This is a genomic window from Amycolatopsis sp. NPDC000009, assembly GCF_055563465.1.
Window position 1 is genome coordinate 172,755 of sequence record NZ_JBVHDI010000009.1, and the last position, 57,671, is coordinate 230,425.

Below are 57,671 nucleotides of genomic sequence, written 5' to 3' on the forward strand. Positions count from 1 at the left end.
TCGTCGTCCCGGTTCACCCGCGGTGACCGTGAGCTGGAGTTCGACGGCGCCGTCGGCCGGGATGATCAGCGGGCTCTCCAAGGCCAGCTCCTCCACCCGGCGGCAGCCGATCCGGTCACCGGCGTGCAAGGCCAGCTCCACGAAGGCCGCTCCGGGCAGGAGAACTGTGCCGTTCACGGCGTGGTCGGCCAGCCAGGGCTGGGTCGACAGCGAAAGCCTGCCGGTCCACAGCGATCCGTCACCGTCCGCGAGGGTCACCATGGCGCCGAGAAGGGGGTGGCCCGCGTCCCGCAGGCCCAGGGACGCCGACCCGGCGGCCCCGGTGGACGGCGTGAGCCAGAAACGCTCCGTCTGGAAGGGATAGGCGGGCAACGAGACAAGCTTGCCGCCGGGGAAGATGGTGTCCCAGTCGACTCCGGCCCCGTGCACCGCGGCTTCGGCGAGCGAGCGCCGGAAGCGGGGGAGGCCACCTTCGTCTCGTCTCAACGTGCCCAGCGCGACGCCCTCGCGAGCGGACTCGTCCAGGATCTCCTGCAACCCCACGGTGAGCACGGGATGCGGGCTGCATTCGACGAACAACGCGTGTCCTTCGTCCGCGAGCCGCCGGATCACGCGGTCGAATTCGACCGGGTTCCGCAGGTTCCGGTACCAGTACTCGGCGTCCAGGCAGGCGGTGTCGATCAGGTCGCCGGTCAGCGTCGAGTGGAACGGTACTTCGCTCGTTCGTGGAGCCAGCTCTGCCAGCAGTTCGAGCAGGGGAGTGTGGAGTTCCTCGACGTGGGCGGAATGGGAGGCGTAATCGACCGGAAGACGCCTGGACCTCACGCCCGCGTCACGGAGTTCGGCGGTCAGTTCGTCCAGCGCCGCCGGATCACCCGACAGCACCGTCGCCGATGGCCCGTTCGCCGCCGCGATCGACACCCTGCCGTCCCAGCGCTCGATGCGGCGCCCGGCCTCAGCTCTCGGCAGCGCGACCGAAAGCATCCCGCCCCGGCCCGACAGCGCCCGGATCGCCTTGCTGCGCAACGCCACCACCCGCGCGCCGTCCTCCAGGGACAACGCGCCGGCCGCGGTCGCCGCCGCGATCTCGCCCTGAGAATGGCCGACGACGGCGGCGGGCCGCACCCCGTGCGACTCCCACAGCGCGGCGATCGACACCATCACCGCCCACAGCACCGGCTGGACGACGTCGACGCGCTCCAGCGCCGCCTTGTCGGCCAAGGCCTCCGGCAGGAGCCAGTCCACGTGTGGTTCGAGCGCCCGTCCGCAGTCCGCCATGCGTTCGGCGAACACCGGGCTGGTGTCCAGCAGCTCCTTGGCCATCCCGACCCACTGGCTGCCCTGGCCCGGGAACACGAACACCGGCTGTGGATCCGACTTGTCCGCGCCGGTGAGGACCTCCGCCGCCGAATCCCCGGCGGCGAGCGCGGCGAGACCGCGGAGGAGTTCTTCGCGATCACCGCCCAGCACGGCGGCCCGATGGGCGAAGCGGGTCCTCGCGCTCGCCAAGGTGAAACCGGCGTCGTGGACGTCGAGCGCAGGGTCGGACCCGATGCGGTCGCGCAGCCGATCCGCTTGCTCCCTCAGCGCTTCCTCACTGTGGGCCGAGAGGATCAGCGGCACGACCGGAGCGGTCTCGGGGGCCGTTTCAGGTTCGTCCGGGGCCTCCTCGAGGACGACGTGGGCGTTGGTCCCGCTGATCCCGAACGACGACACCGCGGCGCGGCGCTTGCGGCCAGTGTTCGGCCAGGGCGTGTGCTCCGCGAGCAGTTCGACCCGGCCCGCCGACCAGTCCACGTGCCGGGTCGGCTCGTCCAGGTGCAGCAGTTTCGGCAGCATTCCGTACCGCATCGCCTGAACCATCTTGATCACGCCGCCGACGCCGGCCGCGGCCTGGGCGTGGCCGAGGTTCGACTTGAGCGAACCGAGCAGCAGCGGACGGTCCGCCGGCCGTGCCTGGCCGTAGGTGGCGAGCAGCGCCTGTGCCTCGATCGGGTCGCCGAGGGTGGTGCCCGTGCCGTGCGCCTCGACGGCGTCCACGTCTGAGGCACGAAGACCGGCGTCGGCGAGCGCGTCCAGGATCACCCGCTCCTGAGCCGGTCCGCTCGGCGCGGACAGGCCGTTCGACGCGCCATCGGAGTTGACCGCCGAGCCCCGCATCAGGGCCAGTACCCGGTGCCCGTTCCGTCGTGCGTCGGACAGCCGCTCGACCACGAGCACGCCGACGCCTTCCGCCCACGCCGTGCCGTCCGCCGAGGCGGCGAAGGACTTGCAGCGGCCGTCCGGGGCGAGGCCCCGCAACCGGGAGAATTCGACGAACATCTCCGGCGTCGCCATCACGGTGACACCGCCGGCGAGCGCCAGATCGCTGTCCCCCGAGCGTAGTGACCGCGCCGCGAGGTGGAGCGCGGTGAGCGACGAGGAGCAAGCGGTGTCCACCGTCACCGAAGGGCCGTGCAGACCGAACACATAGGACAATCGCCCGGAGACCACGCTGGAGGTGTTCCCGGTGATCAGGTGCCCTTCGAGTCCGTCCGGCACGGTGTGCACGCGCGGCGCGTAGTCGTGGTGCATGACGCCCGCGAACACCGCGGTACGGCTGCCGCGCAGGCTCGCCGGGACGATGCCAGCGTCCTCGAACGCTTCCCAGGCGGCGGACAGCAGGAGGCGCTGCTGCGGGTCGGTGGTCAGCGCCTCGCGCGGTGAAATCCCGAAGAACCCCGCGTCGAATTCGGCCGCGTCGTACAGGAAGCCACCGTTGCGGGTGACGGAATGCCCCTGCCTGCCCGGATCGGGGTCGTAGAGCGAGTCGACGTCCCAGCCGCGGTCGCGGGGGAGTTCCCCGATCGCGTCGGTGCCGTCGGCCGCCAGCCGCCAGAGCCCTTCCGGATCGCGGACCCCGCCGGGAAAAGTGCAGGCCATACCGATGATGGCGATCGGCTCGTGTGCCTCGGCGGGTTCCGAGACCGTCGCGGGAGGACGGCGCTCCGGCTCCTCGCCGGTCAGCAGCGAACCCAGGTGGCGGATGAGTTCTTCGGGGGTGGGGTGGTCGAAGATCACGGTTTCGGGCACGGTCACGCCCAGTGCCTCGGTGAGCCGCCTGGCCAGTTCCGCGCCCATGATCGAGTCGAAGCCCAGCTCCGTGAACAACCGGCCGGGTGGCGTGTCGTCCCCGCCGTCGAGCCCGAGTACCGCCGCGGCGTTGCCGAGCACGGCTCCGGCGACCGTGCGCTCGGTATCCATTGTGGACGATGTCTCGGCGGACGGGAGGGTGTCGAGCCAGTGGCGTTCGCGCTGGAAGGCGTACCCGGGAAGGTCCACCGTCGACGGCCGTCCACCTGGGAACAGCGCGGTCCAGTCCACGGAGGCGCCTTCGATGTACGCGGAAGCCACCGCGGTGAGGAATCCCCGGACGCCGGACCGGATCGGGATCTCTCGTCCGTTCGAAGTCGTGAGCACGGCCGTTTCGCCCGCGTGTCCCGCCGCCGGAGCGGCGAGCACCGCGTCGATCAGCTCGCCCGTCGGGATCGTCCGGGTCACGTACGCCGCCGCGAACTCGCCGATCCCTTCGCCGGACACCGCTTCCGGCTCGATCCCCGCGTCGGTCAGCAGGCGGTGGATCGCGACCTGGGCAGCGAAGGTCCGGGCCGCAGCGTTGTCCCTTCGTTCGCCGAAGAGCGCGAGCGTTTCGGTGAACGCCGTGGTGAATGAGGGGAACACGTCGCCGAAGTCTCCGGGCGCCGAACCGAACCGCAGCTCCGCGGACCAGCCGGGAACGGCTTCCGGTACCTCGGTGCTCACCTCGTCCAGCGCGGCCAGCAGTTCCGCCCGATCGCCCGCGACGACGGCGGCCCGGTACTCGAACGCGGTCCGCGTGGTGGCCAGCGACCAGGCGAGCTCGGAGAAGTCCTGGTCCGGACGCGCGCGGAGATGGGCCCGCAGCCGGTCGACCTGCGCGCGCAGCGCGGACGGCGTCCGGCCCGAGACCACGCAAGCCGCGGACGGCGGTCCCGCGACGGCCGTGGGCGGTGCCGCCTCCGGAGCCGTGGTGAGCACGACGTGGCAGTTCGTGCCGCCCATCCCGAGTGAGGTGACGCCTGCGGCACGTTCGGCGGCGTCCCAGGGGATCTCCTCAGTGCAGACGCGTAACTTGAGCTCGTCCAACGGTATCCGTGGGTTCGGCTCGCGGAAGTGCAGGCTGGGCGGGATTTCCCCGTGGTGGACGGCGAGCGTCGCCTTGATCAGCCCGATCACCCCGGCCGCGGCCTCGAGATGTCCGAGGTTCGTCTTCACCGACCCCACGGGCAACGGCGCCGACCGGTGACGGCCGTATACGGCGCCCAGTGCCGCGGCCTCGATCGGGTCGCCGACCTTGGTCCCGGTCCCGTGCAGTTCGACGTAGCCGACGGCGTCCGGGGCGAGACCGGTGCTTTCGAGTGCCTGGGTCAGCACCTGTTCCTGGGCCGCCCGGTCCGGCACGGTGAGACCGGCGCCGCCGCCGTCGTTGTTGACCGCGCTGCCCGCGATCACCGCGTAGATACGGTCGCCGTCGGCGATCGCGGCGTCCAGCGGCTTGAGGACGACGATGCCGCCGCCTTCGCCCCGCACGAAACCGTCCGCAGCCGCGTCGAAAGTGCGGCAACGCCCGCTGGCGGACAGGCCGCCGAATTTCTCGGCCTCGCGCGCGCTCGCCGGGACCAGGTTCAGGTTCACCCCGCCCGCCAGCGCGATGGTGGATTCGCCGGAGAGCAGGCTCCGCGCGGCCAGATGCACCGCGACGAGGGAGGATGACTGTCCACTGTCGACGGTGATACTCGGGCCGCGCAGTCCGCAGAAGTAGGACACGCGGTTGGCGATCAGTCCGCGCTGGAGGCCGGTGAAACTGTGCTGGGTGGTCACACCGAGTTCCTGGGCCAGCCGGGCGTAGTCGTCCCGCATCGCGCCGAGGAACATGCCGCAGTCCTGGCCGCGCAGGGTGGCGGGGACCAGCCGGGCGTCTTCCAACGCCTCCCACGCCAGTTCGAGCGCGAGCCGTTGCTGCGGGTCGAGCACCGCGGCCTCACGCGGTGACACGCCGAAGAACGCCGCGTCGAACCCCTCGACGTCGGCCAAGAACGACCCGTGCCGCGAACCGGCGTCACCACCGGAATCCCAGCGGCCCGCCGGGACCTCGGTGACCATGTCCTCCGCCGCGCGCAGGACACCCCAGAACCCGGAAACGTCCGCCGCTCCCGCGACCCGGCAGGCCATGCCGACGATCGCGACCGATCCGGACCGCGCGAAATCTTCCCCACCAGACATGGCTCCGAAACTACGGCCGCCGCCGAAGCGCGAGCCAGGCCGCCGAGTGCATCGGGCACATCGGAAGAACAGATGTATTACCAGGTCATGAGCATGGCAGCGGAGCAAAGACGGAGGTGTGCGGCCGGCGGTGTGGCGGGCAGAGTGGCGTCCATCGACTCGACCACGGGGGCGCTGAGAATGACTTCGCTCGACGAACGCGAACGGGTGGCGGAACCGGGGAATCCGCTTCACGTCCTGCTGGACCCCGCCATGCGGATCGATCCGCATCCGACCCTGGCCAGGTTGCGGGCCGCGAGCCCGCTCGTCACGCCGGACGGCACGGTGGTCGTCGGGGATTACGCGAGTTGTCTCGACGTGATGCGGAATCCGGCGATGGGCAACGACACCCTGGACTCGCCCGGCCTGCGTGGCCTGGTGCCGAACAGTGGCGCGAAACAGGTTCTCGACTCGATCTTCTTCATGGACGGCGGTGACCACGGCAGGCAGCGGCGGCTGATCTCCAAGGCCTTCACCCCGCGGATCACCGCGCGCTATCGCCCGTGGATCGAGAACATCGTCGACGAACTGTTCTCGGAGATCGCCGGCGCGGACGAATTCGACGCGGTCGGCGAATTCGCCAATCTGCTGTCGATCCGGATCATCTGCGAGCTCCTCGACGTCCCGATGTCCGATGTGGACGTTCTCAAGGAGTGGTCGGACGACCTCGCGCTCGCGACCGAGCTTCCGACGCTGGTCGCCGGGTTCCGGCGGCTGGGCCTGCTCTCCCCGGAGGAATTGGCCGTGGTCGACCGCACGTGCGCGTCGATGCACGCCTATTTCGCGGACCTGATCTTCAAACGCCGCCGCGCGCCGGGCGAGGACCTCGTGTCGAGCCTCATCCGGACTGAGGACCGTGGGCAGACCTTGGCCCGGCACGAGGTGACGAACGTGCTCGTCACGTTGTTCGCCGCCGCGCACGAGTCGGTCACGAACCTGATCACCAACGGCATCCTCGCGCTGCACCACAACCGCGACCAGCTGGCGCTGCTGCGGGCCGACCCGGCGCTGGCCGCGCCGATGGCCGACGAGGTGCTCCGTTACGACGCGCCGGTCCAGCTGACCGCCAGGGTCGCGCTGAGCCCGACCACGGTCGCCGGTCTCGACGTCGACGCCGGGACCGTGGTGATCCTCCTGCTCGCCGCCGCGAACCGGGACGAGGCCGAATTCGCCGAGGCGGACCGGTTCCTGATCTCCCGTACCACCAAGCGTATGCAACTGGCCTTCGGCGCGGGCCCGCATTTCTGCATCGGTTCCAGTCTCACCATGCTCGAAGCCGAGCTCGCCTTCCGGGCCGTCGCCGAACGGTTCACCGATTTCGAGGTCGACGAGGGTTCGCTGGAGTACCGCCGCCACGTGGTCGTCCGCGGCCTGCGGAAGATGACCGTCCGCGTCTCGCGCTGAAACCTGGAGCTTTGATGTCTGCAGAGGACAAGACCCGCCAGTACCTGAAGAAGGTCACGGCCGAACTGCGTCGTACCCAGGACCGGCTTCGCGAGGTGGAGAGCCGGGCGCACGAGCCCATCGCCGTGGTGGGGATGGGCTGCCGCCTTCCCGGTGGCATCGACTCCCCGTCCGGGCTGTGGGAACTCGTCCGGGACGGGGGCGACGCGATCACGCCGTTCCCGGACGACCGGCACTGGGATCTCGAAGAGCTATACGACCCGGATCCGGACGCGGGAAGATCCGGCCGCTCCTATGTCCGCGAAGGTGGTTTCCTGCACGACGCGGCACTTTTCGACGCCGGGTTCTTCGGCATTTCCCCTCGGGAAGCGCTCGTGATGGATCCCCAGCAGAGGGTGCTGCTGGAGGTCGCGTGGGCGACGTTCGAGTCCGCCGGGATCGACCCGGACGAGCTGCGCGGCAGCCGGACCGGCGTGTACGTCGGCTCTACCGGCAACGACTACGAGCTGGTGTGGAAGGGGTCGAAGGAGTACTCCCCGCACGGCATCACCGGCAACAGTTCGAGTGTCATCTCGGGGCGGATCTCCTACTGTTTCGGTTTGGAAGGGCCCGCGGTGACCGTCGACACCGCCTGTTCCTCCTCGCTGGTGGCGATCCACGAAGCCGTCCGCGCGCTGCGCGAGGGCGCGTGCGGGATGGCGCTGGCGGGCGGGATCACCGTGATGGCCACACCGGACACCTTCACGGAGTTCTGCGGCCAGGGCGTGACCTCGATCGACGCCAGGTGCAAATCCTTCGCCGACGGGGCGGACGGGGCGATCTGGGCCGAAGGCGCCGGTCTCCTCCTGCTCGAACGACTGTCCGACGCCCGTCGTGCCGGGCATCCCGTGCTGGCGCTGCTCCGTGGGTCCGCGGTGAACCAGGACGGGACGAGCAACGGTCTCTCCGCGCCCAGCGGGCCCGCGCAGCAGCGGGTGATCCGGGCGGCGCTCGCCGACGCCGGACTGTCCGCACAGGACGTCGACGTGGTGGACGCGCACGGCACCGGCACCACCCTCGGCGACCCGATCGAGGCCAACGCGCTGATCGCGACCTACGGCAAGGACCGGTCGCCGGACCGCCCGCTGCGGCTCGGCTCGCTGAAGTCGAACATCGGGCACACCCAGGGCGCGGCGGGGGTCGCTGGTGCGATCAAGCTGATCATGGCCATGCGACACGGTGAACTGCCCAAGACCCTGCACGTCGACGCTCCGTCGTCCAAAGTGGACTGGACGAAGGGTGCGGTCGAACTGCTCACCCAGCCGGTGCCGTGGCCGGCGACGACGACACCGCGGCGAGGTGGCGTGTCCTCCTTCGGCATCAGCGGCACGAACGCCCATCTGCTGATCGAGGAGGCACCCGCCGAGGAGGCGGCCTCGGTGGCGGCGACCGGGTCGCTTCCGGTGCTGCCGTGGGTGATCTCCGCCAAGACCGGGGCGGCGCTGCGTGGTCAGGCGGCCAGGCTGGCATCCTTCGCCGAAAACCACGCTCCCGCCGACATCGCGGGCGCGCTGACCCGCACGAGGGTCGGTTTCCGGCACCGGGCGGTTGCGTTCGGCAGGACCGCCGAAGACTTCGCCACCGCGCTGAACGCCTACGCGGAAGGCGCGGCGAGCGGCGCCGTCGTCGAAGACGTGACCGGCAACGGTTCACTCGCCTTCTTGTTCACCGGTCAAGGCGCTCAGCGACCGGGGATGGGACGCCGGCTCGCGGCCGAGTACCCCGTATTCGCCGCCGAGTTCGACGCCGTCTGCGCCGAACTCGACAAGCACCTGGCCCGGCCACTGCGCGAGATCATGTTCGCCGAAACCGGCTCGGTGGAAGCGGAATTGCTGTACCGCACCGAATTCACCCAGCCCGCGTTGTTCGCCTTCGAAGTCGCCCTGTTCCGGCTCGTCGAGTCGTGGGGCGTGCGCCCGGATCAGCTGCTCGGGCATTCGGTCGGGGAGATCGCCGCCGCGCACGTCGCCGGGGTCTGGTCCCTGCCCGACGCCTGCCGGGTGATCGCCGCCAGAGGACGCCTGATGCAGGCGTTGCCCGAGGGCGGGGCGATGGTCTCGGTGGACGCGACCGAAGCGGAGGTCCTGCCCGATCTGGCCGGTCTCGAGGACCGGGTTTCGATCGCGGCGATCAACACCGCGGAGTCCGTGGTGCTGTCCGGGGACGAGGACGCGCTGGCCGGTCTCGAACGGCTTTGGGAAGGCCGTGGGCGCCGGACCAAGCGGCTCCGCGTCAGCCACGCCTTCCATTCTCCGCGGATGGAGCCGATGCTCGCCGAATTCGAAGCCCTGCTCGGCGAACTCACCTACCACCCGCCGTCCATCCCGATCGTGTCCGACGTGACCGGGGAGCCGGCGACGGCGGAGCTGTTGGCGTCTCCCCGGTACTGGGTCGAGCACGCGAGAGCGGCCGTCCGGTTCCACGACGGCCTGACCGCCCTGCGGGAAGCGAAGATCACCACCCTGCTGGAGCTCGGCCCGGCCGCGGTCCTGTCCGCGATGGTGCCGCCGCCCGACGGCGGTGAACCGGGAATGGTCGCGATCCCGGCCGTGCGCACCGACCGTGACGAGGCCGAAGCCGTCCTGCGGGCGGTGGGCGCGCTGCACGCCCGAGGGGTGTCAGTGGATTGGGCGGCGGTCCTCGCCCCCGTCGCGCCCTCGCCCGTCGAACTGCCGACCTACGCCTTCCAGCGCGAGCACTACTGGATCGCGCCGGAGGCGGACACCGCCGACGTCCAGGCGGCAGGTCTGCTCCCGTCGGGGCATCCGCTGCTGGGTGCCGCGCTGACCCTCGCCGACGGCGGCGGTGTCGTGCTCACCGGCCGGATCTCGTTGCGGGCACAGCCCTGGCTGGCCGGCCACCGCGCCCACGACACCGTGATCCTGCCGGGCACGGCGTTCGTGGAACTCGCGCTGTCCGCCGGCGAACAGGTCGGCTGCGACGTGATCGAAGAGCTCACGATGGAGACCCCGCTGACCCTGCCGGACGAGGGCGGGGTTCGGATCCAGGTGCTGGTCGGCGAACCGCTGGACTCCGGCAGCCGTCCCGTCCGGGTGTTCTCCCGGCCCGACGGCGCCGATGTCGGGGGCTGGCGTTCCCATGCCGCCGGGCTGCTGGGGGTCCGCACCGCGCCCGCCGGCGACGGGCTGACCGAATGGCCTCCGCCGGACGCGGAACCGGTTCCCTTCGATGGCAGCTATTACGACGACCCGGAAGTCGTGCTGGCGTTCGGGTACGAAGGGGTGTTCCGCGGTCTTCAGAAAGTCTGGCTGCGTGAGGACGCGGAGCTGTTCGCGGAGATCGAACTGCCAGGGGACCGGTCGCTGACCGACGGCTACGGTCTGCATCCGGCCTTGCTCGACGCCGCGCTCCAGGCCGTCGGGCTCGGCCCGTTCCTGGATTCGATCAACCAGGGCTCCGGCAGCATGCCGTTCGCCTGGTCCGGGCTGACCCTGCACGCGGCGGGGGCGTCGATGCTGCGGGTGCGGGTCACCGGTGCCGACGGGCATGTGGCACTGACCCTCGCCGACGGCGCGGGCGCGCCGGTGGCCACGATCGAGAACCTCGCGTGGCGGCCGGTCGCCGAACGGTCGGCTCTCGGCGCGCCGGATGTGGACGACTCGCTGTACGGGCTGGACTGGGTGCCCGCCGGCGGGCAGGCCGCGGCGGGTGTCGGCGGGCATGTCCTGCTCGATTCGGGCTCCGCCGGGCTCGCCGCGCTGATCGCCGCGGGCGGGCCGGTCCCGGAGACCGTGGTCGTCCCGATGTCCACACAGGACGGTTCGGTGGTGCCGTCGGCCCGGGCGGCGCTGGCCGAGGTCGCCGAAGTGCTGCGCGTCTGGCTCTCCGCGGACCGGTTCGCCGACGCGAAACTGGTGCTTTCCACTCGCGGCGCCGTCGCCGCGGTGGCCGGGGACCGGATCGACCTGACGGTCGCCGGGATCTGGGGAGTGGCACGCTCGGCCCAAGCGGAGCATCCGGGCCGGATCGTGCTGCTCGACACCGACGGACCCGTGGACGACGCGATCCCGGCCGCGCTCGCGACCGGCGAGGCACAGATCGCCGTCCGGGCCGGGACGGCACTGATCCCCCGGTTGCATCCGGTCGCGGCGGACGGGCTCCTGCCGGTCCCGGCGGAACCGGCTTGGCGCCTCGACAGCACCGGGCACGGCACACTCGACAACCTGGCCCTCCTGCCTTGTCCGGAGGTGCTCGGACCGCTCGGGCCGCTGGACGTCCGGGTCGGCGTCCGGGCCGCGGGGGTCAACTTCCGCGACGTCCTGGTCGCACTCGGCATGTATCCCGGGAAGGCGGTACCGGGAGCGGAAGCCGCCGGGGTGGTCCTGGAAACGGGCGACGGCGTGTCCGATCTCAGCCCCGGCGACCCCGTGTTCGGCGTGTTCACCGGCGCGATGGGTCCGGTGGCGGTCACCGATCACCGGCTGCTCGCGCCGGTTCCCCCGGACTGGTCGTACGAGGCCGCGGCTTCCGTCCCGATCACGTTCCTCACCGCGTACTACGGACTCACCGATCTCGCCGGGCTCCGGCGGGGCGAGTCCGTGCTGATCCATTCCGGCGCGGGCGGTGTCGGTATCGCGGCGATCCAGCTCGCGAAGCATCTCGGGGCGGAGGTGTTCGCCACGGCCAGTGAAGGCAAGTGGGACACGCTGCGGGGGCTCGGACTGGACGACGCGCACATCGCTTCCTCGCGGACGGTCGAGTTCGAAACCCGGTTCCGGGAGACGACCGGCGGCCGCGGGGTCGACGTGGTGCTGAATTCGCTGACCGGCGAGTTCCTGGAGGCGTCGTTGCGCCTGCTCGCTCCGGGAGGACGGTTCCTGGAGATCGGCAAGGCCGACGTCCGCGATCCCGAAGCGGTGGCCGCGGCCCATCCCGGCGTCCGCTACCACTCGTACGACCTGGTCGCGTCCGCGGGCGAAGACCGGGTCCGCGAGATGCTGACCGAGGTCTCGGCGCTGTTCGGCCGAGGCGTGCTCACCATGCCGCCGCGCCGCGATTACGACCTCCGGCGCGCGGGGGAAGCGCTCCGGCACGTCAGCCAGGCGAAACACGTCGGCAAGGTGGTCCTCACCGTGCCGCGGAAACCCGACCCCGACGGCACGGTCCTGGTGACCGGCGGTACGGGCTGGCTCGGCGGCCTGATCGCCGAGCACCTCGCACGCCGGGGCGCGCGGCACCTCATGCTGCTCAGCCGCCGCGGCGACGACACTCCCGGCGCCGGCGATCTGATCGCCAAGCTGTCCGGCCTCGGCGCCGAGGTCACGGTCGTCAAGGGTGACGTCGCCGACCGTGGCGACGTCCAAGCCGCGCTGGCCGCCGTGGCACCGGAACACCCGCTCACCGCGGTCGTGCACGCGGCCGGGGTGCTCGCGGACGGTGTCGTCACCACCCTGACCGACGAGCAGCTCGACGCCACCCTCCGGCCGAAACTCGACGGAACCTGGCATCTGCACGAACTCACCAAGGACCTCGACCTCGCCGCTTTCGTCTGCTTCTCCTCCGCGGCGGGCATCTTCGGGGCCGCCGGACAGGGCGCCTACGCCGCCGCGAACTCCTTCGCCGACGCGTTGATGAGATGGCGACAGGATTCCGGCCTGCCCGGCACTTCGCTCGCCTGGGGACTTTGGGCGCCAGGCGACGACTCCGACGAGCGCGGCGGGATGGCTGGCGGGCTCAGCGCGGCGGACTGGGCCCGGATGGGACGAACCGGCGTTCGCGGGCTGACCGCGGCGCAGGGCCTCGCCCTCTGGGACGCGGCGCAGGACTCGGACCGGGCGCTGCTCGCGCCGCTCGGGCTCGACCTCGGCACGATCTCCGGGCTGGGCGACGGCATCCCGCCGTTGCTGCGGGACGTCGTCCGCGGCTCCGCCCGGCGGGTGGCTGCGGGCCGCCGCCAGGACACGCCCACCGAGGCACCCGACGCGCTCATCCGGAGGCTGGGTTCGCTGCCGGAGGCCCAGCGCGAACGGCAGCTGGTGTCGCTCGTTCGGAGTCACCTGGCGGCCGTCCTCGGCTACGCGTCGGGCGACGAGGTGCCCACCGAAACCCCCTTCCGCGAACTGGGTTTCGACTCCCTGACCTCCGTCGAGCTCCGCAACCGGCTCACCGCGGCCACGGGCCTCAGGTTGCCGCCGACACTCGTTTTCGACCACCCGACGGCGAACGCCCTGGCCGGCTACCTCGGCACGGAGATCGCCGACTCCGGTGCTCCCGCGGCTCCGGCACCTTCGCCCGCTCTTGCTCAGCTGACCGCTTTGGAACGAACTGTCGCCGAGCTGGACGAGGACGCGGAAGTGCGCCCGACGCTGAGTGCGCGTGTGCGAGCCCTGCTGACGCAGCTGGAAGGCGAGAGTTCCGGCGACGCGGAGGACACGCTGCGGTCCGCATCCGTCGACGAACTGTACGACTTCGTCGACCGGGAGTTCGGGCGTGCCAGTGACGACGACGAAACCGTGGGGGCCTAGTCATGTCCGATGACCCGAAGCTCGTCGAGTACTTCAAGCGGGTGACGGCGGAGCTGTACGAGACCAAGAAGCGGTTGAACCGCCTCGAAAGCGCCGAGGCCGACCCGGTGGTGATCGTGGGCGCCGGCTGCCGGTTCCCGGGCGGGGTCGAATCGGTCGAACAGCTGTGGGACGTGTTCGTCGAGGGACGGGACCTGATCTCGGAGTTCCCTTCCGATCGAGGCTGGAACCTGGCGGAGATCCACGATCCCGACCCCGATGCGCCGGGGAAGTCGTATGTCCGCCATGGCGGGTTCATCGAATCGGCGACGGAGTTCGACGCGGGATTCTTCGGCGTCTCGCCGCGCGAAGCGCTGGTGATGGACCCGCAGCACCGGCTGCTGCTGGAGGTCTCGTGGCACGCGCTGGAGTCCGCCGGGGTCGACCCGGCCCGCCTCCGGGGCAGCCGGACCGGCGTGTTCACCGGCCTGGTCGGCGGCGATTACGCCTCCCGGGTGGAGGAGGTGCCGGTCGATCTGGTCGGGCAGGTCTCGATCGCCAACGCGGCCAGTGTCGCCTCCGGGCGGGTGTCGTACCTCTTCGGTTTCGAGGGCCCGGCGATCACCCTGGACACGGCGTGTTCGTCCTCGCTCGTGGCGATGCACCTGGCCGCCCGGTCGCTGCGGAACGGCGAATGCGACCTCGCGCTCGCGGGCGGCGCGACCCTCATCCCGAGCCCGATCCGGTTCATCGAGTTCTCCCAGCAGCGCGGCCTCGCACCCGATGGCCGGTGCAAACCGTTCGCCGCCGCGGCGGACGGCACCGCCTGGGCGGAAGGCGCCGGGATCGTCGTTCTGGAGAAGCTCTCCGACGCGCGGCGCAACGGGCACCGGGTGCTCGCCGTGCTCAAGGGGTCGGCGGTCAACCAGGACGGGGCCTCCAACGGTCTCACCGCGCCCAGCGGGCGGGCGCAGCAGCGGGTGATCACCGACGCGCTCGCCGACGCCAGACTGTCCACACAGGACGTCGACGTGATCGAAGCCCACGGCACGGGCACGAAGCTGGGCGATCCGATCGAGGCGCAGGCGCTGCAGGCCACCTACGGGAAGGGCCGTGCCGAGCCGGTGCTCGTCGGTTCGGCCAAGGCCAACGTGGGGCACACCCAGGCCGCCGCCGGGATCGCCGGCGTGCTCAAGATGCTCATGGCGATGCGTCACGGTCTCGTGCCCCCATTGCCGCATCTCGACCGCCCCACGCCGCACGTCGACTGGGACGGCGGTGGGATCGGCCTGACCACCGAAACCGTTCCCTGGCCGGAGACCGGCCGTCCCCGCCGCGCCGCCGTCTCGTCGTTCGGGATGAGCGGAACGAACGCGCATCTCATTCTCGAACAGGGCGAGTCCTCGGAGGAAGCCGGAGCCGGCGCTCCTCCGCCGCTGCTGCCGTGGGCGGTTTCCGCGGCCACAGCGGCCGGGGTCGCGGCCCAGGCGAAGAAGCTGCTCGACGAACTCGGTGACGCGGACCCGGCCGACGTCGCGTATTCGCTCGCCACGACGCGAACCCATCATCGGCACCGCGCGGTGGTGCTGGGCGCCGATCGCGAGGAACTCGTCTCCGGCCTTTCCGCGCTCGCCTCCGGGGAACCGTCGCCGTTCGTGGTCGAAGGCACCGCGATCCCGGACTCCGGTGTGGTGTTCGTCTGCCCGGGGCAGGGTGCGCAATGGCAAGGCATGGCGGTGGACCTGCTGGACGCTTCACCGGTGTTCGCCGAGCAGATCGTCGAGTGCGAGAAGGCGTTGACGCCGTTCGTCGACTGGTCTCTGGTCGACGTCCTGCGCCAGGCCGAGGGCGCGCCGTCACTCGATCGTGTCGACGTCGTCCAGCCCGTGCTGGCGGCCGTGATGATCTCGCTCGCCCGGCTCTGGCGGCAGCACGGTGTGGAGCCGGCCGCCGTCGCCGGTCACTCGCAGGGGGAGATCCCGGCGGCCTGGATCGCCGGTGGCCTGAGCCTTTCCGACGCCATGCGGGTGGCCGCGCTGCGCAGCCGTGCGCTGACGGCGCTGTCGGGAACCGGCGGGATGGTCTCGGTCGCTCTCGGCGCCGAAGCGACGGCCGAACTCATCGACGGGGTACCGGGCGAGCTCACCGTCGCCGCGGTCAACGGCGCACTGTCCACAGTGGTCTCCGGTACCCCGGCCGCGCTGACGGAACTGCTCGGCGAATGCGGGAAGCGAGGCCTGCGGGCGCGCCGCGTCCCGGTCGACTATGCGTCGCATTCGGCTCATGTCGAGCGGATCAGGGACACCGTCCTGCGCGAACTGGCGCCGCTGGTGCCGTCAGACCCGGTGCTGCCGTTCGTCTCCGGCCGGACCGGCCGGTGGCTCGACGGCGAACCGCTGGACGCCGGGTACTGGTACCGAGGCCTGCGGGAAACGGTCCGGTTCGACGAGGTGACCACCACGCTCCTGCGGGACGGCCACCGGGTGCTGCTCGAAGTGAGCCCGCATCCGGTGCTCGCCGGCGCGATGCGCGAGACCCTGGACGCGAGCGGTGCGACCGCCTCGGTACTCGGAACGCTGCAACGTGGCGAAGGCGGTCCGGCCCGGTTCCTGCGCGCCGTCGCCGAAGCCCATGTCGCCGGGGTCGAGGTGGACTGGCGGGTCGTGTTCGAGGGCAGCGGGGCACGCCAGGTGGATCTTCCGCCCTACCGGTTCCAGCGCGACCGGTATTGGCTCGAGCCGATCCTGCCGGAGTTCGGGGACGGTGGAACGGCGGGGGAGGACCACGCCGAGCCGGACACCGACCTGGCCGCCCTGTCGCCGGAGGAGCGGCGGGCACGCCTGGTCCGGCTGGTCCGCGGACATGTCGCCGCGGTGCTGAAGTACCCGCGGGGACGTGAAGTCCCGCTGGACGACACCTTCCGCGACCTCGGTTTCGAATCGCTCACCGCCGTGGAACTGCGCAACCGGATCGCGGGCGCGACCGGTGTCGACCTCCAGCTGACCGACGTGCTCAACTACCCGACGGTCGAGGAGCTGGCGGAATTCCTCGCGGACGAGGTGCCCGAGAACGGCTCCGGCGGGGCCGCGACGGACGAGTCCGATTCGGACAGTCTGGTTTCGCTGTATCTGCGGGGTGTCGAGCAGGGACGGCCGCACGACGCGATGGGTCTGGCCAGGATGGCCGGGCGGTTGAGGGAGTCGTTCGACGACGCGTCGGACGCGGCCGCCTTGGTGGGGATCTCGCGGCTGTCCGTCGGTTCGGGTGGTCCCGCGCTGGTCTGCGCGGTGCCGCCGGTCTCGCCGATCACCGACGCCGCGTATTCGTTCATCGCTCCCGCGATGCAGCGGCCCCGGGACATGTGGACGATGTGGCCGCCGGGGTTCACCGACGGCCAGCCGTTGCCCCCGGACCTGCCCAGCCTGTTCGAAGCCCAGCGCCGCGCGCTCGACGAGCACGTGGGCGACGGACCGCTGGTGCTGGTCGGCTACTCCGCGGGCGGCTGGGTCGCCCGCGCGTTCGCCGAGTATCTGGAGCAGCGGAACCGCCCCGCGGACGCCGTCGTGCTGGTGGACATCTACCTGCCCGCTTCGGACCGCGACGAGGTGCGCGGGCGCTTCATGCAGGAACAAGCCGGACGACAGGAACTGTTCGCCGGCGGGAAGACGGGTTCGATGGCGAGCCAGCTCGGCGCGATGGGCCGGTACGTCACGCTTTTCGACACCTGGGAGCCGGTTCCGATCCGCACGCCGACCCTGCATCTGCGGGCCGCGGAGTCCCTGCCCGGCTTGCCGGGGTTCACCGCGGACGAGCAGTTCCCGACCGCGCTCTGCGTACGGACCGTCGATCTGCCGGGGAATCACTACACGCTGCTCACCGAACACGCGGAGGCGGCCGCGGCCGCGCTACACGATTGGCTGACCGAGCTCTTCGGGAGCCACTGAGCCTCGTTCACTTCTCCCACACCGGAATCGAGGGCAGGCCCAGCGCGCGGCGGGCCCGGTCGGTCAGCTCCTGGATCAGCTCCGTCTTCGCCGCGGCGTACTGGGCGGGGCCGATTCCGGCGGCCACGATCGCCCGTTTGAGTTCGGCGTACCGTGCCGCGTCGGCCAGCTGCCCTTCGTGACGACGTGCAGGATGTGCGTGCGGACGTACAGCAGCCGGTCGGTGATTGCGTTGTGATGCCGGTGGTAGCCGTGCTCGGCGAGAGCGTCTTCGTGCCGCTCGACGGTGCCGGGGTCTTCGGTCGCGGCCGGTCGTACTCGGAGATCTCGATACCCGGACCTCACCGCTCCGACTTGCGGGTGCGGCGCCGTCGTGTCACCAATGGACACGTTCGGAGTGCCGCGAACGCGAGAGGACACGTACAGCCGGTGAACCTGACTCTCGTCGCCGTCCTCGGCGTCGTCCTCATCGTGGTGGTGGCCGCGTTCTCCGAACGGCTGAACCTGGCCGCTCCGCTGAGCCTCGTGGTGGCCGGTATCGGGCTGAGCTTTCTGCCGGGTGTCCCGCATCCGGAGGTCGAACCCGAGCTGATCCTCGCCGGGGTGCTCCCGCCGCTGCTGTATTCGGCGGCGGTGAACATGCCGATGGTCGACTTCCGGCGGAACATCCGGCCGATCACCGGCCTCGCGGTCCTGCTCGTGGTGGGGACGACACTGGGCGCGGGCTGGCTGTTCCACTGGCTGGTGCCGGGGATCGGGTGGCCCGCCGCGTTCGCGCTCGGCGCGGTCATCAGCCCCACCGACGCCGTCGCGGCGAGCTCCGTGGGTCGGCGGCTCGGTCTGCCACCGCGGCTGCTGACCGTGCTCGAAGGCGAAGGGCTGGTCAACGACGCCTCGGCGCTCGTGCTGCTGCGGTCCGCCGTCGCCGCGGTCGCCGGGTCGGTGTCCGTCTGGGGCGTCGTCGGCGAGTTCGCCTTCTCGGTCGTCGTCGCGGTCGGGATCGGGATCCTGGTCGGGATCGTCAACGTCCGGGCGCGCGCCTTGCTGGGCAACGCCGTGCTCAACACCGCCATCTCGTTCGTGGTCCCGTTCATCGCCTTCCTGCCCGCGGAGGAGGCCGGTGCCTCTGGCGTGCTCGCCGTCGTCGTCGCCGGACTGGTGACCGGCCATCTCGCCCCGCGACATCTGCGCGCGACGGACCGCCTCGCCGAGACCGTCAACTGGCGCACCGCGGCTTTCCTGCTGGAGAGCGGGATGTTCCTGCTCATGGGACTCAGCGTGAAGACCCTCATCGACGAGGCGCACGAGGACGGATCGAGCGTCTGGCGGGCGCTCGTCATCGGCCTGGCCGCGTCGGCTCTCGTCATCGTCGCGCGGGTCGTGTTCGTCGGACCGCTGGTCGCCGGCCTGTACCGTGAGCAGCGGAAAGCCGCGCGCTTCAAACCGCGGCTGGAAACGACACAGGCGGTGCTGCGGGGCGACGAGTCGAATGCCGCCGTCACCGAGCGACTGGACAAAGCGTCACCGAGACGGGTGGCGCATTTCCGGAAACGGCTCGATCGCGCCGCCGCCGACGTCGAGTTCCGGCTGACCGAGACCCTGGGCTGGCGCGGCGGGGTGGTGCTCGGCTGGGCGGGGATGCGCGGCGCCATCACCCTCGCGGCGGCGCAGACACTTCCGCAGGACACCCCGGATCGAGCTCTGCTGGTCCTGATCGCCTACGTGGTGGCGACCACGACGCTGCTGGTGCAGGGAATGACGCTCCCGGCGGTGATCCGCGCGGCGCGGGTGCCCGCGGAGGACCCGGACCGGGCGCGTCAGGAGTACGTCCGGCTCATGACCGAGCTCGCCGAGGCGGCGAACTCCGTTCTGGACGATCCGGCCGAGGGGCCGTTCAGCGAGGCGGTCCTGGAGCGGGTGCGTTCGGACGTGCGCGTTCCGGGCAAGGCGCCGGTCGGCCGCTCGGCTACCGACGTCCACCAATATCTGCGGCTGCGCCTGCGTGTCCTCACCGAACAGTCCGAACGCCTTCAGCGAGCCCGGTCGAGCGGCGGATACAGCTCGGAGACGGTGAGCCGGGCGCAAACCGCCCTCGACGTGGAGATGGCCCGCCTCGAGCAGCTGGCGGACAAACCGGCTTCCTGAGCCTTACCCCGCCTGGTGTCGGTACTGGATCGGCCGGTGCGAAGACTTCGGCGCGCGCTGACACAGTGGCACGTCGCAAGAACAGGCGTTTCATCGAAATTTAATGACCCGCCGATAGCGTCACCGAAGATCGAAGTCTCTTTCGCGGGGAGCATGCGCTGACCCCAGCGAGGAGTTCGTCCGAACGCACTAGTTCGTTTCGACTGTTCGATCGAACGTCTTTCGTTACACGTGTCACCGCTCGATCCCCTGTGCGACAGGGATTGCCGGGTCCAGGTAGCCGAATTCATTCATCCAGAGGGGGTCGGGGGCATGTCTGCCTTCGTGTGGGCTCGTCCGGTTCGTCATCGCCACAAGGCCGTGGTGGTGCTGTTGTTCCTGGCTTTGGTGGCGATGGTGGTCCCGAGTGCGGGCCCGCCCGCCTTGCTGCGTGCGGCGGGGCAGGCGTCAAGTGCGGATGGCGCGGTGACCGTGCCGGAGCATCCCGAGGGGACGGCGTTCGATCCGAATCGGATCAAGGACATCAAGGCCGCCGATCCGGGGGCCGGGGTGAACCTGATCGCGCCACCGTCGGCGAACAACTCCGGCGATGCGCGGATGTCCTACCCGCTCGAGGTGCCCAAGGGACGGGCGGGTCTGGAGCCGAAGCTGGCGGTGGCGTACAGCTCGGGAGGCGCGAACGGCTGGCTGGGTGTCGGGTGGGACGTCGCCATGCCGACGCTCACGGTCGACACCCGCTGGGGGGTACCGCGGTATGACGCGGCTCTGGAGACCGAGACCTATCTCCTGAACGGTGAGCAGCTCACCCCGGTCGCCCATCGGGGCGAGTTGCGAAAGAGGTCGGCGGAGAAGGTGTTCCACGCCCGCGTGGAGAGCCGGTTCGACCGGATCGTGCGACACGGGGACAAACCCGCCAACTACTGGTGGGAGGTCACCGACAAGGCGGGCACGCGCACGGTGTTCGGCGGGGCCGAGAACACCACCCTGACCGATGCCGCGGGCCACGTGGCGACGTGGGCGGCGCGCGAGGTCCGCGACACCAACGACAACGTGATGCGCTACCACTACGCCAGGGTGGAAGACGGCGGCACCGAGAAGTCGACGGTGCCGGGCAGTGCGCTGTATCCGCGGCGGATCACCTACACCGGAAACGGCGACGCCGAGGGCCGGTATTCGGTGACGTTCCTGCGCGACCGAGACAGGGGTGAGCCCCGCCGTGGCGACGTGCAGATCGACGCTCGTGGCGGATTCAAGAAGGTGACCGCGGACCTGCTGCGGCGGGTCGAGGTCAAGCTGGACGACCAGCTGATCCGTGCCTACGAACTGAACTACCGAACCGGTGCCTACGCGAAAACCCTCCTCGCCTCGGTGTCGCAGTTCGGCGAGGACGACAAGCTGTTCAACACCCACTCGTTCGACTACTTCGACGAGGTGCGTGACCAGGCGGGCAACTACACCGGGTTCGCCGGCGCCGCCGGGTGGTCGGTCCCGGATGACGACCTGGGCGTGAACATCCGTGAAGGTGAGGCGAGTGCGATCTCGGCGAACACCTCCGTCGGGTTCGGCGCGCACTTGTTCGCCGGCTACAACGTGCAGGGGCTACCGGTCAAGCAGGGTGGCGTCGGGCTGAAGGTCGGGTTCAACGCCGGCCAGTCCGATGGCCTGTCGGCGCTGGTGGACGTGAACGGCGACAACCTGCCGGACAAGGTTTTCCGCAAGAACAACGACGTGTACTACCGCCCCAATCTGAGCACGCCGGGGGGTGAACCGAAGTTCGGTGACCCGCCGGTCAGGTTGCGCGACCTCCCGGGGATCTCCACCGAACGGACGTTGTCGGGCACGATCGGTGTCGAGGCGTTCGTCCTCACTGTCGCCGCGCAGCTGGACTTCATCGGGACCACGACCACGTCGGACCGGTTCTTCAGCGACGTCAACGGTGACGGCCTCACCGACCTGGTCAACAACGGCGGTGTGCTGTTCGGCTACCTGGACGCCAACGGGCAGCCCGCCTACAGCGCCGATTCCACCCGCACCCCGGTGCCGGTCGGCGGCGGGGCGGTAACCGGCGAGATCGTCGGTGACCAGACAGCGCAGTTCAACCAGCAGGTCGACAACTCGCCGCTGCTGGACTCGGTACGCCGCTGGGTCGCGCCGTTCGACGGCACCGTCCGGGTCGACGGCCGGGTGCAGCTGACCGTGGACCCCTCGCCCGCGCGAGCCGCGTACACCAAAGCCGACGGTGTGCGGGTCACCATCCAGGCCAAGGACACCGAACTCTGGGCGCAACGAATCGGCCCGGACGACCACACGGAGTTCACCCCGGCCAATGTGTCCGCGGTCGCGGTGAAGAAGGGCGACGCGCTCTACTTCCGTACACAGTCCATTCTGGACGGAAAGTACGACACGGTGGCATGGGATCCGACGATCACCTACACCGACCTGGCGGCCGGTACGGACGTGAACGGGTTGGCCAGCACGGTCTTCCGTGCGTCCGCGGACTTCACGCTCGGCGGCCGCTCGTCGCAGGTGATGGTGCCGGTGACCGGCAAGCTCCGGCTGACCGGCGACGTGGTCAAGAGCAAGGTGACCTCGGACGACGTGGCCGTGGTGATCACGAAGGGCAACGGGGTGCACGCTCCGGCGGAGGTGTTCCGCAAGGTCCTGCCCGCCGGGTCGACCGGGACCACCACGATCGACATGAGCCTCCCGGTCAGCCAGTTCGAGAAGATGTCGTGGCATATCAAGACCGACTCCCCGATCGACGTTTCCGCGGTGTCCTGGGTGCCGAAGGCGCACTACACGGAGGCGCCGGGGGTGGAGTCGCTGGTCGACGACAAGGGCCAGCCGAGCCTGGTGATCAGCCCGCCGTTCGACTTGGACATGTATCCCGCGGATACCCTCAAGGCGCCGCAGCAGACCTACAAGGTGACCAAGACCGGCAAGCTGAGGGTCCGGCCGGGTGTGAAGCTCAACTTCGGCTTCCCCGGAGCGACCAAGATCGCGTTCACCGTCAAGAAACGCGGGGGGCAACTGCTGGGGAAGCGGGTCGTCGACATCGTCAACGGGCAGTACGGCTCGCCCGGCCAGGACCTGGACGTGGTCGTCCCGGTCACCGAGGGCGACGAGCTGTATTTCGACCACTCCACAACGGATCCCTACCTGTTCGGCTTGATCGCCGAACAGTCCGCGAAGGTCACCTACGACCTCTCTTCCCCATGGCCGACGTTCAGCCCGGCGCCGAGCGCGGCACACGGCTCCGCTCAGCAGGGTGCGTTCCCGCAGCCCTACCGCGGCTGGGGTGTGATCGGCTACCAGGCCAACCGCGACCGCGCCACCCAGCCCATCAAGCAGGCCGAACTCGCGATCGACCAGAGCTTCAAGGACGCCCTTCCCCGGGAACCCAAGGAAGCCGACATCGCGGGGTTCGCCGCGAACCCCCGGATCACCATGCCTCGGCTGGCGATCTTCGCTCCGAACCCGGCCAAAGGCGGCTGGGCCGCGCAGGACGAGTCGTCCTGGTTCACCTCCACCATGGCGACCAGTTCCCGGCTCGGCGCGGACACCATCGACGTGGTCACCGACGCCGATGTCGCCGGTGACCGCACCGTGATGCGCCGCGGCGTGACCGGTCAGGTTTCCGGCACGTTGTCCGCCGGTCCGTTCGGGGGCACGGTCGTCGGCGGGATCACCGCGGGTTCCGTCGACTATGTCGACCTCAACGGTGACCGCTTTCCCGATGTCGTCGGCGCCAAGGAGATCCAATTCACCGACATGAACGGCGGGCTAGGCGCTCGACGCGGCACGCTCGGTGGCAACGTCCGCGAGTCCGACACCTTGTCCGGCAACGTGTCCTACTCCGCCGGCAGTGAGGCCGCGACACTGGCCAGTGCGCAGGGCCTGGCCGCTCCGGAGGCCGGCAGCAGCAACAACACCGCCACCTCCGGCCCGGTCCAACCGGCACTCGGGATCGGTGGCAGCCTCGGCGGCGGCGAGTCCGACACCCGCGTCGACCTCGTCGACATCAACGGCGACGGTCTGCCGGACAAGGTCTTCGCCAACGGCGACGCCCAGCTCAACCTCGGCTACAGCTTCGCCGCCAGGGAGCCCTGGTCAGCGGGACCGATCAACGACGCCTCCACCCGCAACCTCGGCGTCAACCTCGGTTTCAACGTCGACAACTACGGCTTCGCCGGGGGACTGTCCGCCGAACTGGGCACTTCTTTCACCAACGCGAGCATGCTCGACGTCAACGGCGACGGTCTCACCGACCGTGTCTTCACCGATGGCGCCAACCCCATCAAGGTGGCCATCAACACCGGCACCGGCTTCACCGCGCCCACACCGTTCCGCGGCGGGTTCACCGACATCGCCGTCGACAAGAACGCCACCCTCGGAGCGGGCGTCTACTTCACGTTCCCAGTCCCCACCCCGGTCGGCACATTCGTGTTCAACCCCGGCGTCAACGCCTCCACGAGCATCAGCCGTGCCGAGATCGGCCTGCGTGACGTCAACGGCGACGGCCTGGCCGACCATGTCAAATCCACCCGGGACAACGAGCTGCTGGTCGCGGTCAACAAAACCGGCCGCACGAACCTGCTCCGCACGGTGACGCGGCCGTTGGGTGGGAAGATCGATCTGGACTACACCCGTACCGGTAACACGCAGGCGACGCCAGAGTCCCGCTGGGTGCTGTCCCGCACCAGTGTGTCCGACGGTCATCGCGGTGACGGAGCCGACACCCAGCTCACCACCTATCGCTACGAACAAGGGAAGTACGACCGGCTCGAACGCGAGTTCCACGGCTTCGGCAAGGTCGTCACCGAACAACGTGACCCTGGCGCCGCCGAGGCGCTCTATCGCTCGACCACCGACGAATACCGCACCGACGGTCCGTATACCCGCGGATTGCTCGCTCGCACTCTCAGCGCCGACGGTGCGGGACGGCCGTTCACCGAAACCGTCAACACCTATCAGCTCCGCGACACCGCACCGGGCAGCGTGTTCGCAGCACTGTCCCGGGTGGACAAACGCTTTTACGAAGGTGCCGAGAAACCCGGCAAGTCAACCTACACCGAAATGTCGTACGACGACTTCGGCAACTTGATCCGCTCGTTCGACGCGGCCGACGAAGGCGTCGCCGACGACGTGGAGACCACCTACGGCTACACCGCGTCCGACCCGGCTTGCCGGGCACGCAACCTGGTCGGTACCGCGAATCTGCTCGAACAGCGCGGCGGCGCCGGCCTGTCGCGGCACAGCGAATCCACAGTGGACTGTGTGACCGGTGCGGTACGGCAGGTCCGCGCGTACCTCACCGACACCACCTCGGCCGACACCGACCTGGAGTACTACCCGGACGGGAACCTGAAAGCGGTCACCAAACCGGCAGGCAAGTCAGGTCAGCGGTACCGCCTGGAGTACGGCTACGACACGCTTGTCGGCGTCCACGTCGAGTCTATTGTGGACAGCTTCGGGCTGCGGTCGGGCGCGACGCACAACCTCAAGTACGGGCGACCGGACCGCACCACCGACCAGAACGGCCAACAGGTGCTGTGCGGTTACGACAGCGTGGGCCGGCTGGACACCGTCACCGGACCGTACGAGATCGGGTCGGGCAAGGTCACGATCGACTTCGACTATCACCCCGAAGCCGCCGTTCCGTACGCCACCACGCGTCACCTCGACCGTGATGCCACAGGTGTCCGTGAGGACACCATCGACACCGTCACCTTCACCGACGGTCTCAAACGCGTTCTGCAGACGAAGAAGGACGCGTCAGTCGCGAACAATCCCGGTGACACCCCCGACCAGGTCATGACCGTCTCCGGTCGAACCAAGGTCGATTTCGCCGGCCGCGTGGTGGAGCAGTATCACCCCGTGACCGAGCCCAAGGGTGACGACAACACCACGTTCAATGCCGCCTTCGACACCGTGGCGCCCACCCGCACCTCGTTCGACGTGCTGGACCGGCCGGTCAAGACGGTCGCACCGGACGACGTCACGACCGCCATGGCCTATGGATTCGGACCCGACCGCGCCGGCGTCGCCCGGTTCGAAACGATCGCGACGGACGGCAACGGCAAACAGAAGCGCAGCTACGCCGATCTGCGCGAGAAGACAACCGCGGTCAAGGAGTTCAACCCGGCCGGGGGACAACCGGTGATCTGGACCAGCTACGGCTACGACGCGCTCGGGCGGATCACCACCGTGGTGGACGACAAGAACAACACCACCCGCTCCGAATACGACACCCTCGGCCGCCGGACGGTGCTCGACAGCCCCGATGCGGGCCGCAGCGAGACGCGGTTCGACCTGGCGGGCAACCCGACGGCGAAGATCACCGCCGGCGGCAAGCAGATCGAGTACGACTACGACCACGGCCGCCTCACCGCGGTTCGTTACCCGACCTTCCCGGCCAACAACGCCACCTACACCTATGGCGCACCTGGCGCGCCGGACAACGCCGCCGGGCGGATCACCGAGATCCGCGATGCGGCCGGGACCCTCACCCGTGGTTACGGCCCGCTGGGCGAGACCACCCGGGAAACCCGCACCATCAAGATCGCCGGGCAGGCGGACCGCGGCTACACCACCGGCTGGCGCTTCGACGCCTTCAACCGTGTACTGCAGATGACCTACCCGGACGGCGAGCTGCTCCGCTACGACTACGACACCGGCGGCCAGGTCACCCGCGCCACCGGAGCCAAGAACGGAACCGGCTACGTCTACCTCGGTCGCCTCGACTACGACAAGTTCGGCCAGAAGGTGCTGCAGCAGGCCGGTAACGGGGTGCGTACCACCTACACCTACGACCAGGCCGACCGCAGGCTCGCCACTCTGAAGTCGAAGACGCCGGGTGCCACCGAGTTCCAGAACCTCGGCTACACCTACGACAACGTCGGCAACATCACGAAGCTGACCAACAGCACGGCACAGAACCCGACGATCGGCGGTCCGAGCAGCCAGACCTTCGGCTACGACGACCTGTACCAGCTCACCTCCGCCAGCGGCCAGTACACGACCAAGAGCAACCAGCAAGACAAGTACACCCTGGCACTGAGTTACGACTCCATCCACAACACCACCGGCAAGACCCAGCACCACGAGATCACCGGCACGACCACTCAGGCGGCGGCGCTGAACCGCGGGTCCGGTCCTGTGTCGCCGGTCGGTGGCGGCGGAGGGAGCCCGGCGTCGCCCGGTCCGCTGTCCACCGGACCGATCGATACCGCCAAGAGCTACGACTACAAGTACGACTACGGAAGCGGGAAACCCCACGCACCGAGCATGGTCGGCCCGATCACCCATGCCTACGACGCGAGCGGAAACCTCACCGACACGGTGAACACCGCCTCGGACGGCAAACGACGCCAGTACGTCTGGGACGAGGAGAACCGGCTCGCCTGCAACCAGGACACCGCCACGGCGACAGTCCCGCAAACCCCGGCAGGCTGCCAGGACGCCACCGTCGGCTACACCTACGACGCGGCAGGCGAACGCGTCATCAAACAGGGCGACGGCCTGTCGCTCTACCCCAACCGTGGCTACAGCGAACGTAACGGGACCGGCTTCAAACACATCTTCATCGGCGACAGCCGCCTCACCACCAAGACCGTCGCGGCCGGCGACCCCGAAAACACCCAGTCCTACTTCCACGCCGACCACCTCGGCTCCTCCGGGTACGTCACCGACAGACAAGGCAACGTCACCGAACACCTCGAGTACATGCCGTTCGGGGAAACCTGGGTGGAGGAGCAGGCAGGCCAGAGCGAAACGCCGTACAAGTTCACCGGCAAGGAACTCGACGAAGAGACCGGCCTCTATTACCACGGTGCTCGCTACTACAACCCGAGAACGCAACTCTGGGCGAGCGCGGACCCAGCGCTGCCCGACTACCTGGACTCCAACGTCGCGGGCGGCATCACCAACCCCCGCAACTTGGCCACCCACACCTACGTCCACAACAACCCGGTCATCCTCACCGACCCCACCGGGAAGAGTCCTTCCGAGCGCACCCCGGGAGTCGGGCCACTCGACGACACTGAGATGACCAGAATCAATCACCAGTTCAGGGAAGAGTTTCCGCTACTCAACGGGCCACCGAAAACGACCTACTACAAAGTCCCGGTTACCGTTGCGGAAAATGCCTTGATCGAGGGGTTGTCTATCGAAAAGAAGGGTAGATATGTTGAGATCTACTTTGAGGCCATAAACACTACGAAGGCACTTTTCGGCGAATCGTATGAATATGGCAATGGTGAAGATGCGACACAGGACGGAGCAATTGGCAACGCATTTCAGCATGCGTACTGGAGTGCCCTGCTGACAGTGTATTTCGGTGAGGCGGATGCGAAGAAGTTCACGGACGCTCACGAGATGGAAGAGGGCAACGCCGACAATCGGGGATTGATGGACTTGCACAACAACTGGATAGGCCGAACCATCGGCAAGGGATTCAGTCACGAGCAGTTCGTCAAAATACTCCCCGGCGGTAGAGGTGTCTATACGGACTACTCGGCACTCAGTGGCGCGGTCAAGGCTGCGGTCGAAATGGGAAGAACGGTCATGATGATCGATCCGGAAAATGGAAACAGTCCACTCGTATGGACGGGACCAAAGGCTTAGCCGTTGACTTCGGCCAGGCTGGTGCGCCCATTAACGGGGTGCGCCAGCCTGGCCCTTTGGTTTACTCGAGCATCGGCGGCCGAATCGCCTGAGGTGTAGATGCTCGACGGCGCCAGCGTCCTATGGCCCGCCCCGGTCAGTCCCGCAACCTATGCCGGCACACGCGGCGATACGTTCGCGGCCACCACCGGTCAGTGGTGCGCCCCCCTCCGGCACGGCGACCATCCTGCGCCACTACGGGAGCTGCGTCGACTTGCTCATGCTCCACGACAACCTCATCAGCGCGCCTGGCCGCACGGCCTCCGATCCCCGCCTGGGCAGTCTCGACATTCCCCGAACGTCGCCCGCGTCGGCAGCGTCTTGCCGATGGCACCGGATTCGACGACACCCACTGCGGGCTGCCGGCCGCACTGCCCACGGAGGTGGCCATCCACCTGAACAACTGAACCGTCGCGTCGAGTTCGCTTGACGGGCGCATCGTGCACGAATATGCCACTTCGGCTATATTGCTGTCATGGCATCTACCTTCGCCGTGCTGGCGGATCCGAGTCGCCGGGAGATCCTCGACCTGCTGCGTGAACGCGAGCAGCCGGTCGGCGACCTCGTCGACCGGCTGACGCTGACCCAGCCGACCGTGTCGAAGCACCTCAAGGTGCTGCGCGAGGCCGGTCTGGTCGAGGTCCGCACGGACGCCCAACGCCGCTGGTACCGCGTCGACCCGCGCCCGCTGGCGGAGGTCGAGGCCTGGCTCGCGCCCTACCGCGCGATGTGGGAGAAGAGCCTGGACGCGCTCGAACGCCGACTCGACGAGAACGAAGGGGACTGACCCGTGGACGCGGAACTGCAGATGATCGAGGGCAAGCCCGTGCTGCGCTTCGAGCGCCGGTTGCGGCACTCGCCGGAGAAGGTTTGGCGGGTGGTCACCGAACCGGCCGAGATGAAGCACTGGTTCCCGGCCGAGGTCACGATCGACGGCCGCACCCTGCGCTTCACCTTCCCGGACGCCGCCCCGGTCGACGCCGACGGCGGCGAGGGCGAACTGCTCGAGTCCGACCCGCCGAAGGTCTTCGCCTTCCGCTGGGCGAACGACGTGCTGCGCTTCGAGATCCTCCCGCGGGCCGACGGCTGCCTGCTGGTGTTCACCGCCGTGGTCTCGTCGAAGCTCTCCGTCGGCCGCGACGTCCCCGGCTGGACCACCTGCCTGGACGCCCTGGTCGCCCGCGCCGATGGTGCCGAGTTCGAGCCACCCACCGAATGGCTCTCGCGCATCGAGCACTACATCGCGAAGTTCGGCCTCGACGAGGGCACCGACAACCCCGATGGCATCCACTTCGCCCGCGACCTCGTCTGGACCCCGCTCGACGACGTCTGGGCCCTCCTCACCGAAGGCGCCACCGACACCGTTCCCACCCGCGCCGCCCACCCCGGCATCACCCCGGGCAGGCTCACCCGCTCCGAAGCACCCCGCCTGCTGGAGTACGAGTGGCTCCAGGACGGCATTCCACAAGGCGTCGTGCGCTGGGAGTTCCACCACGAACACCTGCAGGGCACCACCGTGACCCTTTTCCAGGAAAACGCACACGGCCCCGAAGCCCTCGCCGCCTGGCACGTGCACATGGAACTCTTCTTCGCCGCCACCCAGGGCGACATCCGCTGCCCCTGGCCCGCCGCCCGAGAGGAGGAGCTCGCCAAGCGCTACGCCGACCAGTGACCACCCGGCCTGCCGAACCATCGCAAGCCGACCCACGCCGACACCGCTGATCGGCATCCGCGCAGACCGTTTCCGGACAATGTGGTGACGCCTCCCGCCGCCATGTCCGTCCAATATGGACAATTACCCGGGCCGTGGGCCTTGGGCCGAGACCGTTCGGCGGTGGTCAGTCGCCCTTGGCCAGCCGGTCGTTGATCCGGCGGGCAAGATCGCCGGTGAAGCCCGCGGCCGGCATGGTGTGGCCGAGAGCGGTGACGATCGTGTCGAGATGGGTGTCGACCGTGCCTTCGATCAACGTGGTGAGCGTCGCGGTGGTGGATCGGGCCCGGCTCCACCCCACCGCGATGGTGCCGATTCCGGCCAGCGCCGCGGGATACCAATAGATCCCGAGGCCGAGGTACAGCACGCCCCAGCCGACGAGCCTGGTGGCCGACCTGAACTGGGATTCGGCCGCCTGCACCGGAGTGCGAACCGTTTCCGGGACCAGTAACCACATACGCGGCCACACCAAGCCCAGATCGAGTCCGTGGTACTGCCCGGCGATCCGGGCGTTCAGCAGCCGGAACCGCTCGCCGATCCAGGCCGGATGCCGTGGACGGTAGGCGGATACCGGGTCCACCCCCGCCCTGGCCGCCGCTCGATCGAAGAGCCTGCCGCGTAAGGCCACCAACCCCCGTGCGAGCCAGGCAGCAGGCCCGCGCCACGGTCTGGTCCAGACCGCCTCGGCCAGGCTGCCGACCGCCTGCGCGGCCATGGCCGTCGCCGTGGCACCGGCCAGCAGGAAGACCGCCGCCGCGACCGGCAGGCGTGGTGTCTCCCGCACGATCCAGCCGGTCACCGAGACAAGGTCGAACGCGGAACGGTGGCCCAGTCGGACCGCGCACACCGCCGCGGCGATGAACAGCGCCCCCGGTAGCACGAGGGTCGCGACCCATCGCTCGGCGAGCTTGCCGCTCAGAGACGATAAGAAGGGGTTCACGGCGTCGCGCCCGTCGGCAGCATCGGCTCGTTGTCGAACAAGGCACAGACGGGCGGGTGCCCGTTGTCGTCCCGATGGTCGTGGCGCATGCACAACCTGCGCGGGCAGCTGTACTCGCCGCGTCCGGTCCGTGGCAGGCGAGGGCTCCGCGTGCTGGGATATACGGGCATGCGGTCGGGAGCGCCCGCGTTCCTGGTCGGCTCCGCCGACTCGGCGTCGAGCAGGTCGAACTGCCGGCACGCGTCCAACGCCGAACCACCCGCGCGCACGCGGGAGGCGGTGCGTTCCAGCCGGTCGGTCCACCGGCCGGCGATGGCGGCCTGGCGCAGATCCGGCATGGCGGTGCACCACAGAACGAGCGCTTGTCCCTCGTCGAAGGCCGTCACTTCGCCCCTTCCTTGTGCCATCCTGAATCGTCTACCGCACCGTAGTGGGTGACGAGGGGAGGAGTGGGCATCTCGCTCTTGGAACGCATCCGACGTTGCCTGGAAACAAACGAATCCGACGAGGTCACCACACCCGAGGCCGTGGCAGACGCCGCTCGCTTGGTCGTGCCCGCCATCGGTACCAGTTTGCCCCCCGAGATGCTTCGAGAACTCGGAATGCTGCACTGGCTGCGGCATTGCGCCCTCCCGCCGGGCGGTATCGGGCCTGACATCCAGATCTGTACGGAACTGTTCGCCCCGCTTGCCGAATCCTTCCCCGGTGTGGTGCCACCACCGGTGCTCAGCTGGCTTCGGGAAAACCGATATCCGGGATTGACACCCGCGCAACTCGGTCCGTTCTACGCGTCGGTGATCACCGACGCCGCTCTGACGGCCGCGGATCCCGTCCTGACAGACCTGGGGATAGCCGCATGCCGAGCCGCCGTCGACGCCGGCGGTGAGGTCGACCGTCCGGCGCACCTGTTCAACCTGATGACGCTGCTGAACCAGCGCTTCGAATGGACGGCAGCCGAGGCGGATCTGGACGATGCCGTCGCGGCGGGCCGCGCGGCACTCGGGTCGGCCGAGCACCCGATCGCTTCGGCGGTCCGGTTTCCGCTCGGGGTCGCTCTGCATACCCGGTTCGGCATCCGAGGGCGGGAACGGGATCTCACCGACAGCACGGTGCTCCTGCGCGATGTGGCGTCGTCTCTGCCGTCCGGTGACCCGGACCGCGTCGCCTGTCTGTCGCAGCTCGCCTTGGCATTGGAGACCCATTGCAATATCGGCGGTCCGCTCGCCGTGGTCGAAGAGTACGTCGAGGTGACCCGGGAAGTCCTCGCAAGCTGCGCTTCGGACGACCCGGCATTCGGTGAAGCACTCCTGTTGCGAGGCAGTGCCCTGCGGGTCAGGTTCGTCCGTACGGGCGATGTCACCGACATCGCGGAAAGTGTCCGGTACCTGCGGGAGGCGTTGGGGAACCTCCCCGAGGGCTGCGAGTCGCATGTCCCCGCGCTGCTCAACCTCGCAAGCTCGCTTCAGACCCGGTTCTCGTACGCCTCGGCGTTCGACACACCTGATGGTCCCGACAAGGCCGATCTGGCCGAAGCCGTCGCCCTGGCCAGGGAGGCCGACGCGGCCGTTGGAGAAGGCCACCCGCTGAGGTGGGCGGTCGAGGCCACGCTGGCGACCGTGCTCCGAGCTGATGACGCGGGCCATGCCGAGGTGACACGGGCGGCAAGAGCGACCTTGGCGGCTCTGCCCGCGGACAGCCCGCTTCGGGGGACCGCGCTGCTGTCCCTCGGTGAGGCACTTCGCCGCCAGTACCGGGCATCCGGTGGTCAGGAGGTCCTCCGGGAAGCCGTGGACGTCCTTCGTGAGGCGAAGACGGCCGGCGCAGGCGGTCCGCTCGGCCGGACGCCGATGCTCACGGCCCTGTCGATGGTGCTGTACGAGGCGGTCAAGCTGGCGGACACCGACGGCGAGATCGATGACGGTCAGCTCGACGAAGCCATCGAGACAACGAGAGCGGCCGCGCAGGGCATCCCCGATGACACGGTGATTCGCGGCCAGCAGCTCTGGCAGCTGGCGGAACTGCTGCGGTGGCGCTTCCTGCGCACCGGCCAGGCCACGAACCTCGACGAACGGATCGAGACGCTGCGGGCGACGGTGCCGCTGGCCCCCGACGCCTCCGCGTTGACGCAGTGTTTGTCCGCGCTCGCGGACGCACTCAGCCTCAGGTACAGCCGGAATCCGGATCCCGCCGACCTCGACGAGTCCGTCGCCGCGTTGTGCCGGGTCGTCGAGTCCCTTCCCGCGGACGACCCCCGACTGCCCGACCTGCAGGCGGACACCGCGTTGGCGCATCTGCAACGCTTCGACGCCAGGGGCGAGCCCGCCGACAGCGAGACGGCGACCCGGCTGATCCGCTCGGCGCTCGCCGCTACCGGCTCCGGCGACTCGAGTCGCTATCGAATACTCGGCGTTCTTGCCGCGATCCTCAGCTCGACAGCCACCTCCGAGCGCGACCCCGAGAAGCTGACCGAAGCCATAGAAGCCTGCCACGCGGCAACACCACCCGGCGCCGTTCCGAAGGTGTCAGTCACCCTCACCCTGGGCAACGCGCTCATATCCCGCTACGAGAACACCGGTGCCGAAGCGGACCTGGAGGCGGCGGTCACGACCTTGCGGTCCGCTTTGGCACACGCGACCGAGACGAACCGGCTCATGCTCGTGAACAACCTCGTCCAGGTGCTTCGCATCCGCTTTTTTCGCCACGGCGACAGAAGCGCCCTGACCGAGGCGATCGACAGGGGGAAGGCAGCCCTGCGGGAAAACCCCGACGCGTTGCTGCTGGCGGGTAATGTCGCGGCCGCCCAGACCGATCGGTACGAATGGGCCCGCGACTCCGCCGATCTCACCGAGGCCATCGACGCACTGCGGTCGGTGCTCGGCCGGGCCCGGCCGGACAGTCCGGATCTGCCGACGCTCCGGTTCTATCTCGGCTATGCCCTCCGGGCCCGTTTTCAGGCCACGGCCTCGATCGCGGATCTGGACGAGGCGATCGCGGTGCTGCGCCCGAGCCTCGCGTCGGTCAGATCACGCGACCAGCAGGTTCAAATCGGCATGATGCTGGGAATCGCGCTGTCGCTTCACGGGCAGTGGTCGAACGACCAGGCCGCGCTCGCCGAGGCGAGCGAATTGCTGCGGGTCGCGGCTGACGGGCTACCCGTGGCGAGCCCGGGCCGGAACACGGCCGGGATCTTCTTGGCGAGCACGCTGCGCCTGCGTTTTCTCAACTCCGGAGAAGAGATTCTGCTCGCCGAAGCGATCGAGATCGGCAGGGAGATCATCTCCCGCACCCAGGACGAGGAGACCAACCGGGCGTACGCACTGATCACCCTGGGCACCCTGCTGGCCCTGCGGTTCGAGCGGACCGGCGACGCCGGGGTGCTGACCGAGTCGATCGAGGTACTGCGCCGCGGGGTGGCCGCCGCGGGCACGAACAACGCGATAACGGCGAACGCGTTGTCCGAACTGGCGCACGCACTGCGTGGCCGGTACAGCATCCTGGCGGAGTCCGCCGATCTGAACGAGGCCATCGAGGCCGCGGAGCGCGCCACGACCCTGCCGGGCAGGACACCGGCCGAACGGAGTGCCCAGTTCACCGCACTGGCCGTCGGCCTGCTGACCAGATCGCTGGCCACCGGCGATCTCGAAGACCTCGACGCAGCCGTCGACCTGGGGCGCGAGGCCGCCCGCGCGCCCAACTGGCACGTCGCCTCGGCGGTCAACCTGATGACACTGGGACTGGCACTGTGGTCCCGATTCGATCGGACCGGAACGGTTTCCGACCTCAACGCCGCCATCGACGCGTTGTTCGAGGCGGCGGAGGACGCCCATCCCGGGCACATCATGCGGCCCATCATGCTGACCAACCTGTCCAACGCGCTACGCACGCGGGCGGGTCTGCTCGGCTCGGCCGCCGACCTCGACGCCGCCGTGGACGCCGGGCGATCGGCCGTCGCGGCCGCGCCGGCGGACCATCCGGCGGTGTCGATATGCCTGATGAACCTCGGGACCGCGCTGCACATCCGGTACCTGGAAAAGCAGGACACCGCGGACCTCGACGCCGCGGTCGCGGCCTTGAACGAGGCGGTGGACCGCAGCACGCCCCAGAACCCGAACCGGAGAGAGATCCTGCTGAACCTGGCGGGACTGCTGCGCACCCGCCGTGACCGGCGTCCGAGCCGGGACGCACTGGACCGGGCCGTCGCACTCGTCCGGGAGGCGATCGCGATCACCGACGTCACGCACTCGATGTACCCGCTGTGCGTCCTCAGCCTCTCGACCGTGCTGCACACCCGGTACGACCGCGGTGGGGACGACGCGGACGCGGCCGAATCGATCGAGTCGGCCAGACGGGCGATAGACAGCATGACCGCCGGTGACCCGCGAGTCGCGGTGGCCTGGGTGACGCTGGGAAGGCTGCACGAGCGCAGGCGCGTCGAAGGCCGGCGCGACGTCGACGCCGCGGTCGCCGCCTACCGAGCGGCGGTCGAATCTCCCGCGGCCGCGCCGACGTATCGGGCGGCCGCGGCCAGATTGTGGGCCGAGTCGGCCGTCCGGCACCGGGATTGGCCCTCCGCCACGGAGGCCTTCGGCGTCGCTGTCGCGCTGCTGCCCCATGTGGCCTGGCACGGCATCGAACGCGACGCGCGCGAACGCAGGCTGACGATGTGGGAAGGCCTGGCGAGGGCGGCCGCCGCCGCGGCACTGGAGGCCGGTGACCCCAGCCGTGCTGTGGAACTCCTCGAGCAGGGCCGCTCCGTGTTGTGGTCGCAGGCACTGCAGACCAAGGACGACCTGTCGATGCTGCGGGAACGTGACCTCGCGTTGCACGATCGCCTGCGCGCCGTGGCGACGAAGCTGGCGGCCACCACCGCGCCCGACATTCCGGAGGCCGCCGCCACGACCGATCCATGGAGCGACCCGAGCCAGCGTCTGCAGTCCGACCGGATCAAGCTGGCCGAGGACTGGGACCGGTTACTTGCCGAAGCACGCGCCTTGCCCGGACTGGAATACCTACTGCGGATCCCGCCGCTGGCCACCCTCCGCGAGGGCCTGCCCGACGGTCCCGTCGTCCTGCTCAACGTCGACGAAGCCCGATGTGACGCCTTGATCGTGCACCGGGACCGCGACGTCGACCACGTCCCGCTGCCTGGTCTGTCGTACGTGGAGGCCGGACGACAGGCAGAGGGATACCTGCGGGCGTTGACGCTGCTGGAAAACCCCGGGGGCCCCGGCGACCTCGCCACCACCGGCGCCAAACAAACGGTGCACGCGACCCTGGAATGGTTGTGGGACACCATCGCCGATCCGGTGCTGACCCGGTTGGGCTACACCGCGCACGATGAGCCGTTGCCACGACTGTGGTGGTGCCCGACCGGATCATTGACCCTGCTCCCGCTGCACGCCGCCGGTTACCACGACCCGGCCGACACTCCCGCCGGACGCACGGTGATCGACCGTGCGGTGTCGTCCTACACGCCGACACTGCGCGCGCTGGCGAAGGCGAACACCGCGAGCGCGGTCGAGCCCGCCGACCGACGTATCCTCGTGGTCAGCATGCCGGAGACCCCGCCGGTTCCCGGTAACCCGGACATGTGCCCTCTGCCCGGCGCCCGGGCGGAAGCCGAGTTCATTTCTCGTGCGCCCTCCCTCAACAGCACGTCGCGTGTCGCCGACGCCGCCACCCACGCCGCGACAACCGCCGACCTGCGCACCCACGCCTACGCACATTTCGCCTGCCACGGCGGGCAAAACCTGCAACAACCGTCAACCGGCAGCCTCTACCTGTGGGACAAACCACTGACCGTGCTCGAGGTCGCCGAACTGGATCTCGAGCACGCCGAACTCGCCTACCTGTCGGCCTGCAGCACGGCGATCGGTGGCACGAATCTGCCCGACGAGGCCATCCACCTCGCCGCGGCGCTCCAGCTCGCGGGTTACCGGCAGGTGATCGCGACCCTGTGGACCATCACGGACCGGACCGCGGCCGAGGTGACCGAGACGATGTACTCCGGACTGCTCGGACCTTCGGGTCTACGTCTCGACGACACCGCCCACCTGCTCCACCGCACCGTGCGCGCGTTGCGCGACTCGGCCCCCCGCAGCCCGGCCATCTGGGCCCCATACGTCCACTTCGGACCGTGAAGGACATCGGCCCGCACCGTTGCGCTATCCGGGACGAGCGGGTCTGTGCCGGGCCGCGGTTGCGGCACGGCGCGACTTCACCAGGCTCACCGATGCCGTGGCGAAGAGCGCGTTCGACAACAAGGCCGCCGACCCGCGACACAGAAGAAAACGGTTACACAGAGCCAACTCGTCACGACGGCTTCGCACTCCGTTCGACCACTGACCCGGTTGATACTGTTCGTGACCACTTCTTGCCGTGAGTGACGCTAGAGTTGTGTCCGGGACCACCGATCGCATCACGAGGGGATGACCAGTGGGGCACGTTGAGAACGACTCGGGCGGCGACGTCCTGATTCCATTGTCGGTGTCGGGCGAGAAGATCTACCTCGCCGTAAAGCAGTTGGACACCCCGGCGGCGGCAGAGGACGAAAGTGAAATCGCCGCGAGGCGGCCCTCACTGGACGACGTGGTCGGAGGCTTGAGCGCGTTCGCGGGCGAGTTGAGTACCAAGTTGCGTTCCAGCGATGCCGGCAAGATCACCATCGAGTTCGGCTGCGAGGTCGCGGTCGAGTCTGGCCGGTTCATCGCCGTGATCGGCAAGGCCAGTGCCAAGTCGACTTTTAAGGTGGCGCTGGAGTGGACGAAGCCGACGGCCTAGTTTCCGGGCATCCGGCTTGGGAACGACTGACCCGTGAGGCCACCATGGCGTTGCGGGTGCCCGAGAATGGCAACCAGGGTACGGGTTTCGTCATCGCTCCTGGCGTCGTGGCGACGTGCGCGCATGTGCTCGCCGACGACGTCGAGAGTCTGCCGCCGCTCGTCAGTGTGGTCTCGGTGTGGTCGGGGCAGTCCTACGACTTGGTCCCGCGACGGGAGGACTATCACCGGTCGGCAGCGGGTCTCGATCTCGCGTTGCTTCGCTTCCCGGTTCCCCCGGATTCGCGGCACGTGCTGCCGAACAGCGCGATCTCCATCGGGGACCAGCTCTGGGCGTACGGGCATCCGGCCAGTGGCTTCCGCGCCGGTCAGCCGGCCACCTTCCATTACGAGGGCGAATCACGCCGAGACCTGACTGACGACCTCCCGGTGCTCCGTTTGCGTGGTACCCCAGTCGGCGCGGGCTTCAGCGGGAGCGCGGTCGTCAATCGCCGCACCGGCGCGGTGTGCGGGATGTTGTGCACCTCGGACAAGTCCGGCAGCGCGCATATGCTGCCGATCGCGAAGATCGTCAGACTGTGTGACGAGGCCAGGCGCATCGAGGGGACCATCTGGCTCAGCTATCAGCATTGGCTACGGCATCTCGACGACGCGCAGCTCCGTGCGGGTGGTTGGGCGGTCGCCGGGCCGAAGCTGCTCGGTTACCTCACCACGGCTGCCCGCGCCGCCCGCCAGCATCCCTATCCCGCGATCGCCGGTGGCCGGACACCTCCGCTGACCGAGGTATACGTCCAGCAGGACGCGCTGTCGGAGGACAACCTGACCGGACAGTCCGACGACTCAGCGGTCGGGCAGCCCGCCAGCGTTCTGTTCGACCGCTCCGGCGACAGTCTGCTCATCGGTGGGCCCGGCGCCGGAAAGTCGAGCTTGCTGCGTGCCGCGGTCACCTTCCTGGTCGGCCGCTGGCTGCGCGGTGAGACTCCGGTGGCTCCGGTGCGCGTCCTTGCCGGCGATCTCGTCGCCTCGACCCCTCTACCGGAAGCCATCTCCGCCAGTGTCCGTGCCGATCTCAGTGCCATCGGGTTGAGGCAATCCTGGCCGCCCGAGTTCTTCGCCGAGCCACCGGTTCCCGGTGGCTGCTGGCTCGTCCTCGTCGATGGTCTGGATGAGGTGATGAACCACGAGCAGCGCAGGGCCATCCTGACCAAGCTCGCCGGTTCGCGGGCCGAAATGCCCGAAGGCCTGTACCGGTTCATCGTGGCTAGCCGCCCTATGGCCCATCCTCACGTGTTCGGCGAAGCCCACTGGCGACCGACGGGCTTCCATCTGCTGGAGTTCAACGAGAACCAGTACAAGACGTTCACCGAACGGTGGTTTCACCACCTCGACGTCGCGGATCCGGAGGAGAAAGCTCAGCAGTTCGTCACCCGGATCAAGGACGTCGGGCTGGCGGAGCTGGCCAGGACGCCGCTGGTGGCGACGATGTTGTGCCAGGTCTTCGCCAACGACCCGGACGCGGTCATGCCGGTCACTCGCAGCTCCCTTTACGAGGCGTTCGTCGAGATGGCGCACTCACGTCAGTTTCAAGCAGGCAGTGGCATCCGTTCACAGCTCAAAGGCATCCTCGGGCCGTACGGCGAGGAAGCGGAACGGGCGGGCGAGGCGCTGCTCGTCCGGACGGGTGAGCTGATCGGGTTCCTGGCTTTCCGACGGCAGCAGGGGGACACCGCAACGTCGGTCGACCTGTTGGGAGCGCGGACCGCGGCGTTGCGTCCAGTGCATGTACCTGAGCGGATCTGGCTTGCGCTGCTGGCCGAAATGCTGCGGCGCAACGGTGTTCTGGTTGAACACGGCGACAATTTCGCCTTCCTCCACCGAACGGTCGAGGAGTACCTGGCTGCCCGGTTCGTCGCCAGTGACCCAGAGCTCAGCGACCGCGAGTTCCGGTCGATCTTCGACCCTGGCCAGGACGCGGCCCCCATCAGCCCGTCCTATGTCAGGTTCCTCGTCACCGCCTGGCAAGGCCGGCGGGACCTCGGCGGCGCGCTGGCACACCTGGTCCGGAGAGGCACCCCGGACGACCTCCGCTTCGTCGCTTCTCTCGTGACCGACGGCGTATTGCTGGAGCCTCGGCTGCGAGCCGAAGTCGCGAACGGACTCGTCGCGGTGGCGACCGATCCCCAAGCTGACGACTTTACTCGCCGGTCGGCCGCGGAAGCGCTGCTGCAAGTCGATCAGGCGCGAGCCATACCGGTGCTGCGCCGGATCGCGGCCGCGTACACGATCAGGGAGTCACATCGGCTGTGGGCTGTGACGACGATGGCGGCCACGCTGCGGGACGACAGCGAGTCCCTCGACGACGATATCGCCCGCACACCTTGGGCCATGCGTGTCCTGGCTGAATCCGCGGATACCGAGATGCGCCGCTTGCTGCGCACCATCGCCGGTGACACGGCATTACAAGGCCGGACCCGATTCCAGGCTGCGAACGCGCTCGGCGCCGTCTCACCGGACGCCGGCTTGTTCGCCGCGATCGCCCAGGACTCCATGGTGGCGAAGGGGTACCGGATCGATGCGGCGCGTGCATGGGCCGAATACGACGAGCGTGGGGCGAAGCTCCTGGCGGAATTGATGGAGGAGCCGGCCGTAAAGGCGACCTCCAGGGTGCGTGCCAGGTTGGCACGCCGCATCACCTCGCGGAATCCGCACGTGAACCGCATGCTGGAGCCGTTGGTCGACGTCCACCGCACCCTTCACCCGAGAGCCGATCTCGTGTTGTTGCAAGAGGCGTACGAATTCGCCGAACGGAAGCACCGCGGTCAATACCGGGTAACCGGAGATCCGTACATCACTCATCCACTCGCGGTCGCGACGATCCTCGCCGAAATGGGATCGGACACGGATACGGTCGCCGCCGGACTGCTGCACGCCGTGGTCGAGCACACCGACTGCGACCTCGACGAGGTGTATCGGATGTTCGGTCCCGACATAGCCGAACTGGTGGACGCCGTCACCGAACTCGACCGTGATCTACTAGGACACGCGACGGAAGCCGAGAGTATTCGCAAACTGGTGATCGCCTCGGCGCGTGACCCGCGTGGTCTGGTGCTCAAACTGGCCGACCGACTTCACATTATGCGAACCATCCGGTATGTGCCTGCCGAACAGCAGGCGCGCCGTGCCCGCGAGACGTTGGAAATCCTGGTTCCGCTCGCCCGCCGGATGAGCATCACCGTCGTCGCCATGGAACTCGAGGATCTCTCGTTCGCCATTCTCATGCCCAAACGTTTCGACGAGATCGTCCGCGCGGTCGCCGACCGGGTGGCGATCACCGATCAGGCTTGGAGTGAGATCACGGGAATCCTCAACGAGAGCCTGGCACAAGCGAAGATCAAGGCGAAGGTCGTGGTACGGCGCCGGACGTATCACGAGATCCACCAGCGGGTCGTGGATCGTGGTGATGACGGCGTGTTCGACACCAGTGACATTTCGGTGGGTGTGCTGTTGGTCAGAACGGTCTCCGACTGCTATGCCGCGCTCGGTGTTGTTCACGCGTTGTGGAGTCCCAAGGACAAGCTGTCCGACTATGTGGCGTCTCCCCGATTCGGGCTCTACCAGGCATTGCACACCACCGTTATCGGCCCAAGAGGCAGGCCGGTGGAGATCCGGCTTCAGACCCACGAGATGCATCGGAACGCGGAGTACGGTGCCGCCGATGCCAGGTCCATGTCCGGTGATTCGGTCTGGCTGCGACAGTTGCTCGATTGGCAAAGAGAAGTCGGCGAGCCGGGAGAGTTCCTCGACACCTTGCGTGGTGACCTCGCGCGCGACGAGATCTATGTCTTCACCCCGAAGGGTGACACCGTCGTGCTGCCGCAGGATGCGACGACGATCGATTTCGCGTACGCGATCCACACCGAGGTCGGACACCGGTACGCCGGTGCGAAGGTAAACGATCGGGTGGTTCCACCGGAGACGAGACTTCAAGACGGTGACACCGTGGAGGTCGTCACCTCGGACAGCGGCGAACCGGTCAGTGCTTGGCTGAATTCGGTGGTCTCGCCCCGCGCCAAGACCAAGATCAAGCAGGCTCTCGACAGGAAGCCTCAGGACACGGTGACGACAACGCGCGCGACCATCGAAGTCCGCGCTCTCGACCAGCGCCTTCTGACCGTGGAATTTTTGCGAGTGCTGGATGCCACGGATCTCGTACTCGTCTCGGTGACGGTGAGCGGTGGGGCCGAGAACGAGGTTCGCAACCACCTCGTCGTGGAGGCGCGGCGGCCGGAGCAGATAGCTGCGGCGGTCGAGGCTTTACGGGCGATCGCTGCCGTGCTTGAGGTCATTCCCGGCGAACCAGCCTGACTGGACCGCCGCTGGCCATCGCTGTCCAGACGGCCGTCCGGGACGGTGCTATGAACCCCTGGTGTCTTGCCCGCTGGTCCGGACTGAACACAGGCGAAGAGGGCTGCGGGAGGATTCTGGTCAGGGTGGGTTCTTGGTCTTCACCGTGCGAGGCACCGTCCGATTCGTCCGCGGCCCCGCTGTTGCCGGTGGCCCCGAACGTCGTTCGGGGCCACCGGTTTCATCTAGGTACAGATAGAAGTCAGCCGTGCTGGCTGGCCCACCATTTCCGGCCGGCTTCGGGCAGCGTGGAGATCGGGTCGTAGTACGGGTACTTGCGCTGCAAGGCCTCCGGGTCCTCGTGCTCGATCCCGGTGCGGTAGTTCTTGGTCCAGTACGAGATCCCGAGCTCGCGGTCGTACTCGGTCAGCTGGTGCACCCAGCGCTTCCCGACATACGGCACGTCGCAGACGATCCGCGGCGTCGCGTAGCCGGGCAGGTAGCCCATGATCGCGTGCTGCAGTTCCTGCGCCTCGTGCACGGAAACCCGCCAGTGCTCGGCGTTCGGGATCATGTCGCACATGTAGAAGTAGTACGGCAGGATGTTCGCCTCGCCCTGCAGCGCGAAGCACAGGTCCAGCAGGTCGGCGGGGCTCGCGTTGACGCCCTTCATCAGCACACCCTGGTTGCGCACGTCGCGGACACCGACGTCGAGCGCGGTCCTGGCGGCCTCGGCGACCAGCGGGGTCACCGACTGGGCGTGGTTGACGTGGGTGTGGATCGCGAGGTTGACGCCGCGGCGCTGGGCGGTGCCGGCGACGCGTTCGAGGCCTTCGACGACCTTCGGCTGGATCCAGTGCTGCGGCAGGGCGGCGAGCGCCTTGGTCGCGAGCCGGATGTCGCGGACGGTGTCGATGTCCATCAGCCGCATGAGAAACGACTCCAGCTGCGGCCAGGGCACGTTGGCGACGTCGCCGCCGGAGACCACGACGTCCCGCACGCCCGGGGTCTTCTTCAGGTACTCGATCATCGCGTCCTGGCGGTCGACCGGTTTGAGCGAGAGCTTGTGCTTCTCGATCTGTTCGGTGGAGTTGCCGACCAGGTCCATCCGGGTGCAGTGCCCGCAGTACTGGGGGCAGGTGGAGATCATCTCGGCGAGGACCTTGGTGGGGTAGCGGTGGGTCAGCCCCTCCACCACCCACATCTCGGCCTCGTGCAGTGAGTCCCGTTCGGAGTGCGGGTGGCTCGGCCATTCGGTGTCGCGGTCGCTGCGCACCGGCAGCATGTAGCGGCGGATCGGGTCGGCGTACCAGGCCTCGGTCACCTTCGCCGGGTCGGTGCCCGCGTTGGGCGCCATCGTGTTGATCATCTGCGGGGGCAGCAGCATCGACATCGTGGCCATCTCGCGCTGGTCGGCGAGCATGTCCTCGTAGAAGCGCTCCTCGAGCAGGTCGCCCATCAGGGCGCGCAGTTGCTTGGCGTTGCGGATGCAGTGCACTCGCTGCCACTGCGCGTCACGCCACTCTGCCTCGGTCACGTCGTGCCAGCCGGGGAAGCGGCGCCAGTCGGGTTCGGTCAGCTCGACTCGGGTGTAGTCGTAGGGCTGATCGTAGGCGGCCACCGGCGAGGTCGGTTCCTGGATCGCAGTCACTTGTACTCCTCGTCGTCGGAAACGCGTGAAAATATCCTGTCACATCGTACGGACGACGTAAATATTCCTGTCTTGCGTGGTGTGTCGAAATCTCGCCGACCCGCTGGTCGAGCGGTCGCGCGCACGCTGCAAACTCGGGAGCGTGACGAACGTGCGAACCACGCTTCTGCTCGGCGGGCGTATCTACAGCCCCTCGGCCCCCGACGCCACCGCTATGGCGATCACCGACGGCACCGTCGTCTGGGTGGGGCAGGACGGCCCGGCCAGGGCCCTGCATCCCGACGCCGAACTGGTCGACCTCGACGGCGCCTTCGTCGCCCCCGCCTTCGTCGACGCGCACGTCCACGCCACCGCGACCGGCCTGCACCTCACCGGGCTGAACCTCGCGAACGTCCGCGGCGCCGGCGATCTGCTCGCCGCGGTCCGCGACGCCGTCCGCCCCGGCCAGGTGCTGGTCGCGCACGGGTGGGACGAATCCCGCTGGTCCGACGGCAGGCTGCCCAGCAGGGCGGAGATCGACGAAGCCTCGAACGGGGCGCCGGTGTACCTGAGCCGGGTCGACGTCCACTCGGCGCTCGTCTCCAGCGCGCTCGTCGCGCTCGCCACCGGCGTGCACGAGACGCCGGGCTGGTCGGCCGACGGACCGCTGACCCGCGACGCCCACCACCTCGTGCGTGCCGCGATGCGCGAGGCGATCACGCCTCGGCAGCGCCGCGAAGCCCAGCGCGCGTTCCTCGCCGAAGCCGCCGCACGCGGAGTCGTGAGCGTCCACGAATGCGCAGGCCCGGACATCTCCGGCGCCGAAGACCTCACCGACCTGCTCGCACTCGCCTCGGAACCGGGACTGCCGGAGGTCGTCGGCTACTGGGGTGAACGCGGCGGCATCGACACCGCTCGCGCGCTCGGCGCCAGGGGGGTCGCGGGCGATCTTTTCGTCGACGGCGCACTCGGCTCCCGCACCGCGGCCCTGCACGAGCAGTACACCGACGCGCCCGGCACCTCCGGGACGCTCTACCTCGACGCGCACGCCATCGCCGACCACATCACCGCCTGCACCGAGGCCGAACTCCAGGCCGGCTTTCACGTGATCGGCGACGCCGCCGTCGCCGAAGTCGTCGAAGGGTTCCGAATCGCGGAGAAGACCGTCGGACGCCGGGCACTGGCGGCCCGGCACCACCGGCTCGAACACGTCGAGATGATCGACGTCGACCAGGCGAAGGCGCTGGCCGACTGGGGCGTGGTCGCCTCCGTCCAGCCGCAGTTCGACGCGGAATGGGGCGGCCCGCACGGCATGTACACCGAGCGTCTCGGCGCGGATCGGGCCCCGAAGCTCAACCCCTTCGCCGCCATGGCCGCCGAAGGACTCCTGCTCGCCTTCGGCTCCGACGCGCCTGTCACACCGGTCGACCCATGGGCCACCGTCCGCGCCGGGACCTATCACCGCACGCCGGGCTCGGGACTGTCCGCTCGCGCGTCCTTCACCGCCCACACCCGTGCGGGACACCGCGCCGCCGGGGTCAACGACGGTGTCACCGGCAGCCTGGTCCCGGGCGCTCCCGCGCACTATGCGATCTGGGACGCCGAAGACCTCGTCGTCGCGACACCGGACTCACGCGTCCAGCGCTGGTCGACCGATCCGCGCGCGGGCGTCCCCCCGCTGCCGAACCTCGCGGAGGGGGCGACGCTGCCCCGATGTCTGCGCACGGTCCGTGGCGGACAGGTCATCCACGATGTGTTCACCCGCACGGCCTAGGGTTCGGGGGTGTCCACGACCGTGACCGATCCGGATCCCGAAGCGGCGCCCCGGAAGCGCTTCTCCCGCGCCTGGCTCCTGCGTTTCCTCGTCGCCGCGGCGTCGGGATTCACGCTGTACCTCAGTTTCGCTCCGCGTCCGCTGTGGTGGCTCGCGCCGCTGGCGTTCACCGGGTTCGCCCTGGTGGTGCACGGACGGAGGTTCCGGGGCGCGTTCGGTTACGCGTTCGTGTTCGGGATGGGGTTCTTCCTCCCGCTGCTGACGTGGCTGCTGGACTTCCTCGGGCCGGGCTTCGGGCCGTGGCCGTGGCTCGGGCTGGCGATGGCGCTGTCGGTGTATCTCGGTTTCGGCGGGGCTTTCGCCACCGTGGTGTGGCGGCTGCCGCTCGGACCGCTGTGGGCGGCGCTGGTGATCATCGGCCTGGAGACACCGCGCACCTGGTTCCCTTTCGGCGGCTTCCCGTGGGGTCGCGTCGCGTTCAGCCAGCCTGAAGGCGCCTTCGTTTCGCTGGCCTCGATCGGCGGCGCGCCGCTGGTCGGTCTCGCCGTCGTGGCGACCGGTTTCGGGCTCGCGGCCCTGTGCCTGCGGCTGAAGGGCGCCGACCCCCGACGTTCCCTGGTGGCGGCGTCGGCGCTGACCTTGGTGCCGGTGGTGGCGGGGCTCGCGGTGTGGCCGACGATCGGCACCGAGGCCCAGGACGGCGAGCTCACCGTCGCCACCGTGCAGGGCAACGCCCCGGACATCGGCCTGGCACTGGAAGGCCGCCGCGACGAACTCCGGAACAACCACCTCGCCGAGAGCGCCCGCCTGCTGGAAAAGCTCAAGGCGAGCAACACCAAGGTCGATCTGCTCGTGTGGCCCGAGACCGCGATGGCCATGCGCACCGGCGACCCGGGCGTCGACCAGATGGTCCGCGACTACGGCACACAGGCGATCATCGGCGCGCTGGTCCGGCTGCCCGACGGAAGCGCGCAGAACTCGGCGCTCGTCTGGGATCCGGTCACCGGCCCGGGGCAGCGCTACGCCAAACAGCAACTCGTCCCGTTCGGTGAATACGTCCCGGCCCGTGAGCTCGCGAAGCTGGTGACACCGTTCGTCGACAGCGTGGCGAACATGACACCGGGTGACGGCGCCAACGCCGCCCTGTCGGTCGCGGGCACCAAGGTCGGCGTCTTCATCTGCTACGAGACGGCCTTCGACTACCCGGCGCGCGAATCGGTGGCCGACGGTGCCGAACTGCTCGTCGTACCCACCAACAACGCCTGGTACGGGCCGGGGGAGATGAGCTACCAGCAGCTGGCGATGTCCCGGCTGCGAGCGGTCGAGCACGGGCGCGCCGTGATCGTTTCCGCCACCAGCGGGGTCAGCGCGATCGTCGCGCCGGATGGTTCGATCACGGCCTCCACCAGCTTGTTCACCGCAGATTCCCTGGTGGGGCGCGTACCGCTCAGGCAGCAGACTACGCTGTCGGATCTACTCGGTGTGACGACGGAGTACGGACTGCTGGCCCTGGCGATCGCCGGGGTTACCGGCGGGTACGTGCTCCGTTTCCGCACCCGGCGCGCGAGCGCCGCCAAGGCAACGAGGGAAGCGGCGGGCTGACCCGCCGGAACACGGAGGAAAAGCGGATGGCGCAGGCGCCGCGGGGGGCCCAGGGAATCGACCCGGTGCTGGTGGTGGTCCCGACGTACAACGAGCGGGACAACATCGGCCCGATCCTGGAACGTCTGCTCGAAGCACTCCCGGACGTGCACGCCCTCGTCGTCGACGACGGCAGCCCGGACGGTACCGGTGACGTCGCCGACGAGCTCGCGAAGGCCGACGAGCGGATCCACGTCATGCACCGGATCGAGAAGGCCGGCCTGGGCGCCGCGTACGTCGCGGGCTTCCGCTGGGGGCTCTCCCGTGACTACGCGACCATCGTCGAGATGGACGCCGACGGCTCGCACGCGCCGGAGGATCTGCCGCGGGTGCTGGCCGCGCTCGAGGACGCGGATCTGTCCATCGGCTCCCGCTACGTTCCCGGCGGCAGCACGGTGAACTGGCCGTTCCAGCGCAAGGCGCTGTCCTGGATGGCGAACTTCTACGCGAGGGTCGCGCTCGGCACCAAGATCAAGGACATCACCGCGGGTTTCCGCGCGTACCGCCGCACGGTGCTGGAGAAGCTCCCGCTCGACGAGATCGCCTCGCGCGGCTACTGCTTCCAGATCGACCTGGCGTTCCGCACGGCGCTCGCCGGGTTCGAGGTGGTCGAGGTGCCGATCACCTTCACCGAACGCGAGGTCGGCCAGTCGAAGATGAGCGGTTCGGTCGTGCGCGAGGCGATCGTCCTGGTCGGTTTGTGGGGGCTCAAGCGTCGCTGGCAGCAGCTTCGCGGGCTGGCCAAGAAGGGCTGACCCCCAGCACGCTCACTCCGAGCCTCCCCAGTTCCTTCACCGTCGGCTCGTCCGGCGCCGCGTCGGTGATCACGCCGGCGACGTCGGACAGGGGGAGCACGGTGAACGGCGAGGCCGCGCCGATCTTCTCCGAACTGGCCAGCACGTAGGTGTCGGCGGCCCGTTTGGCGAGGGTGCGCTTCATCGCGGCCTCGTCGGAGTCACCGGTGGTGAGCCCGGTCTCGGGATGCACGCCGGTGACGCCGAGGAAGAACAGGTCGGCGTTGATGCCCTCGGCCGCTTCGGCCGCGGCCGCCCCGCAGGTGACGGCGGAGTGCTTGAAGAGCCGTCCGCCGATGAGGAACACCTCGACCTTCGGGTGCGTGACGAGTGCGGCCGCGACCGTGGGGCTGTGCGTGACGATCGTCGCTTCGAGGTCGACCGGGAGTGCCTTCGCCAGCGCGAGAGCGGTCGTGCCCCCGTCGAGGACGACCGTCGACCCCAGCCGGATCAACGCTGCTGCACGTTTCGCGATCCGTTCCTTGCCCGCGACGCTGACCGCCATGCGTGTCGCGTAGTCCGCAGTGGCAGGGGAGACCGGCAGGGCTCCGCCGTAGACCCGCTGGCACAGCCCGGCGTTCGCGAGTTCTCGCAGGTCACGGCGGATGCTGTCTTCCGAGATGCCGAGTTCGGCGGCGAGGTCCTTGGCCACGATGCGGCCTTCGGTCTTCAGTCGTTCCATCAGCAGGTCTCGTCGTTGCGCAGCCAACATGTGCACGTTCCTCCTTGTTCCTGCCGATTGTTGCACACTATGCTCCGCCGCATGAGCAAACCTTTGATGATCCTCATCGCCGGACCGTTCCGCTCCGGCACCGGCGACGACCCCGAACTTCTCGCCCGCAACCTCACCCGGCTCGAAGAGGCCGCCTGGCCGATCTTCCGCAGCGGGCATGTGCCGATGATCGGCGAGTGGGTCGCGCTGCCGGTGCTGCGCGGGGCGGGCGGGAAGACCGTCGCCGATCCGATCGCCAAGGAGGTCATGTACCCGACGGCCGACCGGCTGCTGCACCACTGCGACGCCGTCCTGCGGCTGCCGGGCGAATCCACCGGCGCCGACCAGGACGTCGCCATCGCCCTGTCCCGCGGGCTCGCGGTCTACCACCGCGTCGAGGACATCCCGGGGTACCAAGCCGCCGCGTAAGCATGGGAGCTGAAGGGCGCTTTCGCTGCGTCGCATGGTGCTGTTGACTTGCATCGTGATTGAATGACCGATTCGCGCCGTTCGGGCGGTAATGGCTCGCCGACGAAGGTCTATGCGTCCGTGAAGGCCTCCTTGAGGGACTCTGGGTCCCTCAAGGAGGCCTTCACGGACTTCAGCACTCGGGCAAGATCATCGAGCCCGCCGCCACTTTCCCGCTAAGAGCTGTCGTCCTCGACGGCCCTGACCTGTGAGCGTTCGGCGGCAAGCCGCGCGATCACGTGGGCGCGGGTGCGAACGTCGAGCTTGTCCCGAATGGCTTTCACCCGACCGGCCACGGTACGCGGTGACAGGTAGAGGCGGGCGGCGATCTGCTGGTTGGTCAACCCTTGGGCGACGGCTTCCGCCACCTCCCGTTCCCGGGGAGTCAAGTCCCATACAGCGTCGGCGGACACGGCGGGCCAGTTGTCATGCAGCGCGTAGCGCACGCTTTCTTCCGGGGTCAGTCGTTTCCCGTCCGTGATCGCCGTGCCGGCGCGGCCGTCCGGCAGGTTACAACGAGCATCGCCGATGGCGGCGGCCACCATGTTCTCCCACACGGGGGCGGCGACGTGCTGGGTCTTGTCCCGGATCTCCCGCGCAGCGGAGTACAGACGCAGGCCACGTTCGGGGTTTCCGCCCGCGATGGCGGTGATCGCCAGTCCTTCCAGGTTGTGCACCGTATTGTCGATGTCCACCACCTGCATCGTGAGTGCGATCGTCATGTGTCGCGCCGCTTGATCGAACCGATGCCGGGCGATTGCGACCGCGGCAGCGGTGTGCAGTGCGGGCGCACCGGACGCGGTGAGCGTGTCGTCGCCGCCGAAGAGGGACAGCGATTCCTCGACGGGGCCGGCCGCCTCATCCGGCCGGGCTGCCGTCAGCAGGACCCACGCAAGATCGTTGAGCGCGATGGCAAGTGGGTACGGCCTGCCGATCGCGCGGAGGATCGTCACCTGACGGCGTGCGGCCTCGACCGCCGCGTCGTGGTCACCCAGACCGCTGCGGGCCCGGCTCATGGCGCCGAGCGCGCGGGCGGTGAGCGCGGGTGATCGCTGGGACTCGGCTATGCCGAGGGCCTCGTCCGCGGCGGCGATCGCCTCGGGGTTGCGCCCCTGCAGGGAAAGCGCGGTCGACAGGGTCGCGCAGAGTGCGGCTCGGCCGTCGCGGCCGCCGGTATGTGTCGCGAGCAGCCGCTGGGTGAGGTTCTGTGCCTGGTTGCAGTCACCGCGCCTGATCCAGCACAGGCCGAGTGCGGCGCCGAGCAGGAGCAGCCGGGCATCGTCGTCCTGCTCCGCCGCGGTGACGGCGTACCGGAGGTTGTGCCGTTCGATCTCGAGCTGGTCGGCGACGTCTGCCGACGGGTCGCCCGTCCACAGGAGCAGCGCTTCGGCGAGGTCGGTCATCCAGGCCAGCAACCGCCGGTGGACATCCTTCCGCTCCCCGGCGGTGTCGAGTTGCTCGATACCGAAGACCCGCAGCGATTCCAGCGCCCTGAACCGCCCCGGCGCCGACCCATCGGGCACCAGCAGCGACTTGTCCACCAAGCCGGTGACCACCGGCCACAGGTGAGGTGCGTCCGGGCCGTCGTCGGCGCATAGTGCCGCGCCGAGCGGCTCGCCGAAGCCACCGGGCAGCAGGCATAGTCTGCGGAACGCCCACTGCTGATCCGCGTCGAGCAGGTCATAGCTCCAGCTGATAGCCGACCGCAGGCTCCGGTGGCGGTCCGGAGCGGTGCGCAGGCCGCCCACCAGCAGGTCGAGGCGCCGGTCGGTGTCGTGCAGCAGGCGGTCGGGGGTGAGCACCGGATACTGCCTGGCCGCCAGCTCGATGGCCAGCGGCAGGCCGTCAAGGCGGGCGCAGGCGCCGGCGAGGTCGTCGACGGTGGCTTTGGTCAGTGACAGCGAGGAACCCGCGGCCGACGCTCGATCGATGAACAGCTGGACGGCGGGGGCAGGGGAACCCGGCTCGCCGGTCACGGGCAACGGCTCGACGGGCAGCACCTGTTCGCCGGCGATCCGCAGGGCTTCGCGGCTCGTCGTCAGCACACGCAGCTGAGGAGACCGGTCGAGCAACCTGGCTACGACGTCCGCGCTGCCCCGCAGTACGTGTTCACAGTTGTCAAGCACGACCAGCGCCGACCGGTTCCTGCGGTCGTCGGTGACGGACTCATGGATCGGGCGAGCAGGCGGGCTTCCGCCGTAAAGCACCTCCTCCACGGTGGACTTGACCAGCGCGTCGTCCGACAGCGGAGCGAGATCCACCCACCACACGCCGCCGGCATGGGCGGCGCGGGCCTTCGCCAGAAACTCCGAGGCCAACCGTGTCTTGCCCACCCCACCCGGGCCGGTCAGCGTCACGACCCGGCTGGTCTTGAGCAGCGCCCGCATGTCGGCGAGCTCCCGTTCGCGTCCAACGAACCGGTCGGTCACGACCGGCGGCTCCCCATGTCGCGGGCGCCGTGCGGCCGCGGAGAACGGGTGAGGTACTTCGGCCGCAGCCGGCTTCACGTCCGGCGGCACACCGCCGGGGGCCACGACGACGCCACGTCCGGACCGGTGCTGGCGGTGCAGCGTCACCGTCGGCATCTCCAGCACGTCGGCCAGCTCTCGCCAGGACGCACCACGTTCCCGGGCCTTGGTCACGACGTCCCGGAGCGCATGGGCGCTGGTTCGCTGTAGCTCGGCGAGGGCGGCCGCGACGTCCTTCTCGGCCTGGCCGGATCGCACAGCACGGGTCAGCGCTTCCAGGCGCACGAGGATGTGCGCGGGGACAGGGCTCGCTGTGATCATGCCCAAAGGATGCCCTCCGAAGCTGTGAGGCCCGATCCGCGCACCTCGTCGAACTCCGACGCCGCGGCCACCGTCGATCATCGGCGGGGCGAAGGCCGAAGATCGACGGTGGCCGCGAGCGTTTCAGGGGTCAGCTCGAGCCGACCTGCTGGTTCGCAGTACCCCGCATCTGTACCCAGGTCTGCGGGTCGCCGACCTTGATCCAAGGGAAGACCGACCAGATCGCGCCGTTCATCTGCCGGTAGATGGGCTGGTTGAGCCAGATTTTACCGCCGAAGCCGATATGCAACTCGGTCGTGGTGAACGAGTCGCCATAGGTGCTGTAGAAGTTGAGCTTCGTCAAGACGAAGCCGCTGTCGAAGTCGAAGTCCAACTCGCCATAGACAGAGTAGACGTACCCACCGACGTAGTTGACGTCAATGCACGTGGTTCCCCATGTCCCTCCATAGTACGAGCGCGTGCATACCTGTTCGGTCGTTGCCGCCGCCGGTACCGCGAACGCGGACATCATCATCACAACCGCGAGTATCGGCGTCAGCAGATACCGCCACCCGCGCGTCTTCGACATTTTTTTCACCGACAGGCCTCCTATTCACTGGCCGTCCTTCATGACCGAGTCAGGATGACCGGCATCTCACGGCGCTGACATCGCGAAATGACGCAAGTGCCATGCTGAAGCAGGTCGTCCGAGGTGGCGGATCAGGGAACCGGCACAACGGGTGCGTTCCCGGCCGGGTCGTGTACCGATTCGGAACGCCGCCCGCGGGCGCCGATGAAGCGTCGGTTCGTGACGATTAGCAGGGAGAGATGCTGTAGTTAGCCACCGGATGAGCAGGTTGCCGAACGTAACCGGATCGACTCCTTGCGTGATCTCCGCAATTCCCTATGCTCAAGCGGAATCGCTGTTCCAGCGTTTCGAAGATGAACCCTTCTTCCAGCAAGGACGCAGCATATGGTCTGGGGTGGCTTTTTCGGTCGTGAACAAGAGCTCGCGGCCATCCGGTCTCTTCTCGAGAAGCGCCGTCTGGTGACGCTGACGGGACCTGGCGGTGTAGGGAAGAGCCGCCTCGCTCTCGAATTCGTGCGGGGGTTGGAATCGGGGACGGCCAGGACGCGTTGGGTGGACTTCGCGGTGCTGAACAGTGCCGCCGGATACCGGGCCGTAGCGGACGTCGTCGCCGAAGCGACCGGGGCCGGCGGAATCTCGCTGGTAGTGCTCGACAATTGCGAACACGTCGCGGACACCTGTGCGGATCTGGCTAAGTGGATTCTCACGAGCGGCTTGCCGCTCATGGTGCTCGTGACAAGCAGGGAAGCCCTGCGAGTCCAGGGAGAGAATGTGCTGGCGGTGAAGCCGCTCGCCAGTGAGCCCGCGGTGAAGTTGTTCGCCACCCGATCGCAGGCGGTTTGCCCCACCTTCACGATGACCGGCGCACGCGCCGACATCGTCGCCGAACTCTGCGGAAGGCTCGCTGGGCTCCCGCTGGCGATAGAACTCGCCGCCGCACGGGTGGACGAACTCCCGCCCGAGCGGATTCTCCGGGAACTGGACCGGAGCTGGGATCTGCTCTCGGATGACAGGGAGGTGGCGGCCGGCAGGCATCATTGCCTGCGTGCCTCCGTCGAGTGGAGCTACGAACTCCTCGATCCCGTGCAGCGTCAGGTGTTCCGTCGCCTTACCCTCCTTCCCTCCTCCTTCGACGAGGTCCTCGCGACGGTGTTGTGCGCTGACACCGGATTGACCCGGAACCAGGTTTGGGCACAGCTCGTCGACCTCGCGGCCAAATCCTTGCTGGTTCCCGACCCGCTCACACCCGGAAGGTTCCGCATTCTCGAACCATTCCGGGTGTTCGGGAGCGAGCAGCTCCCGCCAGCCGAACGGAGGCGGACCCAGGACCTGTTGCTCACCTGGGCGGAGGAGCTCTCGTCCGCGCTGTTCCTGTGGACGACGGACAAGGAGATCATCCGACGATGGGACGTCGAGCGGGATACCGTCGAACATCTCGTCGAAGTCGCCCGGCGGGAGCGAGACCACCGATGCCCGATGATCGGGGCCGCGCTGGCGTTGTGCTTGGGCAGGCGCGGCCATTACCAGCACGCCGCGGATATCGCTCGTCCGCTGCTGGACGATCAGTCCGCGCCCACCGAAGGCCGGATACTTTTGACCGGCGTCCTCGGTGCTGTTCTCGCGTTCCAAGGACGGAAAACGGAAAGCCGCCGGTTGGCGGCCAAGGCGCAACGGCTCGCGGCGTCCGGAGTGCTGCCGATGCTGACCGCGCGAACATTCAATCTGGTCGGTCTCGTCCACTGCGCACATGGCGACTATGACTCCGCGATCGCGATCGAGCGGCAGCGCGTCGAGATCCTGCGCGGTCACGGCGGGGCCTTGCCGCTGGCGATGGCTCTCGACCGCCTCGCCTGGGCGACGGTGATGTCGGGCCGCCACGAAGAGGCGGCCCGACATGTCAGCGAGGCACTCCTGTTGCTCAGTCCCGAAACAACGCCCGAGAACTGGTCCCAGGCCATGACGACCGCCGGTGTCGTCGAGATCGTCCGCGGCGGCGGCAAGGCCGCCGAGTACTTTCGGAAATCGATGTCGGCCTCGACGGTCGATGTCCACAATACGCTCAGAAACGTCGAAGGACTGGCCATCATCAGCATTGCTTCGGGTGACACCGCACGTGGCTCGTGGCTCCTGGCGGCGGCCGCGGCGACCCGAGCCGAGTCGGGCATCCACGTGGAACCAGGCTGGGCCGGCCTGATCAGCGCCGCAGCTGAGCAGGCGCTCGATGTTCCGTCTCCGAGGCAGGCAAAAGAGGCGAGCGTGCTTACCCTTGATGAAGCCATTCGCCACGCGCATGCCGATGCAAGACGAGGCGATGGAGAGCAGAAGCGTCGTTCTTTGTTGTCCCGCCGAGAATACGACGTCGCCGTCCACATCGCCCAGGGACTGACGAATCAGCAGATCGGTACGAGCCTTGGTATTTCCCGCCATACGGTCGCCACGCACTTCACGAACATCCGGACCAAACTCGACCTTCCGACCCGGGCGCACGTAATCGTCTGGGTCACGACACACCTTGCCCCGCCGGCAGGTTAATTGCCTGCGTCGTTGATTCGCACCGCAAGTCACGTTCTGCGTCCGATCACGCTCGGACTGTCCACAAGGGGCACTTCCGGCCCGGAAGTGCCCCTTGTGGACAGTCAAGGACGGGCCAGAGCTCTTCGGCGAGTCCGCTCCCGCCTCCGGCTCCAGCGCGCCACGTTTGACTCACCCCTCAATAAGTTCCTGGCAAGGTAGGGAAGGAGTCCTTCACGGACTTGACGAAGGGGAGATCACCGAGCCGCCGCCAAGGTTCCCAACAGCACCATCGCATGAGGGAAAGTCCCCCTTCAGCACAACTCGGCCAGCACCGCCCGGATCGCGGGGCTGGCCTCGGCACTGCGGCGCCACGCGGCGTGCACCTCGCGCGTCGGCGGGCGCCGCAGCGGCCGGGCGACGAGCCCTTCGGCCAAGGGCGGGCGCGCCAGCCGCGGGATCAACGCGACTACCTCGCCCGAGGCGACCAGCGACAGCTGCGTGGAGAAGTCGTCCACCAGATGCCGTACGTCGGGTTCCGCCGGAAGGCCGGCGAACACACGCCGGAACCACTGATGACAGACCGTGCCCGGCGGACTGGTCACCCACGCGTGCCCGGCCAGGTCCGCGTCGTCCAGCGGCGGCTCGGCGCGCGCCAGTGGATGGGTCTCGGCCATGACGACGTCGCCAAGGTCGATGTGCACCAGCCGCCGCGACAGCGCGGGGGACAACGGGACCGGCAGGCCGTCGGCGTCATGGAGGAGCGCGAGGTCGGCCGTCCCGGCCTCGACCGAATGCAGTGCCTGGTCGGGGTCCTGCTCGGTGATGTGCAGCCGGAGGTCGGGGTAGCGCGTCAGGAGCCGCGGATGAACCGGGGCGAGCAGGCCGCGGATACCGGTCGAGAACGCGGCCACCCGCAGGACACCGCGCGGCGCGCCCTCCGCGACCGACTGAGCGGCCTCGGCACACCGTTCGAGTGCCTGGAACACCTCCAGCGAGGAATCGACGACGGCCTGGCCCGCGGGAGTCAGCACGACGCCGCGGCCGGCCGGAGCGAGCACCGGCATCCCGATCTGGCGTTCCAGCCGCTTGATCTGCTGCGACACCGCGGACGCCGTGAACCCGAGTTCGTCCGCGGCCCGTGCCAACGTCCCCAACGCGGCCACCGACCGCAGTGCCCGCAAAGCCCCGACCTCGATCATGAAGCAAGGCTACGCAATACCGTCCAAAAACCATCGCTGGACCGCAAGTATCGGCGCCGACAGGATCGACCGCATGACCGAAACGCTCTTCGGCTCCAACCTCGTCGCCATGGTCACCCCGATGGAACCCGGCGGCGCGATCAGCGAACCCGGCCTCACCGGCCTGGTCGACCACCTGCTGGCCACTGGCTGCGACGGCATCGTCGTCGGCGGAACCACCGGGGAGTCACCCACCCTGACCGGCGCCGAAGCCGCACGGCTCGTCCAGACCGTGGCGAACCGCACCGGGAACCGGGCGCGTGTGATCGCCGGAGTCGGCAGCTACGACACCACCGCCAGTATCCGGCGCGCGAAGGAAGCCGAGGCGGCCGGCGCCGACGCGCTCCTGCTCGTCTGCCCCTACTACTCCAAGCCGACACAGGCCGGGATCGTGGCGCACTGCCAGGCGGTCGCCGACGCCACCGACTTGCCCGTGATGCTCTACGACATCCCGGCCCGCACCGGGACGGCCATGGAAGCGGCGACCCTGATCGAACTCGCCGGCCACCCCAGGATCCGGGCCGTGAAGGACGCGAAAGGTGACTTGTTCGAAGCGATGGCGGTCATGGCGCGCACGCCGCTGGCCTACTACTGCGGTATCGACGAGCTCAACCTGCCGTATCTCGCCGCCGGCGCCACCGGCTTGGTCAGCGTCGTGGGCAACGCCTTCGCCGATCGCAACGCCGCACTCATCGCCGCCGTACGTGGGGGAGACCTCGACACCGCGCGATCGCTCAACGCCGCACTGCTTCCCCTCGCCGAGGCCGTCATGCGTACCTCGCAGGGGGCGATCATGGCCAAGGCCGCACTGGCCGAGCTCGGGGTCATCCCGCACGCGGCGGTCCGGCTCCCGCTGCTCGAATCGCCACCCGAGCACCTGCGGCGCCTTCGCGATGCCTTGAGGCCCCTCAGCGCCGGCCTGCTTCCTGCCTGATCGTCCGCCGGATGTCAGGAAAGGGTCGTTCCTGACGTTTCTTGTCCTGAACGACCCTTTCCTGACATCCCCGAGACACGGCGAAGCCCCCGCGGAGGGAGGTCGCGGGGGCTTCGCCGGTTCGTGGTGGGGCTAGCTACTTGTGCCGTGCGTCAGGCGGACCGGGTGGTCCTGCGTCCCTTCAGCTCGGCGAGACGTTCGTTGAGCAGATCTTCGAGCTCCGGGATCGAACGGCGCTCCAGGAGCATGTCCCAGTGCGTCCTCGGGGGCTTGACCTTCTTCTGCTCCGGCTGCCCGCCGTCCACGATCTCGGACTCGCTGCCGTGCAGCCTGCACTCCCACACCGAGGGGATCTCGGCGTCGTCGGAGAAGGGCACCTCGAACTCGTGGTTCTTGGGGCAGGCGTAGCGCACGGTGCGCCGAGGCGCGAGGTCGTGGTTGCGGTCGGTCTCGTAGCTGACCGCTCCCAGCCGGCTTCCACGGAGAACACGGTCGGCCATGATGGGGGTCCTTTCAGTCAGCTCCGGGTGGAGCCAGGGTGATGCTCACCCTATGCAACGACGATGAGGCCCAGGAGATTCCCTGAACAGCATGTCCTTGCTCACGATGAGCTGTGTCACCCGGTGGCAACAGCTTCTCCTAGTAGGAGTGGTTTCGCGCTCTGGCGTGACGTCAATACGGCCATCTTGGTGCGGATATCCCCCAGATGGGCTAGTAGTACGCCTGTCACGTCAACCGTAACTGACCGTGTTGGGCCGAGGTGGGGCCCAGGTCGCCCAGTCGAAAGTGGCGTCGGCACAATACCTGATAACGGACCGTGTTCGGTTCCCCCTCA

General features: G+C 68.8%; 25 protein-coding genes and 2 pseudogenes (2 of these 27 cut by a window edge). 17 read left to right on the top strand and 10 right to left on the bottom strand.

Features of this window, described 5'->3' with window-relative positions; all coding sequences use genetic code 11:
* Positions 1 to 5,301, bottom strand: partial view of a type I polyketide synthase gene (locus ACZ3HL_RS24290; protein ID WP_465533889.1) — the start only. Its footprint begins 6,630 nt before the window's first position; the window shows 5,301 of its 11,931 coding nt (coding positions 1-5,301); the start codon lies at positions 5,299 to 5,301; its stop codon lies beyond the left edge, outside the window.
* Between the two features lie 180 nt (positions 5,302 to 5,481).
* On the opposite strand from ACZ3HL_RS24290, the gene ACZ3HL_RS24295 reads away from it, so the two are divergent.
* The 7 genes and pseudogenes from ACZ3HL_RS24295 to ACZ3HL_RS24325 all read left to right on the top strand — a co-directional run bounded on the left by ACZ3HL_RS24295 (position 5,482) and on the right by ACZ3HL_RS24325 (position 29,672).
* Positions 5,482 to 6,744 (top strand): cytochrome P450, encoded by a 1,263-nt coding sequence (locus tag ACZ3HL_RS24295; protein ID WP_465533890.1) that lies wholly within the window; start codon positions 5,482 to 5,484, stop codon positions 6,742 to 6,744.
* 11 nt (positions 6,745 to 6,755) lie between these two features.
* Entirely contained in the window at positions 6,756 to 13,268 is a 6,513-nt protein-coding gene (locus ACZ3HL_RS24300) for an SDR family NAD(P)-dependent oxidoreductase (protein WP_465533892.1), read from the top strand.
* Between the two features lie 101 nt (positions 13,269 to 13,369).
* Positions 13,370 to 17,191, top strand: a pseudogene (locus ACZ3HL_RS24305) (type I polyketide synthase); the annotation flags it as partial.
* A 429-nt stretch (positions 17,192 to 17,620) separates the two neighbouring features.
* Entirely contained in the window at positions 17,621 to 19,336 is a 1,716-nt protein-coding gene (locus ACZ3HL_RS24310; RefSeq protein ID WP_465533894.1) for a cation:proton antiporter, read from the top strand.
* A gap of 312 nt (positions 19,337 to 19,648) precedes the next feature.
* Positions 19,649 to 27,961, top strand: a complete 8,313-nt coding sequence (locus ACZ3HL_RS24315; protein WP_465533896.1) for a SpvB/TcaC N-terminal domain-containing protein — start codon at positions 19,649 to 19,651, stop codon at positions 27,959 to 27,961.
* 514 nt (positions 27,962 to 28,475) lie between these two features.
* The gene (locus tag ACZ3HL_RS24320) at positions 28,476 to 28,787 is read left to right on the top strand and encodes an ArsR/SmtB family transcription factor (RefSeq protein ID WP_465533898.1); all 312 of its coding nucleotides are present in this window, start codon (positions 28,476 to 28,478) and stop codon (positions 28,785 to 28,787) included.
* Between the two features lie 3 nt (positions 28,788 to 28,790).
* A complete protein-coding gene (locus ACZ3HL_RS24325; RefSeq protein WP_465533900.1) occupies positions 28,791 to 29,672 on the top strand; it encodes an SRPBCC domain-containing protein in 882 nt (293 codons plus the stop codon).
* Between the two features lie 166 nt (positions 29,673 to 29,838).
* On the opposite strand, the gene ACZ3HL_RS24330 is transcribed toward ACZ3HL_RS24325, so the two are convergent.
* Together ACZ3HL_RS24330 and ACZ3HL_RS24335 are read right to left on the bottom strand one after the other, a co-directional pair.
* Positions 29,839 to 30,651 carry a hypothetical protein gene (locus ACZ3HL_RS24330; protein WP_465533902.1) on the bottom strand — a complete coding sequence of 271 codons (813 nt, stop codon included), beginning with the start codon at positions 30,649 to 30,651 and terminating at the stop codon, positions 29,839 to 29,841.
* Positions 30,648 to 31,037, bottom strand: coding sequence for a hypothetical protein (locus tag ACZ3HL_RS24335; RefSeq protein ID WP_465411250.1), 390 nt, complete (start codon positions 31,035 to 31,037; stop codon positions 30,648 to 30,650). The genes ACZ3HL_RS24330 and ACZ3HL_RS24335 overlap by 4 nt, the downstream gene beginning before the upstream one ends.
* Before the next feature lie 198 nt (positions 31,038 to 31,235).
* On the opposite strand from ACZ3HL_RS24335, the gene ACZ3HL_RS24340 reads away from it, so the two are divergent.
* From ACZ3HL_RS24340 to ACZ3HL_RS24355, 4 genes and pseudogenes are all read left to right on the top strand, one after another.
* Positions 31,236 to 36,791: a CHAT domain-containing protein gene (locus ACZ3HL_RS24340; protein WP_465533904.1), complete on the top strand. Its 5,556-nt coding sequence runs from the start codon at positions 31,236 to 31,238 to the stop codon at positions 36,789 to 36,791.
* Between the two features lie 295 nt (positions 36,792 to 37,086).
* On the top strand, positions 37,087 to 37,431 hold the full coding sequence (locus ACZ3HL_RS24345; protein WP_465533906.1) for a CU044_2847 family protein: 345 nt from the start codon (positions 37,087 to 37,089) through the stop codon (positions 37,429 to 37,431).
* Positions 37,432 to 37,475: 44 nt separating this feature from the next.
* Positions 37,476 to 37,934: pseudogene (locus ACZ3HL_RS24350) on the top strand (S1 family peptidase); the annotation flags it as partial.
* A 423-nt stretch (positions 37,935 to 38,357) separates the two neighbouring features.
* On the top strand, positions 38,358 to 41,795 hold the full coding sequence (locus ACZ3HL_RS24355; protein WP_465534048.1) for an HD domain-containing protein: 3,438 nt from the start codon (positions 38,358 to 38,360) through the stop codon (positions 41,793 to 41,795).
* Between the two features lie 241 nt (positions 41,796 to 42,036).
* Here the strand turns inward: ACZ3HL_RS24355 and ACZ3HL_RS24360 are convergent, their stop codons facing one another.
* Positions 42,037 to 43,425 carry a KamA family radical SAM protein gene (locus tag ACZ3HL_RS24360; protein ID WP_465533908.1) on the bottom strand — a complete coding sequence of 463 codons (1,389 nt, stop codon included), beginning with the start codon at positions 43,423 to 43,425 and terminating at the stop codon, positions 42,037 to 42,039.
* Positions 43,426 to 43,567: 142 nt separating this feature from the next.
* Here ACZ3HL_RS24360 and ACZ3HL_RS24365 point away from each other — a divergent pair, with 142 nt between their 5' ends.
* From ACZ3HL_RS24365 to ACZ3HL_RS24375, 3 genes are read left to right on the top strand one after another with little or no spacing between them, the layout of a single operon-like run.
* Positions 43,568 to 45,178, top strand: coding sequence for an amidohydrolase (locus ACZ3HL_RS24365; protein ID WP_465533910.1), 1,611 nt, complete (start codon positions 43,568 to 43,570; stop codon positions 45,176 to 45,178).
* A gap of 9 nt (positions 45,179 to 45,187) precedes the next feature.
* Positions 45,188 to 46,780, top strand: a complete 1,593-nt coding sequence (gene lnt, locus ACZ3HL_RS24370; protein WP_465533912.1) for an apolipoprotein N-acyltransferase — start codon at positions 45,188 to 45,190, stop codon at positions 46,778 to 46,780.
* Between the two features lie 26 nt (positions 46,781 to 46,806).
* Positions 46,807 to 47,574 carry a polyprenol monophosphomannose synthase gene (locus tag ACZ3HL_RS24375; RefSeq protein WP_465533914.1) on the top strand — a complete coding sequence of 256 codons (768 nt, stop codon included), beginning with the start codon at positions 46,807 to 46,809 and terminating at the stop codon, positions 47,572 to 47,574.
* Here the strand turns inward: ACZ3HL_RS24375 and ACZ3HL_RS24380 are convergent.
* Entirely contained in the window at positions 47,528 to 48,325 is a 798-nt protein-coding gene (locus ACZ3HL_RS24380; RefSeq protein ID WP_465534050.1) for a DeoR/GlpR family DNA-binding transcription regulator, read from the bottom strand. The genes ACZ3HL_RS24375 and ACZ3HL_RS24380 overlap by 47 nt on opposite strands.
* Positions 48,326 to 48,376: 51 nt before the next feature.
* Between ACZ3HL_RS24380 and ACZ3HL_RS24385 the strand changes: the two genes are divergently transcribed.
* Entirely contained in the window at positions 48,377 to 48,754 is a 378-nt protein-coding gene (locus ACZ3HL_RS24385) for a DUF4406 domain-containing protein (protein WP_465533916.1), read from the top strand.
* Positions 48,755 to 48,969: 215 nt separating this feature from the next.
* On the opposite strand, the gene ACZ3HL_RS24390 is transcribed toward ACZ3HL_RS24385, so the two are convergent.
* The gene (locus ACZ3HL_RS24390; RefSeq protein ID WP_465533918.1) at positions 48,970 to 51,582 is read right to left on the bottom strand and encodes an ATP-binding protein; all 2,613 of its coding nucleotides are present in this window, start codon (positions 51,580 to 51,582) and stop codon (positions 48,970 to 48,972) included.
* A 130-nt stretch (positions 51,583 to 51,712) separates the two neighbouring features.
* Positions 51,713 to 52,150: a hypothetical protein gene (locus tag ACZ3HL_RS24395; RefSeq protein WP_465533920.1), complete on the bottom strand. Its 438-nt coding sequence runs from the start codon at positions 52,148 to 52,150 to the stop codon at positions 51,713 to 51,715.
* A 384-nt stretch (positions 52,151 to 52,534) separates the two neighbouring features.
* Between ACZ3HL_RS24395 and ACZ3HL_RS24400 the strand changes: the two genes are divergently transcribed.
* A complete protein-coding gene (locus ACZ3HL_RS24400) occupies positions 52,535 to 54,682 on the top strand; it encodes a LuxR C-terminal-related transcriptional regulator (protein WP_465533922.1) in 2,148 nt (715 codons plus the stop codon).
* 293 nt (positions 54,683 to 54,975) lie between these two features.
* Here the strand turns inward: ACZ3HL_RS24400 and ACZ3HL_RS24405 are convergent, their stop codons facing one another.
* Positions 54,976 to 55,863 (bottom strand): LysR family transcriptional regulator, encoded by an 888-nt coding sequence (locus tag ACZ3HL_RS24405; protein ID WP_465533924.1) that lies wholly within the window; start codon positions 55,861 to 55,863, stop codon positions 54,976 to 54,978.
* Between the two features lie 73 nt (positions 55,864 to 55,936).
* Here ACZ3HL_RS24405 and dapA point away from each other — a divergent pair, with 73 nt between their 5' ends.
* Positions 55,937 to 56,836, top strand: coding sequence for a 4-hydroxy-tetrahydrodipicolinate synthase (gene dapA, locus ACZ3HL_RS24410; RefSeq protein WP_465533926.1), 900 nt, complete (start codon positions 55,937 to 55,939; stop codon positions 56,834 to 56,836).
* Positions 56,837 to 56,988: 152 nt separating this feature from the next.
* Here the strand turns inward: dapA and ACZ3HL_RS24415 are convergent, their stop codons facing one another.
* Complete coding sequence (locus ACZ3HL_RS24415) at positions 56,989 to 57,336, bottom strand: RNA polymerase-binding protein RbpA (protein ID WP_005151365.1); 348 nt, start codon at positions 57,334 to 57,336, stop codon at positions 56,989 to 56,991.
* A gap of 226 nt (positions 57,337 to 57,562) precedes the next feature.
* Positions 57,563 to 57,671, bottom strand: the 3' portion of a protein-coding gene (locus tag ACZ3HL_RS24420; RefSeq protein WP_465419080.1) for a thymidine kinase. The gene runs 650 nt beyond the window's last position; only the last 109 of its 759 coding nucleotides appear in the window; its start codon lies beyond the right edge, outside the window; it ends in the stop codon at positions 57,563 to 57,565.

What these genes read in the sequence shown, in the direction of transcription:
- ACZ3HL_RS24395 (WP_465533920.1), bottom strand. Translation starts at nt 52,150, where the DNA reads ATGTCGAAGACGCGCGGGTGGCGGTATCTGCTGACGCCGATACTCGCG.
- ACZ3HL_RS24385 (WP_465533916.1), top strand. Translation starts at nt 48,377, where the DNA reads ATGAGCAAACCTTTGATGATCCTCATCGCCGGACCGTTCCGCTCCGGC.
- ACZ3HL_RS24390 (WP_465533918.1), bottom strand. Translation starts at nt 51,582, where the DNA reads ATGATCACAGCGAGCCCTGTCCCCGCGCACATCCTCGTGCGCCTGGAA.
- ACZ3HL_RS24380 (WP_465534050.1), bottom strand. Translation starts at nt 48,325, where the DNA reads ATGTTGGCTGCGCAACGACGAGACCTGCTGATGGAACGACTGAAGACC.
- ACZ3HL_RS24315 (WP_465533896.1), top strand. Translation starts at nt 19,649, where the DNA reads ATGTCTGCCTTCGTGTGGGCTCGTCCGGTTCGTCATCGCCACAAGGCC.
- ACZ3HL_RS24400 (WP_465533922.1), top strand. Translation starts at nt 52,535, where the DNA reads ATGGTCTGGGGTGGCTTTTTCGGTCGTGAACAAGAGCTCGCGGCCATC.
- ACZ3HL_RS24320 (WP_465533898.1), top strand. Translation starts at nt 28,476, where the DNA reads ATGGCATCTACCTTCGCCGTGCTGGCGGATCCGAGTCGCCGGGAGATC.
- ACZ3HL_RS24295 (WP_465533890.1), top strand. Translation starts at nt 5,482, where the DNA reads ATGACTTCGCTCGACGAACGCGAACGGGTGGCGGAACCGGGGAATCCG.
- dapA (WP_465533926.1), top strand. Translation starts at nt 55,937, where the DNA reads ATGACCGAAACGCTCTTCGGCTCCAACCTCGTCGCCATGGTCACCCCG.
- ACZ3HL_RS24405 (WP_465533924.1), bottom strand. Translation starts at nt 55,863, where the DNA reads ATGATCGAGGTCGGGGCTTTGCGGGCACTGCGGTCGGTGGCCGCGTTG.
- ACZ3HL_RS24415 (WP_005151365.1), bottom strand. Translation starts at nt 57,336, where the DNA reads ATGGCCGACCGTGTTCTCCGTGGAAGCCGGCTGGGAGCGGTCAGCTAC.
- ACZ3HL_RS24375 (WP_465533914.1), top strand. Translation starts at nt 46,807, where the DNA reads ATGGCGCAGGCGCCGCGGGGGGCCCAGGGAATCGACCCGGTGCTGGTG.
- ACZ3HL_RS24340 (WP_465533904.1), top strand. Translation starts at nt 31,236, where the DNA reads ATGCTTCGAGAACTCGGAATGCTGCACTGGCTGCGGCATTGCGCCCTC.